The 57,470-nt window shown below is 66.7% G+C and carries 34 protein-coding genes; 21 read left to right on the forward strand and 13 right to left on the reverse strand.

What is annotated here, in order from left to right:
• The first annotated feature begins 550 nt into the window (after positions 1-550).
• From BLW40_RS15505 to BLW40_RS15515, 3 genes are all read left to right on the forward strand, one after another.
• Positions 551-913 carry a rhodanese-like domain-containing protein gene (locus BLW40_RS15505; protein ID WP_074770241.1) on the forward strand — a complete coding sequence of 121 codons (363 nt, stop codon included), beginning with the start codon at positions 551-553 and terminating at the stop codon, positions 911-913.
• An 80-nt stretch (positions 914-993) separates the two neighbouring features.
• Complete coding sequence (locus BLW40_RS15510; RefSeq protein WP_244511227.1) at positions 994-1,359, forward strand: rhodanese-like domain-containing protein; 366 nt, start codon at positions 994-996, stop codon at positions 1,357-1,359.
• A gap of 111 nt (positions 1,360-1,470) precedes the next feature.
• Positions 1,471-2,400, forward strand: a complete 930-nt coding sequence (locus BLW40_RS15515) for a metal ABC transporter substrate-binding protein (protein WP_074770191.1) — start codon at positions 1,471-1,473, stop codon at positions 2,398-2,400.
• 31 nt (positions 2,401-2,431) lie between these two features.
• Here BLW40_RS15515 and BLW40_RS15520 read toward each other — a convergent pair whose 3' ends face one another.
• Positions 2,432-2,644, reverse strand: a complete 213-nt coding sequence (locus BLW40_RS15520; protein ID WP_074770193.1) for a cold-shock protein — start codon at positions 2,642-2,644, stop codon at positions 2,432-2,434.
• Between the two features lie 382 nt (positions 2,645-3,026).
• Here BLW40_RS15520 and BLW40_RS15525 point away from each other — a divergent pair, with 382 nt between their 5' ends.
• The 4 genes from BLW40_RS15525 (at position 3,027) to BLW40_RS15540 (ending at position 7,409) form a co-directional block, all read left to right on the forward strand.
• Positions 3,027-3,869 carry a ChbG/HpnK family deacetylase gene (locus BLW40_RS15525; protein WP_074770195.1) on the forward strand — a complete coding sequence of 281 codons (843 nt, stop codon included), beginning with the start codon at positions 3,027-3,029 and terminating at the stop codon, positions 3,867-3,869.
• Positions 3,866-5,023: an MFS transporter gene (locus BLW40_RS15530; RefSeq protein ID WP_074770197.1), complete on the forward strand. Its 1,158-nt coding sequence runs from the start codon at positions 3,866-3,868 to the stop codon at positions 5,021-5,023. The genes BLW40_RS15525 and BLW40_RS15530 overlap by 4 nt, the downstream gene beginning before the upstream one ends.
• Positions 5,024-5,158: 135 nt before the next feature.
• Positions 5,159-5,653, forward strand: a complete 495-nt coding sequence (gene msrB, locus BLW40_RS15535) for a peptide-methionine (R)-S-oxide reductase MsrB (RefSeq protein WP_074770199.1) — start codon at positions 5,159-5,161, stop codon at positions 5,651-5,653.
• A gap of 19 nt (positions 5,654-5,672) precedes the next feature.
• Positions 5,673-7,409: a cytochrome c biogenesis protein DipZ gene (locus BLW40_RS15540; protein ID WP_074770201.1), complete on the forward strand. Its 1,737-nt coding sequence runs from the start codon at positions 5,673-5,675 to the stop codon at positions 7,407-7,409.
• A gap of 10 nt (positions 7,410-7,419) precedes the next feature.
• Here BLW40_RS15540 and BLW40_RS17225 read toward each other — a convergent pair whose 3' ends face one another.
• Positions 7,420-8,130: an EF-hand domain-containing protein gene (locus BLW40_RS17225; protein ID WP_211656787.1), complete on the reverse strand. Its 711-nt coding sequence runs from the start codon at positions 8,128-8,130 to the stop codon at positions 7,420-7,422.
• Between the two features lie 304 nt (positions 8,131-8,434).
• On the opposite strand from BLW40_RS17225, the gene BLW40_RS15555 reads away from it, so the two are divergent.
• Genes BLW40_RS15555 through BLW40_RS15565 form a run of 3 tightly spaced genes read left to right on the forward strand, consistent with a single transcriptional unit; the run spans position 8,435 to position 12,991 of the window.
• Positions 8,435-10,432, forward strand: coding sequence for a PAS domain S-box protein (locus BLW40_RS15555; RefSeq protein ID WP_074770203.1), 1,998 nt, complete (start codon positions 8,435-8,437; stop codon positions 10,430-10,432).
• Positions 10,433-10,478: 46 nt separating this feature from the next.
• Positions 10,479-11,654, forward strand: coding sequence for a BaiN/RdsA family NAD(P)/FAD-dependent oxidoreductase (locus BLW40_RS15560; protein WP_074770205.1), 1,176 nt, complete (start codon positions 10,479-10,481; stop codon positions 11,652-11,654).
• Between the two features lie 47 nt (positions 11,655-11,701).
• Positions 11,702-12,991 (forward strand): Hsp70 family protein, encoded by a 1,290-nt coding sequence (locus BLW40_RS15565; RefSeq protein ID WP_074770207.1) that lies wholly within the window; start codon positions 11,702-11,704, stop codon positions 12,989-12,991.
• 15 nt (positions 12,992-13,006) lie between these two features.
• On the opposite strand, the gene BLW40_RS15570 is transcribed toward BLW40_RS15565, so the two are convergent.
• The 4 genes from BLW40_RS15570 to BLW40_RS15585 form a co-directional block, all read right to left on the reverse strand.
• Complete coding sequence (locus tag BLW40_RS15570) at positions 13,007-13,921, reverse strand: S1 family peptidase (protein ID WP_074770209.1); 915 nt, start codon at positions 13,919-13,921, stop codon at positions 13,007-13,009.
• Positions 13,922-13,934: 13 nt separating this feature from the next.
• Positions 13,935-14,540, reverse strand: a complete 606-nt coding sequence (gene gstA / locus BLW40_RS15575; RefSeq protein WP_074770211.1) for a glutathione transferase GstA — start codon at positions 14,538-14,540, stop codon at positions 13,935-13,937.
• Positions 14,537-14,878: a hypothetical protein gene (locus tag BLW40_RS15580; protein ID WP_139305628.1), complete on the reverse strand. Its 342-nt coding sequence runs from the start codon at positions 14,876-14,878 to the stop codon at positions 14,537-14,539. Before BLW40_RS15580 ends, gstA begins: the two co-directional genes overlap by 4 nt.
• Before the next feature lie 102 nt (positions 14,879-14,980).
• Entirely contained in the window at positions 14,981-15,631 is a 651-nt protein-coding gene (locus BLW40_RS15585) for an SOUL family heme-binding protein (protein WP_083386821.1), read from the reverse strand.
• Positions 15,632-15,913: 282 nt separating this feature from the next.
• Between BLW40_RS15585 and BLW40_RS15590 the strand changes: the two genes are divergently transcribed.
• From BLW40_RS15590 to BLW40_RS15600, 3 genes are all read left to right on the forward strand, one after another.
• Positions 15,914-16,123 (forward strand): cold-shock protein, encoded by a 210-nt coding sequence (locus tag BLW40_RS15590; protein ID WP_002726631.1) that lies wholly within the window; start codon positions 15,914-15,916, stop codon positions 16,121-16,123.
• A 93-nt stretch (positions 16,124-16,216) separates the two neighbouring features.
• The gene (locus BLW40_RS15595) at positions 16,217-16,441 is read left to right on the forward strand and encodes a DUF3126 family protein (RefSeq protein ID WP_074770215.1); all 225 of its coding nucleotides are present in this window, start codon (positions 16,217-16,219) and stop codon (positions 16,439-16,441) included.
• Positions 16,442-16,467: 26 nt separating this feature from the next.
• Positions 16,468-17,805: a glycosyltransferase gene (locus BLW40_RS15600; protein WP_083386822.1), complete on the forward strand. Its 1,338-nt coding sequence runs from the start codon at positions 16,468-16,470 to the stop codon at positions 17,803-17,805.
• A 27-nt stretch (positions 17,806-17,832) separates the two neighbouring features.
• Here the strand turns inward: BLW40_RS15600 and BLW40_RS15605 are convergent, their stop codons facing one another.
• A complete protein-coding gene (locus BLW40_RS15605; protein WP_074770217.1) occupies positions 17,833-18,624 on the reverse strand; it encodes a type I restriction enzyme HsdR N-terminal domain-containing protein in 792 nt (263 codons plus the stop codon).
• 147 nt (positions 18,625-18,771) lie between these two features.
• On the opposite strand from BLW40_RS15605, the gene BLW40_RS18095 reads away from it, so the two are divergent.
• Positions 18,772-18,897 carry a hypothetical protein gene (locus BLW40_RS18095; RefSeq protein ID WP_280139928.1) on the forward strand — a complete coding sequence of 42 codons (126 nt, stop codon included), beginning with the start codon at positions 18,772-18,774 and terminating at the stop codon, positions 18,895-18,897.
• Here the strand turns inward: BLW40_RS18095 and BLW40_RS15610 are convergent.
• The gene (locus BLW40_RS15610; protein WP_074770219.1) at positions 18,894-19,775 is read right to left on the reverse strand and encodes an alpha/beta hydrolase; all 882 of its coding nucleotides are present in this window, start codon (positions 19,773-19,775) and stop codon (positions 18,894-18,896) included. The two genes, BLW40_RS18095 and BLW40_RS15610, sit on opposite strands and share 4 nt — an antisense overlap.
• Positions 19,776-19,926: 151 nt before the next feature.
• Between BLW40_RS15610 and purT the strand changes: the two genes are divergently transcribed.
• Positions 19,927-21,126, forward strand: a complete 1,200-nt coding sequence (gene purT, locus BLW40_RS15615; RefSeq protein ID WP_074770221.1) for a formate-dependent phosphoribosylglycinamide formyltransferase — start codon at positions 19,927-19,929, stop codon at positions 21,124-21,126.
• Between the two features lie 48 nt (positions 21,127-21,174).
• Here purT and BLW40_RS15620 read toward each other — a convergent pair whose 3' ends face one another.
• The 5 genes from BLW40_RS15620 to BLW40_RS15640 form a co-directional block, all read right to left on the reverse strand.
• Complete coding sequence (locus BLW40_RS15620; RefSeq protein ID WP_074770223.1) at positions 21,175-27,783, reverse strand: type I polyketide synthase; 6,609 nt, start codon at positions 27,781-27,783, stop codon at positions 21,175-21,177.
• A complete protein-coding gene (locus BLW40_RS15625) occupies positions 27,780-30,929 on the reverse strand; it encodes a type I polyketide synthase (protein ID WP_170834597.1) in 3,150 nt (1,049 codons plus the stop codon). Before BLW40_RS15625 ends, BLW40_RS15620 begins: the two co-directional genes overlap by 4 nt.
• Positions 30,930-31,155: 226 nt before the next feature.
• Positions 31,156-32,850, reverse strand: a complete 1,695-nt coding sequence (locus BLW40_RS15630; RefSeq protein ID WP_083386824.1) for a serine hydrolase domain-containing protein — start codon at positions 32,848-32,850, stop codon at positions 31,156-31,158.
• Positions 32,851-32,921: 71 nt separating this feature from the next.
• Positions 32,922-37,304 carry a non-ribosomal peptide synthetase gene (locus tag BLW40_RS15635; protein WP_074770229.1) on the reverse strand — a complete coding sequence of 1,461 codons (4,383 nt, stop codon included), beginning with the start codon at positions 37,302-37,304 and terminating at the stop codon, positions 32,922-32,924.
• Positions 37,297-53,124, reverse strand: coding sequence for a type I polyketide synthase (locus BLW40_RS15640; RefSeq protein ID WP_074770231.1), 15,828 nt, complete (start codon positions 53,122-53,124; stop codon positions 37,297-37,299). The genes BLW40_RS15635 and BLW40_RS15640 overlap by 8 nt, the downstream gene beginning before the upstream one ends.
• Before the next feature lie 399 nt (positions 53,125-53,523).
• On the opposite strand from BLW40_RS15640, the gene BLW40_RS15645 reads away from it, so the two are divergent.
• From BLW40_RS15645 to BLW40_RS15670, 6 genes are all read left to right on the forward strand, one after another.
• Positions 53,524-53,769: a hypothetical protein gene (locus BLW40_RS15645; RefSeq protein WP_074770233.1), complete on the forward strand. Its 246-nt coding sequence runs from the start codon at positions 53,524-53,526 to the stop codon at positions 53,767-53,769.
• A 95-nt stretch (positions 53,770-53,864) separates the two neighbouring features.
• A complete protein-coding gene (locus BLW40_RS17825; RefSeq protein WP_211656788.1) occupies positions 53,865-54,218 on the forward strand; it encodes a hypothetical protein in 354 nt (117 codons plus the stop codon).
• Between the two features lie 3 nt (positions 54,219-54,221).
• Positions 54,222-54,911, forward strand: coding sequence for a TonB family protein (locus BLW40_RS15655; RefSeq protein ID WP_074770235.1), 690 nt, complete (start codon positions 54,222-54,224; stop codon positions 54,909-54,911).
• A 152-nt stretch (positions 54,912-55,063) separates the two neighbouring features.
• Positions 55,064-55,570 carry an RNA polymerase sigma factor gene (locus BLW40_RS15660; RefSeq protein ID WP_074770237.1) on the forward strand — a complete coding sequence of 169 codons (507 nt, stop codon included), beginning with the start codon at positions 55,064-55,066 and terminating at the stop codon, positions 55,568-55,570.
• Positions 55,571-55,677: 107 nt separating this feature from the next.
• Entirely contained in the window at positions 55,678-56,646 is a 969-nt protein-coding gene (locus BLW40_RS15665; protein ID WP_170834598.1) for a FecR family protein, read from the forward strand.
• A gap of 367 nt (positions 56,647-57,013) precedes the next feature.
• On the forward strand, positions 57,014-57,470 hold a 457-nt coding region (locus BLW40_RS15670; protein ID WP_139305629.1), incomplete at its 3' end, for a POTRA domain-containing protein.

Genomic DNA, 57,470 nt, shown 5'->3' on the forward strand with positions numbered 1-57,470 from the left:
AATCGTTGCCAATTTCCGTCCCGCTTCAGTGCGGGCCCCGCCGCAGCGGGGAGGCCGGTTTATAATCGGCCCGGCCGGCCGTGTCAATCTCTTTTTTCGCTCCGCGGCGATTTCCGTTTCCGGTCTTCGCCGCCGCCTCAGAACCACCGGCTCCGAAACAGCGAGGCGCGGTTTCTATCCCGCCCCGGTCTCCGTGTCAACTGCTTTTTTCTGCAATCCGCAGAAGCCGTTAACCCTTCAACCCCCGCCGTTTCAAACCCGAAGGTTCGTCCCGGCGAGGCGCGGTTTATAGGCCCCACACCCAACCCCGTCAACAGCCTTCTCAACAAATTCGTAACTTTTCTCGATCTCGGCCGGATCATAGGCCCAGGCCACGCTCATTCGTTACAGAATAGAGGATAGCATGCAGCGTTCGCCTTCATCCCTGCCAATTCTTCATCGTTCGTTTGCGCCAGGAGCAGATGTTACCCCCCTCTCGAGCCGCTTTCCGTCTGGCGTCAAACATTAGATCAGCATAATATTTCGTCTCCTTAATATGGAGAACGCCGCCATGAGCGAAACCGGATTGGTCGATCTGTCCCCCATCGACGCCAAAAGCTGGCTGGACCAGGGGATTGCGATTCTGATCGATGTGCGCGAGCCCTATGAATATGGATTCGAGCGGATTCCCGGAGCGCTGCTCTCCCCGCTCGCCACCTTCGATCCGGCCGCGCTGCCGTGCGGTGGCCCCCAGAAGATCGTGCTGCAATGTGGGACATCAAAGCGGTCGGGCATCGCGGGCCAGCGGATGATCGATGCTGGCTGCGCCGTCGTCTACCACATCAAAGGTGGGCTGGCGGCCTGGAAGGAAGCCGGTCTCCCCCTGCTCGGGATCAATCCGACCACCGGTGCCATTGAGGCGAAGACACCGTGATGATCTCGTCCTGGTTCCGCCTCCCTCTCTTGGCCGTTCTCATTGTCTTATTGTGTGGAAGTGCGGCGGGAGCGGCGGACATGACGCTGTCTCCGACCGAGGCCAGCGCCCAAGTCGCGGCGGGAACGATGGCTTTGATTGATGTCCGCACCCCGGAGGAATGGCGTCAGACCGGGGTACCGGTGGGGGCCAAGCGGCTCGATTACCGCAATCGGACCGGAGAGAGGCAATTCGTCGAGCGGATCGTCGCGATGGTCGGGGGAGACCGCAACGCCCCGCTGGCGATCATCTGCCGCAGCGGCAACCGCTCGGCCCAAGTGCAGACCCTGCTGATCGAAAACGGCTTCACCCGGGTTGTCAATGTCCAGGAAGGAATGCTGGGCAGCGCGGCCGGACCCGGCTGGCTGCGACGTGGCTTGCCGGTCGAACCCTGCCCGACCTGTTAAGGACGGTCACGACCCTCGCATCGCCTGCGCAGAACGTGGCAATGAGGCTTGCCGTCGCGAGTGATGTGTTATGTTATAACGTATCACTCGCGTCCCGGAGGCCATCTTACCATGCTTTCCCGTCTTGCCCTTTTGTCCGCGCTGCTGATCGCGGTCTGCGGTCCCGCCTTGGCCGAACCGTTGAAGGTTGTCGCCAGCTTCTCGATCCTGGGCGACATGGTGCGCCAGATCGGCGGCGATCAGGTCGAGGTCACCACACTGGTCGGCCCCAGCGGTGACGCCCACGTCTATCAACCGACGCCGAGCGACGCCAAAGCGGTGGCCGAGGCCGATCTGATCGTCGTCAACGGATTGGGGTTCGAAGGCTGGTTCGACCGCTTGTTCAAGACGGCGGGCGGCAAGGCGCGGGTGGTGGTGGCCTCGACCGGGGTCAAGCCGCTGACGATGGAGGATGAGGATCATCCGAAATCTCTCCACAGCCACGGCCACGATCATGACCACGAAGGCGCAGCCGATCCTCATGCCTGGCAATCGCTGGCCAATGGACGGATGTATGCGACCACGATCGGCGCGGCGCTGGCCCAGGTCGCCCCCGATCGGGCCGAACAGTTCCAGACGGCGGCAGCAGCCTACGCGCAGCGTTTGGGCGTGCTGGAATCCTGGGTGCAGCGGGAATTGTCCGAGATTCCGAAATCCGAGCGCAAGGTCATCACCAGCCACGACGCTTTTGGCTATTTCGGGAAAACCTACGGAATCGAATTCGTGGCTCCGGTCGGGATCAGCACCGAGGCCGAGCCGACGGCGAAGGACGTCGCCGCCCTGATCCGCCAAATGAAAGCGAACAAGATCCGCGCCGTCTTCATTGAAGCAATGACCGATCCCCGTTTGATCCAGCAGATCGCCAAGGATGGCCGCGGCACGGTCGGTGGCAGCCTTTATTCGGATTCGCTGTCGGCGGCGGACGGCCCCGCCGCGACCTATGAGGCGATGTTCCGCCACAATGTCGGTGCGTTGAAGGCCGCCCTGACACCTCGGGGCTGACAACCGAAGGGGGGGAGGACTCCCCCCCCGATCAGTCGATCGACTTCAGATTTTCAGCCGCCATCTTGCCGCTTTTGGTGTCGGAGACCAGATCGAACCCGATCTTCTGGCCTTCGCGCAAATCGCCCAAGCCCGACCGCTCGACCGCGCTGATATGGACGAAGGCGTCCTTGCCGCCCTCATCGGGGGCGATGAAGCCGAAGCCCTTTTGGGCGTTGAACCATTTCACGGTTCCCGTAGTCATCAGGAAACCCTTTCAAGAACGGAGGAATCCTTTTCCCGCGCGTGCGGGAAAGGGCTGGCGCACGGTCAGGCGGGAAGATCATGCGCGTGGCTCCGACATTATCGGCGCTCTACAGATCCATCACTCCGTGTCGGAGACATGGTTGCTCTGAAAAGAACGACATATCAACCTTAATAAAATTCAACCGCTATTATCCAGCCAATTTGGCGAAGATTTCATCACCGACAGCCTCCGCGTCGATCGCGCCCCTCTCATAACCGGGGATGACAGCAGGTTTGCACGATATCCACCACCCCCTCGGCAAAGGGACGCGGTGAGACGGAGGGGCTGACGGCGTCTTTAACGCTGGCGTCGGCACCGGACGCGCCTTTATCCTGAGGCGATGACCAGTCCCTCCCTGACCCTGTGCGCCGACGATTACGGCCTTGCCCCCGGCGTCGGCCGCGCCATCCGCGCCCTGATCGAGGCCGGACGCCTTCAGGCGACCGGTTGCATGACCGCCGGGCCGTTCTGGCCGGACGAAGCCGCTCTGCTGCGCCCGCTGACTGGGCGGGCCGAGTTCGGCGTTCACCTGACCCTGACCGACCACGCCCCGCTCGCCCCCCTGCCCGCTTTGGCCCCGGACGGTCGTTTTCCCCCGCTGGGACGGCTGTTGAAGCTGTCGCTGCTGCGCCGCCTCGACCGCGCCGAGATCGCCGCCGAACTGGAACGCCAGATCGATTCGTTCGAAGCGGCGATGGGACGCGCTCCCGACTTTCTCGATGGCCATCACCACGTCCACCAATTGCCGGTGGTGCGGGACGTCGTGCTCGATCTGGCAGCGCGGCGGCTGGCCCCCGGCGGTTGGGTGCGGTCGTGCTGGGACAATCCGCTATCGATCCTGGGGCGCGGCATCGACCCGTTCCGCGCCGGACTGATCGCGGTGCTGGGCATCGGGCTGCGGCTGGGGCTGCGCCGGGCCGGAATCCCCCATAATCGTCGCTTTCGCGGCGTCTATGATTTTTCCGGCCGGGTTCCCTATCCGGCGCTGTTCGAACGCTTCACCGACCGCCCCGGTCCGGGCACCCTGGTGATGTGTCATCCCGGCGAGATCGACGACGCCTTGCGCGCCTGCGAGCGGCTGACCGACCAGCGCGCGGTCGAGTACGCCTACCTTGCCTCGGACGCGATGGAAGCCGCACTGACGGATCGGGGCCTCAGTCTGGCACCGCTGCCCCGGGCATGAACGGCGCGGGGCAGGCGACGCGGCTGGCAACCTATTATGCCGCCCTGTTCGCGATCATCGGCATCCTGGCCCCGTTCTGGCCGCTGTGGCTGTCGTCCCGGGGGTTAAGCCCGTCCGAGATCGGGATTCTGATCGCCTTTACCTACCTCACCCGGCTGGTCGCCAATCCGCTGGTCGGCCATTGGGTCGATCATCGCGGCGACCGCAAACGGCCGATGCTGATCCTGGCGGCGGCGGCGGCGGCGCTGTGCCTGCTGTTCCCGCTGGCCTGGGGCTTCTGGCCGATCCTGATCGTGACCCTGCTGGTGTTCCTGCCGTTCAACGGATTGATGCCGGTGGGCGACAGTCTGGTGCTGATGGTCGCCGCCCGCGAGAAGCTCGATTACGGCCGGGTGCGGCTGTGGGGCTCGCTCGCCTTTATCGCCACCGCCTCGACGGTCGGACATGTGCTGGAGGTGTGGCCCGCCGACACCCTTGCCTGGATGTTTTTCGCGCTTCTGCTCGGCCTGACCCTGACCTGCACGGCGTTGCCCGATGCCCGCGTCCCGCTGCGCGAGCGGCCGCCGCCGCTGCGGCCGCTGCTGGGGTCGGGGTTGTTCCTGCTGTTTCTCGCCGCGACCGCGCTGAACCAGACCGCCCACACCGTCTATTACGGCTTTGCCACCCTGCATTGGAAGGCGGCGGGCCTGTCGGACGCGACGATCGGATTGCTGTGGTCGGAAGGAGTCGTCGCCGAGATCGTCTTGTTCTCGCTCAGCGGCCGGGCGGTGGCGCTGGTGGGACCGGCGGGGCTGATCCTGACGGCAGGGCTGTGCGGAATCGTCCGCTGGACTGTGCTGGGAGCGACCACCGAACCAGCGCTGCTCGCTCTGGCCCAGCTTCTCCACGCCGCCACCTTCGGCTGCGCTCATCTGGGGGCGATGCATTTTATCCAGAGAGCGGTGCCGCCGTCTTTGTCGGTCCGCGCCCAGGGCCTGTTCGCAGCGATATCGGTCGGGCTGGCCCCCGGTCTGGTGATTGCGGCGACCGGGCCTTTGTACGAATGGCTGGGCGGCGAGGCGTTCTGGGTGATGGCAGCTCTGTCCGCCGCCTCGGCGTTAACGGCGTGGCCGCTGCTGCGGCGCTGGCGTGGCGGCCGCCTGATCGCGGCCTAATCCCTGCCCGAGCCGGGATCGGGCCTTGGCCCGTCTTGTCATCGCCCGCCCCTCCCCCAATCTAACATTGGGTGAAGACACCCGGATCGGCACACATGGGATGCCGTCCGGACGGTCTTTCGAGGGAGCACGGGCATGCTGACCAGACGACATCTCCTTTGGGCCGGATCGAGCGGCCTTGCCCTGCTGGCGTTGGCCGAAGGAATGTTCAGTTCGCGCGCCCGCGCTGGCGACGATTTCCCCATCCACCACACTGCCAAGGAGTGGCGCAGCATGCTGACACCGGAGCAATACGCCGTTCTGCGCGAAGAAGCGACCGAGCGTCCGTTTTCCAGCCCCCTCAACAGCGAACACCGCGCCGGAGAGTTTTCCTGTGCCGGATGCGACCAGCCCCTGTTCGATTCGGGCACGAAGTTCGACAGCGGCACCGGCTGGCCCAGCTTTTGGGCACCGAAGGACAATGCGGTCGCCACTACCACCGATTACAAGATCGGGCTTGCCCGCACCGAGGTTCATTGCAGCAAGTGCGGCGGCCATCTCGGCCACGTTTTCAACGATGGCCCGGCCCCGACCGGCCTGCGCTATTGCATGAACGGAACGGCGCTGACCTTCACACCCAAAACCACCTGAATCGTCGCGGGGTCGCCCGATGCTGTTGTTCGCCATCGCTTATCTCGCCGGAGGGCTGACGATCCTCAGCCCCTGCATCTTGCCGGTGCTGCCGTTCGTGTTTGCGGGCGCGGACCGGCCGTTCCGGCGGAGCGGACTGCCGATGCTGGCGGGGATGGCGCTGACCTTCGCTTTGATCGCGACGCTGGCGGCGGTCGGCGGACATTGGGCGATCGAGGCGAACCAGGCCGGGCGATGGGCCGCGCTGGCCCTCTTGGCGTTGTTCGGACTGGCGTTGGTGTGGCCCGGTCTGGCCGAGCGGATCTCTCGTCCGCTGGTCGCGCTGGGCGGGCGCCTGTCCCAGGCGGCGGAGCGCGACGACGGCACGCAGCGCGGAGAAATCCTGCGCCCGGTGCTGCTCGGAATCGCGACCGGTCTGGTGTGGGCTCCCTGCGCCGGGCCGGTTCTGGGTGTGATTCTCACCGCCGCCGCGTTGGACGGAGCCAGCGTCCACACCACCCTGCTGCTCGCCGCCTATGCCGCCGGAGCGGCGACCTCGCTGGCGGCGGCGCTGCTGCTGGGCCGCCGGGTCTTTGAGACAATGAAGCGCTTCCTGGGACTCGGCACATGGCTACGGCGCGGCCTCGGCGGCGCGGTGCTGGCCGGGGTTGTCGTCATCGGGCTGGGACTGGATACCGGATTGCTCGGCCGCCTGTCGCTGCCGGGAACCGTTGCAATCGAGCAGACCCTGCTCGACCGGCTTGGCCCCGCTCCGGGGATGCTGGCGGCAATGGCGGCGTCGGACAACGCTTTGCCGGTCGAGGGCACCCTGCCGTCGCTGGCCGGGGCGACGGCGTGGCTCAACTCCCCGCCGCTCAGTTCGGACAGCCTGCGCGGCAAGGTCGTTCTGGTCGATTTCTGGACTTATTCCTGCATCAATTGCCTGCGCGCCCTGCCCCACGTCCGAGCCTGGGCCGAAAAATACCGCGAGGCCGGTCTGGTGGTGCTGGGCATCCACGCCCCGGAATTCGCCTTCGAGAAATCGCTGTCGAACGTCCGTGAGGCCGTGCGCGATCTGAACGTCACCTATCCGGTCGCGATCGACAACGACTACGCCCTGTGGCGGGGCTTCAACAATCATTACTGGCCAGCTCATTACCTGATCGACCGCGAGGGCCGCATCCGCTACCACCATTTCGGCGAGGGGAATTACGACCGTACCGAAGAGGTGGTCCGCCAATTGCTGGCCGAGACCGGGCATTCCCTTCCCCCCGCCACCGATGCGGTCGATAGCCGGGGCATCCACGCTCCCGCCGACTTTGCCACGCTGGCCTCGCCCGAGACCTATCTCGGCCATGACCGCGCCGAGAATTTCCGCTCGCCCGGCGGCATCGTCCCCGACCGGACCCAGGCCTATGCCCTTCCGGCCAAGCTGCGGCGCAACGAATGGGCCTTGGCGGGGGAGTGGCAGATCGAATCCGAACGGGCGGTCGCGGCGACAGCAGGCGGGCGGATCGTGTTTCGCTTCCACGCCCGCGACCTGCATCTGGTGCTGGGGCCGGACGAGAGCGGCACCCCGATCCGCTTCCGCGTCCGCCTCGACGGAGCCGTCCCCGGTGCCGATCACGGGATCGACACCAATGCCGAGGGAGAGGGGACGGTCAGCGGACGGCGGCTGTATCAGTTGATTCGCCAGACCGAATCCAGCCGCGACCGCACCTTCGAAATCGAGTTCCTGTCCCCCGGACTTCAGGCTTTTGCCTTCACCTTCGGCTGATCCGCCGGGATCACTTGGCCGGAGCCGGGCAGAACTTGCGCACTTCCGCCGGATCGAGCGTCCCGTTCCGGTCGAGATCGAGCGAGTCGAAGGTCAGGTTGGCCTGACGCAGGAACTCGTCGAGGCTGACCTTGAAATCGAGATTGGTGTCGGCCGACATCACCGGATCGGCTCCGGTCGGGGGCGAACTGCCCCGGTCGCCGCCGTCGCGCGGACCGCCACCGCCACCAGATGGACCGCCGCCGCCGCCGGGAGGGCCACCGCCGCCCCCTCCGCCGCCGCCGCCGCGTCCGCCCCAGCTCCCGCCGGGAAAGCCGATCCGACCGCTAAGCGCCCCGTCATCCTCGCCTTGGTCGCCGCGCGGAAAACGGGGCGGAGCCGACGGCTCGACCACCCGGAACGGGGCGCGATAGGCCGACAATTCGTCGGCGGTGACAAACCCGTCGCCATCGCCATCCATCCGGGCGAATTGAGCCCGGGCATCGGCGAGGAAATCCTGGCGCGAGACGATGCCGCGATGGGCCGGATCGACCCGGACCGCCCATTCGTCCAGCGCCTCCTCGCAACGCTTCCACCCCAGCGCCCCCCCGGTCAATGGCTCGGCGTTGGGGCTGACGCTGGCGGCCTGCTGCGGGCGCGGGCCTCCTGGACCGCCCGGTCCTCCGGGGCCACCCGGGCCGGAACAGGCCGCAAGTCCGACGGCCACAACGACGACGCTCAACGCTTTTCCGGTCATGCCTCACCTTGGTTTGTGCCCTGGGGGCCGGACCGCCGCTTGGGGGGCGGCGCTCGCGCGCACTCAGACTAATCATACTCCAAAGGCCACACGCCAAACAGAAGCGGATTCCTGCGTTTTCGGAATAGAGCGTCCTGTCGGGCCGCGGGATTCCCCCCGTCACCCTTCCACACCGAAACGTGGTATTGCTAAGGGGTGGGATCGTGAGAGCAACGTCACTGTGATGGGCGACAAGCGAACCAGAGCCTCGGCCGCTTTGCCCCCTCCGCCGTCCGGTGGAACGGGGGCTTTGATTCGTCCCCAACATCGGCCACAAGGCCTGCTGTCGCGTTGGGGCCTCCCCACCGGAATCGGCCGGGCGGCGGGGGTCATTCTGCTCCTATCCCTTCTGGTCGGGCTCGCGGTCGGAGAATCGTTCCGACTGGCGATGGAAGCCGACCACCGCACCTCCTTTGAAGACAAGGCCGGACGCAAGGCCACCGCCCTGCTGGAGCAAACCGCGCGGGGCTGGGCGATGGGGGCGGTGATCATTTCGGGCGAGACCAATCCGTCGCTTCTTGTCGCCGCGACCCGGCCCGATCCGCCCCGGCAAGAGGGCGACGACAACAGCGAGGCGGCGCGCCATCTGGAACGCCTCGCCCACCGGATCGGCGGCGATGGAGCTTTCGTCGTCAACCGGGCCGGACTGATCGTCGCCTCGTGGGATGCCCAGGGACGGACGCGGCTGGGCCACGATCTCGGCTTCCGCCCCTATGTCCAGAACGGTCTGCGCGGCAGCGACAGCGTCTATGCCGCCGTGGGAAGCTCGACCGGCGACCGCTCCCTCTATATCGCCGCACCGATCCGGACGACGCAGGACGAGCCGATCGCGGCGGGCGTGGTGGTGGGACGGATCGCGATGAGCCTGATCGACCAATCCTTGCGCGACTGGCCTGGAATTGCTCTGCTGCTGTCGCCCCAGGGAGTGGTGTTCGCCAGCACGCGGCGGGAATGGCTGTTGTCGGTCAGCGGGGAGGTGACACCCGACCGTATCCGCGCCATCGCCGCGTCACGGCAGTTTGGCGGGGCCTTCGACGGCCCGCATCGGGTCAGATCCCTGCCGTTTGACCCCGATGCCGATACCGTCGAGATCAATGGAACCCGCTTCATGTCGGCCCGGCTGCCGCTACAATGGAACGATCCCGGCGGCGACTGGTCGCTGGTGCTGCTGGCCGATCCGGCGGCGGCGACACCGCTGGCCGCCCGTCTGGGGATTGCGGCCGCGGCTGGAGTGGGAACCTGTGCCCTCGGCCTGCTGGTGCTGGCGGCACGGGGGGCGGCAACGGTACGGCACCAGGCGGCGCTCGACGGCGAGAGTGCGGCGCGACAGCAGGCCGAGCGCAGCGACCGGCAGGCGCGCCAAGCCGACCTGATCGCCCACCTGCTTCACGTCAAAACCGCCGCCGCGTTGGCCCAGACCCTGTTCGCCGGTCTGGCCCGCGATCTGCCATTACATCAGGGTCGCCTCTATGTGACCGAGGATGACGGACAGCATCTAACTCTGGCCGGATCTCTGGGCGACAGCACCGTGCCGGAACGGATCGGGGCGGATGACGGCTTGATCTGGGACTGCGCGAATACCGGACAAGCACTGTGTATCGAGGATTTTCCAGCGGGCGCCGGACAGGTGCCCTCCGATCCGGGCGAGGTGTCGCTTCGCGTTCTGCGGCCGCTGATCCGCGACGATCGCGTGCTGGGGGTACTCGATGTGACCTCGCCCTCTCCCACCGCCCATCTCGACCACCGCGCCGATCTCGACGCGCTGCTGCCGGTGCTGGCCCTCCAGATCGAGTTGATCCGGACACGCACCCTGGCCAGCGATTCCCTCGCCGAGGTGCGGCGGCAGACCGAATCGGTGCGGCGGCAACAAGATATCAGCCAGCAGACCGAAGATTGGTTCCGCACCATTCTCGACGGGATGCCGGTCGGGCTGCTGGTGGTCGATCGTAGCGGCCGCATCATTCTGTCCAATCGCGAGATCGAGCGGTTGAGCGGCTATTCGCTCGACGAATTGCTGGGAGCGGAGATCGAACGGCTGCTCCCTCCTGCGATTCGCGACAGCCATGTCGGATGGCGCAACGCCCTGACGATGGGCGAGGATCAGGTGGTGCGGATGGGCAGCGAACGCCCCGCTTTGCCGCTCTTGACGCGGGACGGAACCGAGCGGCGGGTCGAAATCACCCTGACCCAGACGCCCGCGCTGGGCTCGCAACCACCCTGTGTCTGCGCCATGATCCGCCCGGTTTAGCCGCCCGACCGTGACAGATCGCGAAATCCGGGCTAGAACCCGAAGAATGGATTTCGACGTGATCGTGATCGGCGCGGGTGCCGCCGGGTTGATGTGCGCCGCCGCCGCCGGTTGGCGCGGGCGGCGGGTGCTGGTGCTCGACCATAACGACCAGCCGGGCCGCAAGATTCTGATCTCGGGCGGCGGGCGCTGCAACTTCACCAATCTGGGCGTTGCTCCCGACCGTTATCTGTCGGGCAACCCGCATTTCGTCACCTCGGCGCTGAAGCGCTATCGCCCCGCCGATTTCCTCGATTTGCTGCGCCATCACCGCATCCCCTGGCACGAGCGCAATCATGGCGAATTGTTCTGCGACCGCTCGGCCGAGGACATCGTGACGATGCTTCTCGCCGAATGCACCACCGCCGGGGTGGAACTCCGCTGCGGGGTGAAAGCGGGCGCGGTCAGCGGCGATGGCCCCTTCACGGTATCGACCGGCGCGGGCGCGCTGTCGGCCGCCTCGGTCGTACTGGCGACCGGCGGCCTGTCGATCCCCAAGATCGGGGCGAGCGGCTTTGCCCATGCCGTCGCCCGCCGCTATGACATTCCGGTGGTGACCCCGCGTCCCGGACTGGTGCCGCTGACCTTCGCCGAGGCCGATCTGGCGCTGATCCGTCCGCTGTCCGGCATTGCGGTCGATGCCGTCGTCGCGGTCGGCCGCGCCCGCTTCCGCGAAGCGGTGCTGCTGACCCATCGCGGCCTGTCGGGACCGGCGGTGCTGCAAGCCTCGTCCTATTGGCGGGAGGGGGACTCGATCGCGATCGACTGGCTGCCCGACCTCGACGCCGCCGCCTATCTGCTCGGGCGCAAGGCCGAGCGGCCCAACGCCGAGGTGCGGACAATGCTGGCCGAGCATCTGCCTGCCCGCCTGGCCGAGATGCTGACGGCGCGGGCCGGGGCCGATGCCCGCCCGATCGGCCAGACCCCCCATGCCGCGCTGACCGCGCTGGGGACCGAGTTGAAAACCTGGAAGCTCACTCCGACCGGCACCGAGGGCTGGCGCACCGCCGAAATCACCGTGGGCGGGATCGACACCGCCGCGCTATCGTCGAAGACGATGGAGATCAAGACCCGCCCCGGCCTGTTCGCGGTGGGCGAAGCCGCCGACGTCGCCGGATGGCTGGGCGGCTATAATTTCCATTGGGCTTGGGCCAGCGGCTGGGTCGCCGGTCAGTTCGCCTGACGTTTCGTCTCTCCACCCTTCATTTCGCCCCGCATCAAGGACATCTCATGTTCGTCGGAATGGACTTTGGCACCACCAACAGCGCCGTGGCGATTGCCGGGCAAGACCGGGCGGCGGCGGATGTCGTCTCCTTCGCCACCCAGGCGGGACCGGCGCAGACCCTGCGCTCGGTGCTGGCCTTCGAGGCCAAAAACCGCGACGCCCACCGCAATATCGTGCCGCTGGTCGGCCACGAAGCGATCGACGCCTATCTGCACAGCGACGGCGAGTGCCGCTTCCTGCAATCGTTCAAATCCTACCTGACCAGCCGATTGTTCACCGGCACCTCGATCCTGGGCCGGACCTACAGCCTGGAGGATCTGGTGGCGCTGATCGTCGCCCACCTCCGCCGCGCCGCCGAGGCCGAGGGCGTTCCGGTGGCGCGGGTGGTGGCGGGGCGTCCGGTCCGCTTCGTCGCCGAGGGCGGCGAGACCGAGGACGATTACGCCACCGGGCGGCTGGTCGAAGCCTTCGCCAAGGCCGGTATCGACGAGGTGGTGTTCGAGTACGAGCCGATTGCCGCCGCTTATTATTACGAAAGCACCCTGACCGAGGACCAGACCGTTCTGGTCGCCGATTTCGGCGGCGGCACCAGCGATTTCTGCCTGATCCGGCTGGGTCCGGGACGGACAAAGCTGGCCCGGCCCGAAGACGCGATCATCGGCACGGCAGGTGTCGGCATCGCGGGCGACGCGTTTGACCGCCGCATCGTCGAACACGGCCTGTCGGCCCATTTCGGCAAGAACGACACCTATCTGAGCGGCGGCAAGTCGCTGCCGATGCCCGCCTGGGTCTATGCCAAGCTGGAACGCTGGCACCATGTCGCCTTCCTCAACACGCCCAAGACGCTGCGGCTGTTGCAGGATCTCCAGCGCCATGTCGATGACCCCGAACCGATCGAGCAATTGCTGGCGCTGATCGAGCACAATCTCGGCTATCACCTTTATCGCGCCGTCGAGCGGGCCAAGCTCGACCTGTCGCGGGGAGAAGAGACCCTGTTCCGCTTCGACCATGCCCCGGTTCTGGTCGAACGGCGCATCCTCCGCAGCGAGTTCGAGAGCTGGATCGGCAAGGAACTCGCCGCGATCGAGGGCTGCGTCGAGGGTCTGCTCGACAGCACCGGGATCGCGGCGGATCGGATCGACCGCGTCTTCCTCACCGGCGGTTCGTCGCTGGTCCCCTCGGTGCGGGCGATCTTCGCCCGCCGCTTCGGCGAGGACAAGATCAGCGCCGGCGGCGAGTTCATCTCGGTGGCGAGCGGTCTGGCCCAGCGCGCCCGTGAGGTGTTCTCCGCCTGATCGACCCGGGCGTTCCTATCGCGAAAAGGCTCGGGGATCGGCCCGGCAGGAGAGCGGAAAGGGCTGGAAATCGAGCCTGGGACCGGGGGCGAAATCGGCCTCGGCGGCGCGCTCGGGATAGAGCCTGCGATAGCCGTCCCACACCGCCCAGGAGGGGGTAAAGCGCAGATTGGGGATATCGTCGGCGGGACCGTTGGCGTTATCGAGGCCGACCAGCGCGCCGTTCGAAAACACCGCGCCGCCCGACATGCCGGGATGAGCATCGAGCCGGGCTTCGACCTTGCAGAAGAACCGGCCCGACGAACCGGACTTGGCGAGCGAGGTGTATTCTTCCTGGTCGATATCGTGGAAGCGGTGGCACACCCCGGCCGCCGCGTGTAGCTGGTCGTGACCATGCGCCCAGCCGACCGCGACGATCCGGGTTCCGGCGACGGAATTCGGCACGGTCCCCCACACCGCCGGGGCCAGGGCCGCCCCCGCGACAAAAGCAGGATCGATCGTGGCGAAGGCAAGGTCGAGACCGGGGTGGAAGCGGACGTTGGCCAGCCCGGCGGTTTCGGCGACCTCGCCCGGACGGGGGGAAAAGCGCACCACCGCCTCGATCGCTCCTGTCCCGGAATCGGTCAGCCAATCCTCGACCTGATGCGTCGTCAGCGCGACGGTACCAAAGCGGTCCAGCAAGATGCAGGAGCCCCGCCCCTCGACCTCGCCGCGATAGGTGATAACCCGTCCGCAGGTGCGGCCCGCCGCCGCCACCCAGGGATCGCTGTCGCACAATTGGGCGAAGCCCCAGGTGCGCCCGTCCATGCCGGGCTCGGCGGCCAGCAAATCCCCCTCTTCCGCCTCTTCCGGAACAGACCGGCGGGAGGCATTGAGAACGGCGAAGGCCGATACCCCGAGACCCAGCACCATCAGACGACGCGACACCATCCAGACGTCAACCCTACAGCAGTTTCTCGGCCTTCAGCGCCTCTTGCACCGAGTCCAGCGCGCCGACCCGGGTGTAATAGGCGGTCAAGGCGGGCCACTCCGATAGAGCGAGGCCGACCCGGGGCAGCCACGACAGGACGGTGAACAGATAGAAATCGGCGACGCTGGGGCTGTCGCCAACCAGATAGCCGCCCGGCGCCACCGCTTTCTCGGCGAATTCGAACCGACGGCGCAGGGTGACCTTGGACAGGTCCTTGACCTCTTCGGGAATCGCCGGATTGAACAGCCCGGCCACCGGCTTGTGCAATTCGGTGGCGGTAAACACCAGCCACTCGACCAGCCGCAGATAATCGGGGGTGCCCTCGGCTGGCGCCAGCGACAGATCGGGCGCCTGCGAGGCGAGATACAGCAGGATCGCGACCCCCTCGGTCAGCACCTGCCCGTCATCGAGCACCAGCGCCGGAATATAGCCCTTGGGGTTGATCGTCAGGAAATCGGTCCCGCCCTCGGTTTTCTTGGTGGCGAGATCGACCGCCTCGACGGTGAAATCGAAACCGGCCTCGATCAGGGCGATATGGGAGGCCAGCGAGCAGGCTCCGGACTTGTAATACAGCTTCATGGCACCATCCCCTTGTCTGATGCGGGACGCGGACGAGCGGACAGCGTCCCGCCGTCGGGCACGATGCGCAGATAGCGGTCGTGCACCCGGAACACGATGACGAGTTCAACCACCAGCGTCAGGCTGGAATACACCAGATTGGTCAGAGCGAAATGCTCGATCAGAAGGCCGGACTCCGGCAAAGCGGGCAGGATCAGCAGCTTCCATCCCATCCCCAGCAGCAGGCCGGGACACAGCACGCAGGCCATGCCGATCAGCGCCCACACCAAGGCCCGGCGACGTCTGGCGGCGCGGGCCGAGCGGAAAAAGACGATTGCCGCCAGAAGAGAGATCACCACGCTAATCATTCGGTCAGACCATCCGGACACAGCCACGTTGGTTCCGGCGTCGCCGCCGACCGAGACAGAGTAAGCCATCTCCCCGAGGGCGACAACCGGGGCCTACCCGTCCCCGCGGACGACCGCGACGACCACCTCGTTGCGGCGCAGGAACGGCAGCGTCCAGGGCGGGTCGTAGAGGAAGGACGAGGGTGCACCGTGCGGCTGCCATGCCGTCCCGCCCAACCGGGCCAGCAATTCGGCCTGACGCAGGGCGATCGCCTCGGCATCGCGGGTGCCGGTGAAACGCAGCACGGCCAGGGTCTGGCCGGGGATTTCGACCAGCCGGACCCGCTCGTCGTCGGGAACCGGCAAGGTCTCCATCGTATAGGTTGCGGGCATGAAGAAGCGCATCGTCCGCCGCCCGTTGGTCTCGCCCCCTTCGACCGGGGCGGTCATCGCGATCGATTGGGACCGCTCGGTTTCGACCGGGGCGGTCATCGCCACCTTGCTGTGGGCGCGGTTGCTGCCGAAAATATATCCGGCCAAGGTGCGGAACGCCTGATTGCGTGCCTCGGACCCGTCGCCGACAAGATCGGTCTCGGCGGCGATGCGCGCGCCGTAGCGGCGGATTTCGAGATCGTCGGCCAGCGTCGCCACCACCTCATAGGTGGGCTCTTCGGTGCCGGACCGTATTCCGACCACCGAGCAAGCCGACAAAAATGCGACGGAACCGACCATGGCCAGCCCGTTTCCCACATCCGACAGCTTCATCGTCCCGATCCTTCCGATCCAGGGTTCAAGCTGTTGATAGATGGGAAGAATATGGTAACAAACAAGGAGTTTTCCGCCATTTTCCGGGGGGGTCGGAAACTACCCTCCCTGCGGAAATAAAGTGGCCAATCGGTCAATCGGGCCAGTTGGACCTTGCTATTGGCCGCCGAACGATCAACACTGCGCTTATCAATTCTGCCCTGAGAAACGACCAGAGTCGCTCGGCACTTGATCCGCTTCGCGAAGTCGCGTCGCGTGAATCTCATTCTTGGAGACCTCAATATGCCGAACGGCACCGTCAAGTGGTTCAACAGCACCAAGGGTTTTGGCTTTATCGCTCCGGACAACGGCGGCCCGGATGTGTTCGTGCACATCTCCGCGGTCGAGCGCGCTGGCCTCAACGGCCTCAATGATGGCCAGAAGGTTTCCTTCGAGGAAGAGCGCGATCCGCGTAAGGGCAAGACCTCTGCGGTCAATCTGAAGGCCCTCTAAAGCCTGAGATGTGGCTGGCCGTCCCTGCGGCGGCCAGCCGCTGCTCCGCTTGATAGAACGATCCAAACATCCACTTTTCATGAGCTTGCAACCATGAAACCGAGCGAAATCGCCCGCGTTGAGGCATATCTGCGTGCGACCTTCGGCAACGACCGCATTCGGATCGACCCGCCCAAGAAGACCAATGCGCCTATCGAGGTCAGCATCGGCGACGAATTCATCGGTGTCTTGCACCGTGACGAAGATGAAGGCGAAGTCTCTTATTCGCTGAACATCTCCATCCTTGAAGAGGATTTGCCGACTCTCGCCAAGAACTGAGAGCGGCACGAAGGGACTTCGATTCCATGGCGGGAGCGGGAAGCGGGAAAAGTCTGCGGATCGTTTTCGCCACGATCGGATCGTTTGGCGACCTTCACCCCTACATCGCCCTCGCCCTTGAACTGAATCGACGCGGCCATCGAGCCATGATCGCGGGCAGCGACGTCTATCGCGACAAGATTCAGGCGCTCGGCATCGATTTCCATCCGCTCGGCCCCGATTTCAATCGCGTCCAGTCCGTCCCCGGTCTGGTCGATCAGGTGCTGCACCCCCGCACCGGCGCGGAAACGCTGATCCGCGACGTGATGATGCCCAATCTGCGGGAATCCTACGCCGATCTGTCCGCCGCCGCCGAAGGGTCCGACCTGCTGGTCTCCCACCCGCTGGCCTTTGCCGCCCGATTGGTGGCGGAAACCCAGGGGCGGCGCTGGGCCTCGACCTTCCTCGCCCCCTTCACCGCCTTGTCGGTTCACGACCCGTCGGTGATGGCCGAGATTCCGTTTCTCAACCTGCTGCGCCCGCTGGGGCCGCCGCTGTTTCGCCAGATTTACCACCATGTGATGCTGCGCGCCCACGATTGGAGCGCGCCGTGGCACGCCTTCCGCGCCGAACTGGGTCTGCCCCCCGCCGCCGACGATCCGCTGTTCGCCGGGCAGCACGCTCCCGATCTGGCGCTTGGCCTGTTCTCGCCGCTGTTGGGCGCGCCCCAGCCCGACTGGCCGCGCAACAGCATGGCGACCGGGTTCGCCTTTCACGACGACGACGATCAGGCGGGGTTGCCGCCCGATCTCGCCGCGTTCCTCGCGGACGGCCCGCCGCCGCTGGTCTTCACCCTGGGAACGACGATGGTGCGTCGCCCCGGCAGTTTTTTCGAAGACAGCCTGAAAGCGGCACAACGGCTACGCCGCCGGGCGGTGCTGCTGGTCGGGTCGAAATCGTCGCTGCCGCTCGGCCCGCTGTCGGAGTCCGCGATCTCCGTCGCCTATGCCCCCTTCTCGGCCCTGTTCCCCCGCGCCGCCGCCATCGTCCATCAGGGCGGAGTCGGCACCACCGGACAGGCGATGCGAGCGGGCCGACCGATGCTGGTGGTCCCGTTCGGCTATGACCAGCCCGACAATGCCGCCCGGGTCACCCGGCTCGGAATCGCCCGGTCGCTGCCGATCGGACGCTATACCGCCAGCCGTGCCGCCGACCAACTGGGCAGGCTGCTCGACCAGCCCTCGTACCAGCGCCGCGCCAGCGAGATCGGCCGCAAGATCGCCGCCGAAACCGGCACCCAAACCGCCTGCGACGCCTTGGTCGCGCTGGCCGAGGCGGGGCAGAATCCCGACCGCCAATCCCCCCGATTGCGGGCCGCCGGTTAGGCTTCGCCTTCGCCGCCCCGACTGTGGCTACGCTCTAGTTGTTCTGCGCCGCCTGTATTCAACAACAGCCGGCTTGCTGATCAGGTTGAACAGGGCAGAAAAGGTTTCAGGCAAGTCACGCCGGGACGCCCTGAACACCTCAACATCAGATTCAATTGGGCTTCGATAGAGGAAAACTCGAATTTCATCTCCGTTCGTCACGAGATAATAAGGAGTTCCAATAAATATCGCATAACTTCTGGCCTGCTGGATATGGGTTGATAGATTTTCTCCAAAGTTCTTGGCCTCAACAACCAGAAGAGAACTATCTTTGCTTCGGTTACGACCATCGAACAAAACAAAATCGGCCTCTGTTTTGGTCTTCCTCCCCCCGACCACCTGTTCAACCCGATAACCGTCTGCCCGGTCGTCCTCTGTGTAGCCGAGGCGGTCCAAGAGCGGGATCACAAACCGAATCTCGACTTCCTTCTCGCTACTAAAATGCTTGCCTGCGATTCCAGCCAGCCACGGGTCACCCCCCTGAGAATGATCACCTTCGAGAGATGAGTTGGCCGAGAAATCCCCAAGAGGAAGATTCGGATCGGTAACGGAAAGCGTGACCCAATCATCTCGCCCAATGGTTCTTATGTCTGGACTCAAAATGACACCTAAAGATACCAAGCCGTCATGAATGACATCAATAAAATGTTTTTGCCTAGTCTTGAAACCATAGTGCCCCAACAAAGTCTTAAGTAATATTCGCTTAGATTTTTTCGGAGCTTCGAATACAGCTGACCGAATGGCCTCCGAGACGGCCCCATGGTTCCGCTCAGTCATCATCCCCCCCTTCCCTCGCCGCCAATTATAATCGGTTAGGGCGTATGTTCTCAGAGAGAGACACGTATGGGAAGTGGATTTGTGACATTTCCCGCAATGCTTGGTCGCGAGAAACTACCGCAGGCGCGGAGTCTGGAGCCAATTCAGGGCATGCCGGTAGAGGACATTTATCCCGCCGAAACCGGCACCCAAACCGCCTGCGACGCCCTGGTCGCGCTGGCCGAGGCGGGGCAGCATCCCGACCGCCAATCCCCCCGATTGCGGGCCGCCGGTTAGGCTCCGCCTTCGCTGCCCCCGGGTTTGATCCCGGCCAATGCGCCGAAGAACGTGCTGGTCTCTCCGGCAACGCGGGCGCGCTGACGATCGACCGTAATCAGGTGATAGCAATCGTCCAGCAGCACGGTGCGAACCGGGCCGCCGAGGCGACGGGCGACATAGCGGGGATTCTTCAGGCCGCACAGATCGTCTTGAACAGCATGGACGATCAGGGTCGGAGCCGTGATCAAAGGCAGTTCCGGTTTTAGCATCGCGGCGAATTCGCCCATCTCGCGCAACGACCGCCCGGTGATGCCGATCGCCCCGGCGGTCGCGGTATCGCCCTTTTGCTTCGCGGCGGCGACGGGGCGGCGCAGGCGCTCGTCCTTGATGCTGTAGGGATCGCTGCCGACAAAGCGATAGGACAGCCCCCGCTCGGTCTTGAGGAACCACGGCAGCAGAAACGCGAAGCGGGGCATCGACCAGCCGTCATACCACAGCGGCAGGGAATAGAGGGCAAGCCCGGCCACCGTTTCCTTGTGCTTCGCGGCCAGATGCAGCGCCAACAGCGCGCCCAGGCACAGCCCGGCGACGAAGACGGAACGGTGCCGACAGACCGCTTCGGCGTGGACCGTCTCGACGCTGTCGTACCAATCGCGCCAGCCGGTCTTGACCAGATCGGCTTCGCTGCCGCAATGCCCGGCCAGCCGCACCGCATAGACGGTAAAGCCCGACGCGGACAGGCAGCGGGCGACCGAGCGCATTTCGTTGGGGGTTCCGGCCAATCCATGGATCAGCAGCACTGCCGGGCCGGACGGCTCGGAAGCGCCGCGATGATAGCGATAGCCAAGCGACGGTTGGGCCAGAGCGGCGGCGGGGAGATACGTCTCGATCGTCATTGCATTCCTGTCGAATCCTCGGTTGCCCAATATAGTTTGGGCTTGGTAGAGTTCGAAACACCCTATCATACCGAAGTCCTGTCCCGACCGGCCATGATCCGGCCGGACGGCCTTATTCCAGGGACCGGCCCCTTTTCTGGAGATCGACGACATGAGCATCGGAACGCCGTTAAGCATGTCCGCCACGCGGGTGATGCTGCTGGGGGCCGGAGAATTGGGCAAGGAACTGGTGATCGCCCTCCAGCGTCTGGGCGTCGAGGTGATCGCGGTCGACCGCTATGACAACGCGCCGGGGATGCAGGTGGCGCACCGCTCCCACGTCGTCACCATGACCGACGCCGCCGCGCTGCGCCGGGTGATCGAAGCGGAAAAGCCGCATCTGGTGGTGCCCGAGATCGAGGCGATCGCCACCGACCTGCTGCTGGAGATCGAGCGGGAAAAATTGGCGGAAGTGATCCCGACCGCGCGCGCCACCCGGTTGACGATGGATCGCGAGGGGATTCGCCGCCTCGCCGCCGAGACGCTGGGCCTGCCCACCTCGCCCTACGCCTTCGCCGAATCGCTCGACGAATTGCGCGCCGCGATCGAGGGCGGCATCGGCTTTCCTTGCGTGGTCAAGCCGGTGATGTCGTCGTCGGGCAAGGGCCAGTCCGTGCTGAAATCGGCCTCGGATATCGAGGTCGCGTGGATTCATGCCCTTCAGGCCGGGCGGGTGGCGCGCACCCGCGTCATCGTCGAGGGCTTCATTGATTTCGATTACGAAATCACCCAGCTCACCGTCCGGGCGGTCGGGGCCTCGGGTCAGGTCGAGACCTATTTCTGCGACCCGATCGGCCATCATCAGGTCGATGGCGATTACGTGCTGTCGTGGCAGCCCCAGGCGATGAGCCCGGCGGCGCTGGCTGCCGCCCGCGACATCGCCGGGCGGATCACCGGCGATCTGGGCGGACGGGGCATCTTTGGCGTCGAACTGTTCGTCAAGGGCGATCAGGTGTGGTTCTCCGAGGTCAGCCCCCGCCCCCACGATACCGGGCTGGTGACGCTGTGTACCCAGCGCCTGTCCGAGTTCGACCTCCACGCCCGCGCCATCCTCGGCCTGCCGGTCGATGTCGCCCTGCGCTCGCCCGGCGCGTCGGCGGTGATCTATGGCGGGATGAACGCGACCGGCATCGCCTTTGAAGGGGTGGCCGAGGCGTTGCAGGTGCCGGGCAGCGATTTGCGTCTGTTCGGCAAGCCGGAAAGCTATCAAAAGCGGCGGATGGGCGTTGCCGTCGCCTCGGCCGACAGCGTCGAAGAGGCGATCGAACGGGCCAAGCTGGCCGCCAGCCGCGTCCAGCCGGTCCGAGGCTAGACGTCGAAGGGGGCCGCCTGGAAAACCGGGCCGCCCCCTCCCCTTTTCCTACCGGGCGATCAGATCCTCCAATTCGCGCAGCAACGCCTCGGCCGATTGGGCCGGAGCGGGCGCCGCCGCCGTGTTCGTCTCGTCCTCCAGCACGATGATGTCGGAGAGCAGGAACGTCGCGATCTTGTCCAGGGTGGGATAGTCGAATAGCAGCGAGGCGGGCAGCGTCTTGCCCAGGCTGCGGTTCAGCCGGTTGCGCATATCGACCGACATCAGCGAATCGAAGCCCTGGGCCACCAGCGGCTGATCGAGCGCGATTGCCTCGCCCTCGCCATAGCCCAGGGTGTGACGGGCCAGCTCCTGGAGATACGACCGCAGCAAACCGGGCCGTTCGACCGCGAGGACGGCACGCAATTCCTCGACGATCGCGCGCCCGACCGCAGCGGCGGTTTCGACCTGCTCCCCCGCTCCCGTCGCCGACACCAACGCCGCATACAGGCCGCGTTGGGTGTCGATCCCCTGACTGGCGGCAAAGGCCCGCCAATCGGCATCGACAATCGCGGGCTGGGTCAAATCCTCCTTCAGGACATGTTTCAGCACCCGGAGCGCCTGATCGGGATTGAGCCCGCGTATCCCCATCGCCCCGAAGCGGTCGCCCGACAGAGCGGCGGCCATCCCGGCTTCGGCCCACGGCCCCCAATTGACGCTGGTCGCGGGCAGCGACAGCAGGCGGCGATAGGCGGCCAGCCCATCCATGAAGCCGTTGGCGGCCGCGTAATTGCCCTGCCCCAGATTGCCGATCACGGCCGCGACCGAGGAGAACAGGACAAAGAAATCGAGCGTCCGGTCGCGGGTGGCGACATGAAGGTTCCAGGCGCCGCGCAGCTTGGGTGCCATCACCGTGGCAAAGCGCGGCCAGGTCAGATCGGGTATCATCCCGTCGGCGAGCAGACCGGCGGCATGGACGATGCCTTTCAGCGGCGGCATTGATGCGTCGATTTGGGCCATCACCCGACCGACATCCTCGGCCAGGGCGACGTCGGCGGCAACGATCTCGACCGCGACACCGGCTTCGCGCAATTGAGCGATCGCCGCCTCGGCCGTCGGATTGGGAGCGTTGCGCCCGGTCAGAACCAGATGACGCGCTCCCTCGTCGGCCAGCCAGCGCGCCACCTTCAGCCCCAGCGCCCCCAGCCCGCCGGTGACGCAATAGGTCGCCTCGGGCGACACCGGGCCGCGCTCGCGGATCAGGCTCTGGCGGTCCTCGCTATCGCGCGACAGTACAATCTTGCCGATATGGCGGGCCTGGGCCATGTAGCGGAACCCGTCCTCGGCTTGATGCAGCGGGAACATTGTCACCGGCAACGGGCGCAACGCGCCGCTGTCGAACAGCGGGAACAGGTCCGCGACCATCGCCGCGATCGTCGCCGGATCGTCGCGCGAAACGGCGGCCAGATCGAACGGACGGTAAAAGATCGTGGGATCCAGCGCGGTGACGCGGGCGTCGTCCCAAATCCCGATCTTGCCCATTTCGAGGAAGCGACCGCCCTTCGCCAGCACCGAGAAGCTGGCGGGGATGAAATCGCCGTTCAGCGAGTTGAGGATGATATCGACCCCCGCCCCGCCGGTCACCGCCTTGATCTCGGCGGCAAAGTCGGTGTTGCGGGAATTGAACAGATGGGTGACGCCCAGCGCGGAGAGCGCGTCGCGCTTGTCTTGCGAGCCGACGGTGGCAAACACCTCGGCCCCGGCCCGCAACGCCAGTTGCACCGCCGCCATGCCGACGCCGCCCGCCGCGGCATGGATCAGGATGCGGTCGCCCGGCTTGATCTTCGCCAGCACCGACAAAGCGTAATGCGCGGTCAGGAAGGTTGCGGGCAGCGTCGTCGCCTCGGCGAAACTGAGCCGCTTCGGCTTGGCCACCACCTGGGCGCGGCTGACCGTAACGTGGCTGCCGATGCACCCAGGCGAGGCGAGCACGACCACCGAATCACCCTCCTCCAGGTCGGTGATTCCAGCGCCCCGCCGCACCACCCGACCCGTCGCCTCGAAGCCCAGCAGACCGGCCTCGCCGGGATATTGCCCGAGCGCGTTCAGCACATCGCGGAAGTTCAGCCCGGCGGCGACAATCGCCACCTCGACCTCGCCCGCACCGGGGGCGCGGCGCGGCCTCGTCTTGAAGGTGAGATCGTCCAGGGTGTGACGCGGCCCGACATCGAGGTAATAGGCTTCGGTCGCGCTGGCCACCGGACCGCTGCCCTGCCCCGGCTTGGCTCCCGGCTGGGCGACGAGACGGGCGGCAAAGACGCGGCCCCCCCGGCGCAGCGCCAGATGATCCTCGCCCGCCACCGCCTCGGGGCCGCTACCGTCGAAGATCGCGGTCAGAGCGGCCAGCCCCTCGTCGCTCTGCTTGGCCTCGACATCGACCAGACCGCCCCACAATTCGGGGAATTCGTGCGACAGAGTGCGGCCGAACGCCCACAACGCACCACCGACCAGACTTCCAGGCCGGATCGAGCGGTCCTCGCGCACCACTGTCTGGGCCTGATTGGTGACGATCCACAGCCGGATCGTTTGGGGCAGCGCGGCACGGCCCAGCCCATGAACAAGCTCAAGCAGACCTCCCACCCAGGTGCGATGATCGGATTCAAGAGTATCGGCGGTCGAGTCGTCGCCCGCGCTTTCGGCTCCGCTGGCGTCAAATACGATCTGGAGCGCGGTAAAGCCACCCCGTTCGGCCCACGCCGAGAGCCGCGCCGCGACATCGGTCAAACCATCGGGGCGCAGTTCAAGCGGGACGATGCCCTGCCCCTGCAAGCGGGCAATCAAACCGTCGCCCCAGTCACCACCCGCCGCCCGCACCGCGACCCAGCCCGTCGTCGGCGCGAGAGCCGAAGCGGGGACGCCCGCCGCGATCTCGTTCCAGGACAGGGCATGGACCAGCCCGCAATCGTCGCGGCGCATCTGCTGATAGAGCGTGTCGCGGTCGGTCTGCTTCAGCAGGAAATCGTCGATTTCCAGCACCACCGACCCATCGGCGGCATAGGTGGTCACCGTCGCCTTGACCAGTCCGGGCGACACCGCGATCCGTGTATGGCAATAAAGCGGCCCGGCCAGCGATCCCAGCAAACGGACGCTGCCCATATGCAGCGGGATCAGCACATTGTTTCCGCTCAACATTTCGGCGGCAGAGGTGTCGCAGGCGGGCAGCACGGTCTGGAGGATCGAATCGATCAGACCGGGATGGATCGCGCCATCGTCGATCCGGCCGGTTGCCTCAAGACGGCACCAGGATTCGTCAGGACCCTGGCCGATCTCGCGCAGGCAACGGAAGTTCGGCCCGGTGCTGTAGCCGACGCTTTCGATCAGGGCATAGAACGCATCATGCTCCATCCGTCCGGGGCTGCGCGCCGCCAGGGCCGCGAAATCGGGCCGCGCCGCCGCCCGCGCCTCAGGCAGTTCGGCCACGATAGTTCCGGCCGAATGGGTCTGCCACGCCGCCTCGTCATCGCTGGCGGGACGGCTGACCAGCCGGAAGCCGCGACCCGCCCCCGGCTCACCTTCGACAATCACCTGGACGGTGCGGGGCTCGTCGTCATCGACGACCAGCGGCGCGGTAAAGGAGACGTCGTCCAATTGCCGCGCCCCGGCTCCGGTCAGATCGCGCACCGCCCCGAACGCCATCGACAGATGGGCGGCGGCGGGCGAGATGATCCGGCCAAAAATCTTGTGCTCGCGCAGGAACGAGGGCTGCTCGGCGGTGAAATGAGCCTGGAACAGCACGGTGCCCCGCGCAAACAGCGGTGACACGATCTTCTGCCCCAGCCAACCATGGTTGCGCCCGACCGTGGCCGTTCCGCCGGAGTCCGGCAGCGGGGCCAGGTAATAGCTTTTGCGCTGGAACGGATAGCCGGGGAAGGCGACCCGGCGCGGATCGAAGGGGGCATCGCGCCCGGCCCAGTCAATCTCGGCGCCTTGGGCGAAGAGTGCGGCCACAGCCAGCGCCAGGGTGCGGTGATCGGCCTCGGCATCGGGAACCGCCCCGGCGGCGGGACGGGTCAGCGAGGGGAGAAATACCCGCCCCTCGGCCTCGACGCTGGTCCGCGCCAGCGCGGTCAGGATCGGGGCCGCACCGATTTCGAGGAACACACTGACCCCATCCTCGGCGAGCGTGCGGGCGGCGGCGGCAAAGCGCACCGGCGCTTCGACCTGCCCCGACCAATAGGCTGCGCTGGACAGATCGCCCGGCCCCGCCTTGGCCCCACTGACGGTCGAAACCATCGGCAGCAGCGCCGGGCGATAGGCGACCTGCCCCGCGACCCCGGCAAACGTCTCGACCATCGGCCGCATCAGCGGCGAGTGGAAGGCATGCGATACCCGCAATTCCTGGGTGCGGCGGCCCTGGGCCTCGAACCCCCGGCGTACCTCCGCCACCGAATCGGCCGGTCCGGCGATCACGATGTCTTCGGGGGTGTTGATCGCCGCGACCGAGAGCGGCACCCCGCGACCTGCCACCCGCGCCACCGCCGCCGCGACCTCGGCTTCGGGCGCGGCAATCGAGGCCATCGCGCCGCCACTCGGCAACGCCTGCATCAGCCGTCCCCGCTCCGCCACCAGGGTCAAAGCGTCTTCCAGCCCGATCACGCCTGCGACATGGGCGGCGACGAACTCGCCGATGCTGTGCCCGGCGACGATGTCGGGGGTAACCCCCCAACTGCGCCACAGCTCGGACAGGGCATATTCGATCGCGAAGATCGCGGGCTGGGCGAACCCGGTCTGTTGCAGCCGCTCGTTATCGGCCTGTGGCCCATAGATCAGGTCGAGGAGGGATTCGCCCAGACGCGGCCGCAAAATTTGGTCGCAGGCATCGAGCGCAGCGCGGAACACCGGCTGATCGCGATAAAGCGCGCGGCCCATCCCGACATATTGCGAGCCCTGGCCGGTGAACAGGAAGGCGATCTTGGGCCGCTCCGCTTTCGATCCGGTCACTACCGTGCGCGGCGCACTTCCGGCCAGCGACTGGCGCAAGCTCTGCGCGATCTCCGGCCCGCTTGATCCCACCGCCGCCAGCCGAAAACCGAAATGGCTGCGCCCGGCTCCGGCGGTGTGGGCGATGTCGGCGAGCGGAGCGGTACTGCTGTCCAGATAATCGGCAACCCGCTCGGTCAGTGCCCGCAACGCCTCGGCCGACCGGGCCGACAGCGGCAGCACCTGCGGTCCCGGCGCTGGAACCCCGACGCGGGGAACCTCCCTCGGCGCTTCCTCGACGATCACATGGGCGTTGGTGCCGGAAAAGCCGAACGAACTGACCCCGGCCCGGCGCGGCTTGTCGCCTTGAGGCCAGGGCGTCAGCTCGGTCGGCACCCGGAACGGATACTGCCCCCACGGAATATGCGGACTGGGCGAGGACAAATGGAGATGGGGCGGAATCTCGCCATGACGCAGGCACAGCAGCGCCTTGATCAGCCCGGCGATCCCGGCACCGGCCTCGAGATGGCCGATATTGGTCTTGATCGTGCTGATCAGAACCGGATCGTCGGCTCCGCGCACCGTCTGCATAATCCGGCCAATCGCCTCGACCTCGATTGGATCGCCGAGCGGGGTTCCAGTACCGTGCGCCTCGATATAGCCGATATCGGCAGGCGACAGACCGGCGCTGGCCAGGGCGCGCTGGATCACCTTTTCCTGGGCCAGACCGTTGGGGGCGGTCAGGCCGTTGCTCTTGCCGTCCTGATTGACCGCCGAACCCCGGATCAGACCGAGAATGCGGTCCTTGGCGGCGATGGCGTCGGACAGCCGCTTCAGCACGATCACCCCGCAGCCTTCGCCGCGCCCATAGCCGTCAGCCGAGGAATCGAAGGTCTTGCACAGACCGTCGGGCGAGATCGTCCCCAGCTTCGATGAGGCGATATGGAAAATCGGCGACAGGATCAGATTGATCCCGGCGGCCAGCGCCATATCGCTTTCGCCGTTGCGCAACCCCTGGGCCGCCAGATGCACCGCCACCAGCGAGGACGAGCAAGCGGTATCGACCGCCATGCTGGGGCCTTCGAACCCCAGCGTGTAGGAAATCCGCCCCGAGGCGGGGGCAAAGCAGGTGCCGGTCAGGGCATAGCCGTCGATCAGATCCAGCCGCCCGGAATGGCGGTGGGCCTGGGTGTAATCGTCGCTGGAAATCCCGACATAGACGCCGGTGCGGCTGCCCCGGAGCGCAATCGGGTTCAGCCCGGCATCCTCGATCGCCTCCCAGGCGACCTCAAGCAACAGACGTTGCTGCGGATCGAGGCTGATCGCCTCCTTCGACGAAATGCCGAAGAACGGCGCGTCGAACTGGTCGATCGGCCGGTCGATGAAATTGGCCCGCACCGCATGGGTGGTGCCGGGCGCGTCGGGCGAGGGATGGTAGAAATGCTCGGACTCCCACCGCTCGGGCGGGATCGGCACGCTGGTATTGTCACCCCGGCGCAGCATCTGCCACAGCGCCTCGGGATCGTTGGCTCCGCCGGGCAGACGGCAGGCGATACCGACCACCGCGATCGGCTCGCTGCGGGCGGCCTCGATCTCGTGCAGCCGGTTTTGGGTCTTTTTCAGCGCGATGAACGTCTTTTTCAGGACGTCGGCCGAACCGTCGGGGGTGATGGACTCGGGGCTCGTCACGTCGTTCATAGCAAGTTCACCTCGCGTTCGATGAGCTGTTCCAATTCGTCGGGGGTCAGATCGTCCAGGAAATCGAACCCTGCGGACTCGGAAGCAGCGTCGGGGGGAGCGGCAGGCGGCGTGGAGCCGACGGGGGGAGGCGCGGTCGGACTTGGGTCCGCCAGGAAATAATCCGCCATCCGGCAGATCGAGGGGTAATTGAAGAAGAAGGTCGCGGGCAACCGCGCCTCGAACGCCAGATCAAGCTGGCGGCGCAGTTCCAGCGCCAGCAACGAGGTAAAGCCCTGCTCACCCAGGGCGCGGTCGGGATCGAGCGGCGCCAGCGGCCGGTCGCTCAACACCTTGCGGGCGATCTCGTCGATGGTGCGGATCAGCCCGTCGCGGCTGCGTCCCACCGCGACCGGAGCGGGCGGAACCGAGGAAAGTGACACCGCCGCGACCGGGGCAGAAGATGGGGCCGGATGGTTCGCCGCCCCTCCTCGCACCGGAGAGACGTAATAGCTTTTGCGCTGGAACGGATAGCCGGGGAAGGCGACCCGGCGCGGATCGAAGGGGGCATCGCGCCCCGACCAGTCAATCTCGGCCCCCTGGGCATAGAGTGCGGCCAAGGCCAGCGCCAGGGCACGGTGATCGGCCTCGGGGTCAGGAACCACCCCGGCGGCGGGACGGGTCAGCGAGGGCAGGAACACCCGCCCCTCGGCCTCGACGCTGGTCCGCGCCAGCGCGGTCAGGATCGGGGCCGCACCGATTTCAAGGAAGACGCTGACCCCATCCTCGGCCAAGGTCCGGGCGGCGGCGGCAAAGCGCACCGGCGCTTCGACCTGCCCCGACCAATAGGCAGCACTGGCCATATCGCCCGGCCCCGCCTTGGCTCCACTGACGGTCGAGACCATCGGCAGCAGTGCCGGGCGATAGGCGACCTTGCCCGCGATTTCGGCAAACGTCTCGACCATCGGCCGCATCAGCGGCGAATGGAAAGCATGCGATACCCGCAATTCCTGGGTCCGCCGCCCCTGCGCCTCAAAGCTGCGCCGCACCTCCGCCACCGAATCGGCGGGTCCGGCGATCACGATGTCTTCGGGGGTGTTGATCGCCGCCACCGAAAGCGGCACCCCGCTTGCGGCGACCCGCGCCACCGCCGCCGCGACCTCGGCTTCGGGCGCGGCAATCGAGGCCATCGCGCCGCCACTCGGCAACGCCTGCATCAGCCGTCCCCGCTCCGCCACCAGGGTCAGGGCGTCGTCCAGCCCGATCACGCCAGCGACATGGGCGGCGACGAACTCGCCGATGCTGTGCCCGGCGACGATGTCGGGGGTAACCCCCCAACTGCGCCACAATTCGGACAGGGCATATTCGATCGCAAAGATCGCGGGCTGGGCGAACCCGGTCTGTTGCAGACGCTCGTTATCGGCCTCCGGCCCATAGAGAAGCTCGAGCAGAGACTCGCCCAGACGCGGACGCAGGATTTCGTCGCTCCGGTCCAGCGCGGCGCGGAACACAGGCTGGTCCCGATAAAGGGCACGGCCCATCCCGACATATTGCGAACCCTGGCCGGTGAACAGGAAAGCGATCTTGGGCCGCTCCGCCTTCGATCCGCTCACCACCGAGCGCGGCGCGCTCCCGGCCAGCGACTGGCGCAGGCTTTGCGCGATCTCGGACCCGCTCGATCCCACCGCGGCCAGCCGAAAACCGAAATGGCTGCGTCCCGCTCCGGCGGTGTGGGCGATGTCGGCGAGCGGATCGGTACTCGTTTCCAGATAATCGGCGACCCGCTCGGAGAGCGCCCGCAACGCCTCGGCCGACCGGGCCGACAGCGGCAGCACCTGCGGCCCCGGCGCTGGAACCCCGACGCGGGGAACCTCCCTCGGCGCTTCCTCGACGATCACATGGGCGTTGGTGCCGGAAAAACCGAACGAACTGACCCCGGCCCGGCGCGGCTTGTCCCCTTGAGGCCAGGGCGTCAGCTCGGTCGGCACCCGGAACGGATACTGGCCCCAGGGAATGTGCGGGCTGGGCGAGGACAGATGGAGATGAGGCGGAATCTCACCATGGCGCAGGCACAGCAGCGCCTTGATCAGCCCGGCGATCCCGGCCCCGGCTTCAAGATGGCCGATATTGGTTTTGACCGAGCCGATCCGCAACGGGTCGGCGGGATCGCGCCCCGTCCCATAGGTCGCCGCCAGCGCCGCCATTTCGACAACGTCGCCGAGGGGGGTGCCGGTGCCGTGCGCCTCGATATAGCCGATATCGGCGGGCGACAGACCGGCACTCTTCAAGGCGCGGCGGATCACTTTTTCCTGGGCGGTGCGACGCGGCGCGGTCAGCCCGTTGCTCTTGCCGTCCTGATTGACCGCCGAGCCCCGGATCAGCCCCAGCACCCGGCAGCCCAACGCCCTGGCCCGCGACAGCGGCATCAGCAGCACCGCGCCCGCCCCTTCGGCCCGGACATAGCCGTCGCCGCTGGCATCGAACGCCTTGCACCGCCCATCGGCCGACAGCACGCCCAATTGTGACAGCCCGACATAGAGATTGGGGGCCAGCAACGCATTGACCCCGGCGACCAGGGCGGCGTCGCATTCCCCGGCGCGGATCGCCTGGGTCGCCTGATGCAGCGCCACCAGCGAGGACGAGCAGGCGCTGTCGATCGCCATGCACGGGCCTTCGAAGCCAAACGTATAAGACAGCCGCCCGGCAGCGGCGGCAAAGGCGGCTCCGGTCGCGGCAAAGGCATCGATTCCGCCCGGGTCGGGATGCCAGATCCGCGCCCCCTGATAATCCGAGGTGCTGATCGCGACATAAATTCCGACATTGCCGTCCTCGGCGACCCGGTCGGGGGTCAGCCCGGCATCTTCCAGCGCACCCCAGGCAACTTCGAGCAGCAGGCGTTGCTGCGGATCAAGCCCCTGCGCCTCGGCCGGGGAGATATCAAAGAAGGCGGCGTCGAACCCGGCGGGAAACGAGTCGTCCAGAAAGCCGCCCCAGCCCGACACGCTGGTTCCCGGCCGCGCCGCTCCATGGACGGCATGAGCGGCCGCGTTCCACCGTTCGGGCGGAATCGGACGAATGGCCGAACCGCCCTGGCGGAGAAAGCGCCAGAACGCCTCGGCGGACTCGGCATCCGGCGGCAAACGGCAGCCCAGGCCCACGATGCACACCGGATCATCGGCAGACGGCAGAGCAGTCTCGGAAATGGGAGCCCCCTTCGGACGGAACACACCCTGGACAGATCAAATCGATACATCCAAAGCGCGCTTGTTGAAACAAGTTATAGGAATGGACGACACAAAGTCAGAGGAGACAATCATCTAAGATTGCAAAACCCCTCACCGCCCGACAGACCAAAGGGAGCGGAGCGGCACCGGGGCCGCTCCGCCGTACCCTTTACTGAACCAAGGCCGGGCTCGCCTTCTTGGCGGGCTGGGTGGCGCGGACGGTCTGGAACGACCACAGAGCACCGGGGACGATACCGTCGGCGCCCTCGATATCGACCCGCCAGTAATAGCGGCCCGACGGCTTCAGCCCGGTCAGATCGGCCCTGGGCTGGCTCACCGTCTGGACCTGGACGCCGTCATGGCGGTCCGCCGTGGCGGCATCGACCTGATCGGCGTTGCTGCCCCAATAGACAGTGTAGCGAAGGGCGTCGGCCCGCCCGGCCTGCCACGACACCGGAAGCACCGTTCCCTGGGCCAACGAAACGAACCCGGCGTTGGCCGGTTTGGGCGTTGTCACTTCCGAGATCACCAGCGGCATCAATTGATCGAGCATCGTCACCTCGGCCGAGCCGTCCCAGGTATTGCTGGCCAGCACGAACGAGGTTTCGGAATCGAAGAAGTAATAGGCCAAGGTCTTGTAGCCGGGGATCGCCCCGCCATGCCCCCGGGCGTCGCCGTAGGAGCGATGCGGCTGCATCAATCCGCCAACGGCGTACTCCATCGGCTCCCAGCCGTAATGGATGTCGGACGAAGCGAACGACAGCCATTTCAGCTTGGTTCCGGCATTGAGAAAGCGGTCGGTCTTCATTGCCGTTTCAAGGAAATGGAGCAAGTCCCACGGCGTCGAGATCACCGCTCCCGCCGTCCCGGCATAGGACGGATTGATCGCGGTTACGTCGCACCACGTCGCATAGACCTTCTGCGACTGACTGGGATTGTATTGGGTATAGCCGTGAATAAAGGGCAGGTTCCGCTCAGACTCGGCGAAGTAGGTGTCCCGCAAACCGGCCTTGTCGGTGATGTAGCGACGGATGAACTCGGCCGAACTGATCTTGGTGATCTTCTCGGCGATCATCCCGAGCAGGATGTAGTTCGAGTTGCTGTAATACCAGAACGGATAGGGCGCGGGCGCGGGCGGGGCCGACTGGCCGACCGTGGCCCAATAGGGATTGGGATAGGTGGCACCCGGCGCGAAATCGGGCGGCAACTGCGGAACCGCTTTGGGATCAAGCACCGCCATCAAATCTTGCGGCGAGAAATGGCGATCCGGATACGTGTAAACCTCGTTCGAGATCGTCGGATTGCTAAGATAATTGGTAATGCCCGATTTCATCTGCAACAGGTCGGCGATCGTGATCTTGGCGATGTTGGGAATCGCGACCACGGTCGGCTCGTCGGCCAAGTATTTGAGCACCGGATCGGACAGTTTAAGCTTTCCCTCCTGCTCCAATTGCAGGAAAGCCTGGGCCAGGAACATCTTGCTGACGCTGCCGACGCGGAATTGCTGCCCCGGACTGGGTTTGATCTTCTGGGGAATGTTGGCATAGCCAGCGGTGCCGACGCGAACGCCCCAGATTGGCGATTTGACGATCACCACCGCGCCCGGAATCACGTTGCTGGCGACCAGTTGGTCGAGCTTGGCCTGCCAGGCGGGCGGAAACGGCCGATAGGGCAAGGCGTTCGACGGAACCGAATTGGGCGGGGGGGTGTCGGGCGCCACCATCGGGCAGGCCTGCATCGGCGCGGACGCGGGCGGAGTCTGCGGGGCAGAGGCCGTCTGCGCCCCGGCGGCAGCGGCGAACACCATCGCCACAGCCCCCGAGGCGAGAAACAGACCGCTTGAACGATATGACGATCCTGGCATGGCACACCTCCCTGATTCGGAAATAACACATCACACGCTTTATAATTTTATGTAATCACCGATTTGTTAACTTAAGGTTGACTGTCCCAGGCGACCTCCATTGCCGCCACCAGACGGCGGATTGTCTCGGCCCGGTGAATCCGGCCGCAATAGCGCACCTTGACCGTGATCCGGTCGGCCTCCCGCGACGCCCCGACCTCAAGGACACAGGTCCGCTCCAGCCGCCCCACCGAGGCGGGGTCCAGCCCCGGAACCCAGGCGAACGGCGCGCCGGCTTCGGGGGGCAGATCGACCCGGCCCATATAGTTGAAGGTGATCTCCTCGACCGGCGCTTTGGCCTCCCCCCCGGCGGCGGCAAGGCGCAACAGACCGTACTCCAGCGCCGCCGCGCCCAGCGTCGCGGGATCGGGATCGGCCCCCGCCTCGGTCAGCAACACGGGATAATTGGCGGTGAACCAGCCGGTGGTGCGGCCGACATCAAGCGGCGCGCCGGGGATCGGCAGGCGTCCATGGCCAGACAGCAAAATCCGGGTCTGACCCAAACGCCCGCACGCCGCCAGGGCGCGGCCCAGCGCGACCAGCAGCCGGGTCTGCACCACGCTGTCGGACCGATCGGAGGCGACGGCGAGATCGACCGAGTCCGTCTCGGTTTCGTCGTAGCGATGCGCCACCATTGGAGCATCGGTCGCCAGCGGGCGAACCGGCGCGGCGTCGATCTTGTCCCAATCGGGCTTGCGGGCGGCGAGATGTTCGCTGCGGCGATAGGTCTCGAGCGCCCGCGCCCAGTCGAGATAGGAGGCGCCGACCGGCGGCAGCACGACCGCCGCTCCCGCGCGGGCCTGACGGTAGCCGATGGCGAGATCGTCGAGCAGAAAGCGCCAGGACAGCGCATCGGTAACCAGATGATGGGCCAGCAGCACCAGGAAATCGCCCTCGTCCAGGCGATAGATGATCGCGGCCAGCAGCGGGCCGGTGGCCAGGTCGAACCCCTCGTGCCGGGTGGCGACATCGGCCAGCAGCGCCCCCCACGGATCGGGATGGCCGCGCAGATCGACCGAGTCGGGACCGGGCGGAACCAGCGGATCGGCGGCGGATTGGGTCACCCGGTCCGGACCGATCCGGAAGCGGAGCCGGAGCGAATCGTGATGACGCCACAGCGCGGCCAGGGTCGGGCGTAGCGCCTCGTCGTCGATCGGCTCGGCCGCTTTCAGCAAGATTGCATGGTTGCAGTGGGCCCGACCCTCGCGGTGATCGGCGAAGAACGTCGCCTGGACCGGCGTCAGCGGCGCCTCGGCCGACGCAGGCGGAACAGCCGCCGCCTCGGGCTGGCGCGGGGTCAGACGGACGGCAATCGCGGCAACACTTTGGCCCCCCAGCAGATCGGCCAGATCGAGCGCATAGCCCTGCTTGGCCAGACGCCCGACCACCCGGATCGCCGTCAGGGAATCGCCGCCCAGCGCCTGGAAGGTGGCATGGCGCCCGATTGTCGCGCCGCCCAGCACCGCGGCGAAGGCCGCCGCTACCGCCTGCTCGGCCGGGGTTACGGGGGGATCGTCGTCGGCGGCGGCGGCGGGGGGCGGGGGCGACGGCAAGGCGGCGCGGTCGAGCTTGCCCGCCAGGGTCAAGGGCAGATCGGGCAGCGTCACCAGCGCCGACGGGATCATATAAGGCGGCAGCGTCGCGGCAAGCTGGCGGCGCACCGCGTCGGGATCGGGCGGCGGGGCGGCGACGACATAGGCGACCAACCGCCCGCCACGCCCCGCGCCCGCATCGGCGACGATCACGGCGGCCTGGACGATCCCCGGCAGTCGGCGCAGCGCCGCCTCGATCTCGCCCAGTTCGACCCGGCGCCCGTTCAGCTTGACCTGACCGTCGCGCCGCCCGCGATAGACGATCTCGCCATCTTCGAGCCACAGGCCGAGATCGCCGGTACGATAGAGCCGCTCCGCCCCGTCGCCGACGAACGCGCTTTGGCTCGGTTCGGCCCCGTTGCGATAGCCCCGCGCCAGCCCCGGACCAGACAGGCAGATCTCGCCCACCGCGCCGATCGGCACCGGACGGGAAAAGCGGTCAAGGATGCGGATCGCGGTATTGGGAATCGGCCGCCCGATCGGGATTCCGGTCGGATAGTCCCGGTCGGCCCGCACCTCGTGAAAGCTGGCGCAGACCGACGCCTCGGTCGGGCCATAGGCGTTGATGAAGCGCAACCGGGCGGCGTAATGGCGGGCCGAAGCGGGATCGACCGCCTCGCCCGCCGAGATCAACAGCCGAAGGCCGGGAAAATCGGCGAAGTCGAGCGCCGACAGCAGCGAGGGCGACAGACCGGCGACGGTGACGCGATGGTCGGCAATCGCGGCCAGCAGCCGGTCGCGGTCGCGCCCCGCCTCGGCCGAGGCCAGCACCAGCGCGGCCCCCGACAGCAGCGCCATGAAGATTTCCGACAGCGAGGCATCGAACGAGCAGGACGAGACCTGCAACACCCGGTCGTCGGGACCGAGACCGAATCCCTCGATCTGGCCCAGGATCATATTGACGAAGCCGCGATGCTCGACCATCACCCCCTTCGGCCGACCGGTCGAGCCCGAGGTGTAGAGGATATAGGCGAGATCGCCCGGGGCCACGGTCGCGGCGGCACCATCGGGCGTGGCGTCCAGTTGGTCGATGACCCGCCCGATCCCCGGTCGCATCGCCTCCAGCCGGGCCTGCCCGGCGGTGTCGGTCAACACGATCCGGCAGTCGGTGTCGCCCAGGATGAAGCCCAACCTCTCGTCGGGCAAAGCGGGGGTCAGCGGAAGATAGGCCCCTCCCGCCTTCAGAATCCCGAGCAGGGCGACGATCCGCCGCCAGCCCCGCCCGGCTAGCACGCCGATGGCCTGCTCCGCCGCGAAACCGGGCAGGCGGCCCAGCGCGGCGGCAAGCCGGTCGCTCTGCGCGTCCAACTCGCGATAGGACATCTCCCCCTGGTCCCAGCGCAAGGCGGGCCGGTCGGGCGTTCGCGCCACCTGCGCTCGCCACAGCGCGACGATCGTCTCGTCGGGCAAAGGCGCGCGCCGGGCTCCGCGCGAAAAGACGGCAAGGTCGGCCAAATCCGCCGCGCCCAACACCTCGATCCGCTCGACCGGCTGCTCGGGATCGGCGGCAAGCGCGTCGATCAGGGTCGCGATCTGCTCGCCCAACCGGCGCATCTGCGCCTCGGAATGGGCCTCTTCATTATAGGCGAAGGCGATCCTGAGCGGCGGGCCGGGCTGGACGATCAGACCGAAATCGTAATTGGCCCGCTCGTCGGCCTCGGCGGACACGACACGAAAGCCCAGCCCGGACTCCGCCTCGGTCGCCACCTGGGGGTAATTCTCGAACACCAGCAGATGGTCGAGCAGAGCATCGGGCAGGCCCGACTGCGCATGAATTTCGGCCAACGGCAGATGGTCGTGAGTCAGACTGTCGAACGCCTGGGCCTGGAGACGGCGCAACAGCGACACGATCCCCTCGCCCGCGCCAAGCGTGACCCGGACCGGGATCGTGTTGATGACGGCCCCGACCATCCGCTCGATCCCATCGACATCGAGCGTCCGCCCCGACACGACGCTGCCGAACACGACGTCGGCGCTGTCGGCGTAGCGACCGAGCAGAATGCCCCACAGCGCCACCAGAACGCTATTCAGCGTCACCCCGGCGCGGGCGGCGAGCCCCTCCAGCACCGCATGCCGCTCGGGCGTCAGGGTGACGAGATACTGGCTCGGCCGATAGGGCGCGCCGGGGCGGCCCGGCCCCAGCCGGGGCAAACCGACCGGGCGGTCGTAGCCCGCCAGCAGTTCGGCCCAGAACCGGCGCGACTCCGCCTCGTCCCGCGCCGCGATCCGGTCGAAATAGGCGCGGGTCGAAGGCGGCGGGGCCAGAACGGGCACCCGCCCCGCGCGACCGGCCGCATAGAGGTCGGCGAACTCGGCCAACAACAGGCTACCCGACCAGCCGTCGAGGATCAGATGGGCGTGGCTCCACACCATCTCGAACCGGCCGCCGCCCAGACGGAACAGCCGGACCCGGGTCAGCGGGCCGAGGCGCGGATCGAACCCGCGCCTGCGGTCCTCGGCGCGGAACGCCTCGATCCGGGCGGCCTGGGTGGCCTCGTCCAGCCCGGACACATCCTCCTCGTCGCAGACGGTCTCGCCCTGCTTCAGCACTAGCCGCAACAGCCGATTGGTGTTCTCGAAATCGAACACCGAGCGCAACGCCTCGTGGCGGGCGATCAGCGCGCTCCACACCTGTCGGCACAAAGCGGGATCGAACGCCGCAATCTCGGACGAGATCCGAAACGAGACCTGACGGAAATAGGGCTGGTCGCCGGGCGACAACAGATCGTGGAACAGCATCCCCTGTTGCAGCGGCAACAGGGGATAGATCGCCTCGACCTCGTCGCGGCTGGGACGGCGGACTGGGGCGGTCCGGTTACTCATCGCCGAACAAATCTTCGAGTTCGCGGTTCGACAGACCGGCCTGATTGATCCCGGCGGCAGCGGCAGGCGCGGCGGGGGAAGCGTCCGGCTCGCCCTCGCCCTCCTCCTCCAGCCGCCGGGCCAGACCGGCAATCGTCGGATCGGTCAGGAAGTCCCGCATCGACAAGGTAAGCCCCTGACGGCGTAACGTCCCGACCACCTGGATCGCCTTGATCGAATCGCCGCCGACCTCGAAAAAGCGGTCAGTCGGAGACAGACCGTCATGGCCGAGAATGTCGCGCCAGACCTGGGCGACCCGGCTTTGCAGGTCGGCCCCTTCGACCAGGATCGCCGCCACCGCCTGGGCCGGGTCGGGCAGCGCCGCCGCATCGACCTTGCCGTTAGGCAGCAGCGGCAGCGAGTCGAGCACGACCCAACTGGCCGGATGGAGGAAGGACGGCAGCTCGGCCTCGACCGCGTGGCGGACCGGATCGACCTCCCCCGCTCCCGCCGCCAGCACGACATAGGCGACCAGATCGGACCCACCCGCCACGCCCGGGCGGACGGCAATGACGGCCTCGCGGACCGCCGGGTGACGGCGGAGGCAGGTTTCGATCTCGCCCGGCTCGACCCGGTGGCCGCGAATCTTGGCCTGGGAATCGATCCGGCCGCGATAGACGATGTTGCCGTCGGGCTGGACCATGCCAAGGTCGCCGGTGCGGTACAAACGCTCGCCCGGACGGAACGGATGGTCGATGAAGGCGCGCGCGGTCAGCTCGGGCTGGCCCAGATAGCCAAGAGCCAGACCGGGACCGCCGATATGGATTTCGCCGCACACCCCGACCGGAGCCAATGCGCCAAAGCGGTCGAGCACGATCACTTCGGTATTGGGCAGCGCGCGGCCGATCGGGATCGACGCGCCGCGGTCGCGCTCGGGATCGACCTGATACCACGTCGCGCACACTGTCGCCTCGGTCGGGCCATAGGCGTTGACGACGCACAGGCGCGACGCCAGTTGCCGGACCTGATCGGGATCGGGCTTCTCTCCCGCCGTGATCAGTACTTGCAGCGAGGCGAGGTCGTCCGGTTCTAGCTGGGCCAGATAGGTCGGCGGCAAGGTCGCCACAGTGACCTGCTGTTGGCGCAGATAGGCGGCGAAGTCGCGGGGATCGCGAATCCGCTCCGGCCCGGCGATCACCAGGCAGGCGCCTTGCATCAGCGCCATCAGCATTTCCCACACCGAGGCGTCGAACGAGGTGGGGGCGAATTGCAGCACGCGGTGGCTGGGCAGGATTCCTAAGCTGTCGCGATGGGCGAGTGCCAGATTGACCGCGCCGCGATGGGTCAGCAGAACGCCTTTGGGTCGCCCGGTCGAGCCCGAGGTATAGATCACATAGGCGACATCGTCGGCCTTGGCCGTCGCCGCCAGCGGCGTGGTCGGGTCGGGCTCGGTCGCCGCCAGCATCCGCAGATCGAATATCGGACCATCGTCGCCGCGATCGACCCCGTCGAGATGCGGAGACTCGCTCAAGATCGCGGCGCAGGCGGCGTCGCGCCGCATGAAATCCAGCCGTGCCCGAGGATAAGAGGGATCGAGCGGAACGGCGGCGGCCCCCAGTTTCAGCGTGGCGAGGAAGCCCACCACCCACGCTTCGGTGCGGTCCAGCAGCAGCCCGACGCGGTCGCCCGGGCCAACCGTCCCGGTCGCGGCCAGGGCGCGGGCCACCGCCTCGACCATCCGGCCCAGGGTCGCGTAATCATAGACGCGATCCTCGATTGCCAGCGCCGGCCGGTCAGGACCGGCTGCGATGGCGGCCTCGAACAAGGTGACCAACGTCGTTTCGGGCGGAATTTCGGGACCGGGAGTCCGCCCGGACAGCATCTGGCGCTCGGCTTCGGGCACCAGCGGCAGCGCGGTCAGATGCCGTGTCGGCTCGGCCAGCGCCTGCGCGCTCAATTCGGCGAACTGGCCGACCAGCCGCTCGATATGGCTGCGGTCGAACAGATCGCTGTCATATTCCAATCCCAGCGTCAGCCCGCCGCCCTCGGTTTCGACGAATTCGAAGGCCAGACTGAATTTGCTGATGCTGCGCTGTTCGTGGAACGCCTCGATGGCCAGACCGCCCAGGGTCAGACTTGGCTGGAGTCCGTCTTGCAACACTACGGCGACATCGAACACCGGGGTCCGGCTGAGATCGCGGGGCAGCCCCAATTCCTCGACCAGCCGGTCGAACGGATAGGCCCGGTGCTCCAGCGCGGCGGCAATCGTCGCCTTGACCCGATCGAACAGGGACTCGAACCCCTCCTCGGCCTCGATCCGGTCGCGCAGCGCCAGGGTGTTGACGTAGAACCCGATCTGGTTGCGCAAATCGTCATGGTCACGGCTGGCGATCGGACTGCCGACGATAATGTCGGTCTGGCCGGTGACGCGGAACAACAGCGCCTTGACCAGGGCCACCACCACCATGAACAGCGTGCCGTGGCGGGCACGGACGAACCCGCGCACCGCCTCGGCCAGCCGGGGATCGAGCGAACGGGTGACCCGACCGCCGACGAAGCGCGGCAGGGCCGGACGGGGCCGGTCGAGCGGCAGGTCGAGCGGGACCAGCGGCCCCGCCAATTGGGTCCGCCAATAATCGAGATCGCGCCGGGCCGCGTCGGTTTCGATCCGGGCATTGTCCCAGGCGGCATAATCCTTGTAATGGATTCTAAGCGGCGACAACGGATCGAGGCCGCCGCCTTCGGTCTCGGCCCGGTACAGCACCAGCAATTCGTCGACCATGATCGCGACCGAAGCCGCGTCGGACACGATATGGTGAATCGCGACGAGCAGGACGTGACGGTCGGCCCCCACCACCAGCACCTGGGCGCGCAGCAACGGCCCGGTCGCCAGATCGAACGGCGTCTCGGCATCCTGCTCGGCCAGCGCCCGCGCCGCCGCCTCGGGATCGGGCTCGCCCCGCAGATCAATCAGGCCAAGTCCGGTATTCGGATCGGCCAGCACCCGCTGGCGCACCGTCTCGGCCTCGTCACCCTCGGCGGCGACGAACACCGTCCGCAGCGCTTCGTGGCGTCGGATCAGCGCGGCGAAGGCCCGCCCGAATGCGGCAACGTCGAACGGACCGTTCAGCAGATAGGCCGCCGATAGGGTATAGGCCGCGCCGCTGGTCCAAAGCTGGTCGAGAATCCACAGCCGCCGCTGGGCGTGCGACACCGGATAATCGGCAGCCTCGGCCACGACGGGAATCGCATCCGGCCCGGCCCCGTCTTTCACCGCCCCCAGCATTTCCGCCAATTGACGGATCGTCGGACGCTGGAAGAACTGGCCGATCGTCAAGGCGCTGGCGAAATCGTGATTGATCCGCGAAATCGCCCGGATCGCCCGCAGCGAATCGCCGCCGATCTCGAAAAAGGGCGAGACGGCACCGACTCGCTTCAACCCCAGGATTTCGGCCCAGATCGCCGCCAGCCGCACCTCGGTCGGGGTGGCGGGCGGCTCGAAACGGATCCGGCCTTCGATCAGATCCTCGGGCTTGGGCAAAGCGCGACGATCGACCTTGCCGTTCAAATTCATCACGAAACTGTCGAGCCGGATCAGATAGCCGGGAATGATCGGCTTGGGCAAAATCTCGCCCAGGCGGCGGCGCAAATCCGAGGCGTCGAGCGGTTTTTTCTCTGTATAATAGCAGGTCAGCGCATTGTCGCCGTCGTCGCGGCGGTGGATCGCGGCGACGGCCTGATCGATCTCGGGCGCCGCCGACAGAACCGCCTGTTCGATCTCGGCCAGTTCGATCCGGATACCGCTGACCTTGACCTGACCGTCGGTGCGGCCGCAGAACTCGATCCCGCCGTCGGGCATCTGCCGCCCCAGATCGCCGGTGCGGTAATAGGCCAGACCGCTGGTATCCTCGCCGGTCGGATCGGAGACGAACCGCTCCGCCGTCAGGGCCGGATCGCCGAAATAGCCCAGGCAGGCGAACGGCGGCCGGATCAGGATTTCCCCGATCGCGCCGACCGGCAGCGGCCGGTTCCCCTTTAGCACCAGAACCCGCGTCCCGGCGATCGGATGGCCGACCGGGATCGCCCGCCCGCCTTCGGCGACCGGGCCGTCGATCCGGTGAAAGAACTTCGCCAGCGTCGTTTCGGTCGGACCATAAAGGTTGAAAAGGGCGACCGCCGGGCCAAGCACGCGCCGCGCCCGCTCGACATCGCCGCCATACAGGCTTTCCCCCGCGAACAGAACCGTCCGCAATGCGGGCAGCGCCGCCACCCCGGTGCCGAGCGGCGCGCGTTCGATCTCCTTGGCCAGCAGGCGGAACAGGGTCGGCACGATGTGGATCAGGCTGACCCGGGAGTCCGCCAGCCACCGCACCAGCCGGGTCGCATCCATCCGGGTATCGGCATCGGGGATGCAGAGTGTGCCGCCGACGCTGAGCGGCAGGAAGATATCGCGCAGGCTGACGTCGAAGGTGGTGCGGGCCAGATTGCTGGTCCGCAGCGAGACATCGGCTCCCACTTCGCGCCGTTCCCAGGCGATGAAATGGTGCAGCCCCTCGTGGCTGGACAGGATCGCCTTGGGCTCGCCGGTCGAACCCGAGGTGAACATCACATAGGCGGCGTCACCCGGAACCGGGCGGCCCGAGCGGTCGGGCACTGGACCGGCGGCCAGCGGAGCCACCGTCTCCAGCGTGCCCTTGACCGGCTTGCCGTGGCGCAGCCCGCCCTCCTTGGTCCAGGCGATCAGGCGGCGCACCCCGCCCGCCGCCTCCAGCCCGGCCAGGACCGCCCGTACCGCCGGGATTTCGGCGTCGGAGGTCACGACCAGACGGGGCGACAGCCGTGACAGCAACTGACGCAGTCTGAGCGGCGGCAGGTCGAGATCGAACGGAACCACGACACCGCCCGCTTTGTGGGTGCCGAGCAGGCTGGCGACGTAATCAATGCCGTTGGCCAGGAACAGCCCGACGGTCTGGCCGGGCTGAAGCCCCTGACGGCGCAGCAGCGCGGCCAGCGCCTCGGCCCGCGCGTCGAGAGCGCGATAGGTGATGGATTGCCCCCCCGCCTCGATCGCGACGGACTCAGGCCCCCGCTCCGCCTGGGCCTCGAACAGATCGAGCACCAGACCGGGCACAGGGCAATCGGCGGCGAGGCTCTGCCGGGCACCCTCGTCACGCTCGTCGGTGCCGCGCAGGTCGAAGGCCGACAGCGGACGCTCGGGCTCGGCCAGCACCGCCGCGACCAGCGCCCGGACATGACCGGCGATCCGCTCGATCTGAACCGGATCGACGACATGGCGGTTGAAGGTGAACATGATCTCGGTCGTGTCGTCCGGCGTCGGCGCGGGATGGACGACGATGCTGAAATCGTAATGCATCTGCTCGAAGGCGCGGACGGTGTCGATCCGCAAATCCCCCGTGGCCGTCCGGGCGGACAGCGGATAATTCTCGAACACCAGGACATGGTCGAACAAGGTCCGGCGCAGTCCGGTCAGACGCTGCATCTCGGCCAGGGGCAGGAAATGATGCGGTTCGCTGGCGACGGCCTGATCCGCAATCGCCCGCGCCAGATCGGCGAAGCCCTGGTCGGAATCGACCGTGACCCGGACGGGAACGGTGCGCAGGAACAGGCCGACGATCCGCTCGATTTCGGGCAGTTCGGGCGGTCGGCCCGATACCACCGTGCCGAAAATCACCTCGGCCCGGTCGTTGTAGGTGGCAAGCAGCGCCGCCCAGATCGCCTGGACCACGCTGTTCAAGGTCACATCAAGACGGGCGGCCAGCGCCACCAGCCCCCGGCTGGTGGCCGGGTCGAGCGTCAGCGGGTGCTCGCCCAGGGCGCGGCCCCGGCTCCGTCCCGCCGGATCGAGGCCGGGAATGGTCGAGGGCGGCGGCGCGTCGGCGAGAACCCGGCTCCAATAGGCCCGCGAGTCGTCCTCGTCGCGACCGGCCAGCCAGTCGATATAGGAGCGGTAGGACGGCACCGGCGGCAAGGACGGCGCGCCGCCATTTCGCAGCGCCCCATAGATTTCCATCAATTCGGGCTGGAGAATCCCCATCGACCAGCCGTCGAGAATGATGTGGTGGTGGCTCCACACCACGTCGAACTCGCCCTCGCCCCGTTGCAGCACGGTGACCCGCATCAGCGGATCGTGGCCCAGGTCGAAGCCTCGGCTGCGGTCGGCCCGCAGGAAGGCGGCGACGGCGGTCTCGAACGCGTCGGCGGTCTGGCCGCGCAGGTCGATATGGTGAAATTCGACGGTGCGGGTCTTCAAGATCGCCTGAAGCGGCCGCCGCCCCGGCAGCGAGACGATCGCGGCGCGCAAGATGTCGTGACGGCGGGCCAGTTCGTCCCAAGCCGCCTGGAAGCAGGTCAGGTCGAGCGGGCCGTGCAGGCGATAGGTGAATTGTTCGAAATAGACCTGCCGGTCGCCCGACATAGCGTGGAACAGCAAGCCTTCCTGCAACGGCGACAGCGCCATCAGCGATTCGATCGGCGAAGCCTCGAGTCCCAGCAGCTCGAACACCGAATCGGCCTCGTCCGCCCCGCCGCCCGGCCCAGCCCCGCCGTCGCTGCCGCCACCGCCCAGCGCGATCAGCGCCCGCAACCGGTCGCGGAAATGCCCGGCCAGCGCGGCGGCGGTCTCGCGCCGATAAAGGCGGTGATTATAGGCTACGGTGACGGTCAGCCTGCCCCCGATCACCATCGCCTCGACGTCGATCGCCTGGGGCCGCTCCAGCCGCTCGCCCAGGGTCGGGCCGACCGGCTCGTCGGCCAAGGCGAACAGCGGATGCGGCTCGCTGTCAAACTGGCCCAGATAATTGAAATTGATCTCGGGCGGCGGTCCGAAGACAAGTCCCCCCCGCTGCGACGGCGGGGTCAGATATTTGAGAATCCCATAGCCGATTCCCTTGCGCGGAATCCGCCGCATCTGCCCGGCGATCCGTCCGACGGCGGCGGCGGGAGTTTCGTCCTCTCCCCCCAGATCGAGCACGACCGGATAGATCGAGGTGAACCAGCCGACGGTGCGGCTGATATCGAGGCCGGGGGCAATCTCCTCGCGGCCATGGCCTTCCATCTGGACCCGGACCCGCTCCAGCCCGAACCGGTCGCGCAACGCCTGGGCCAGCGCGGTCAGCAGCATATCGTTGATCTGGCAGCCCAGCACGCGGGGGAGACCGGTCAGCAGGGTCCGGGTTTCGTCTTGATCGAGCGGCAGGGCGATCTGGCGGAACTCGCCCGCGCCCCGGCGGGGATCGTCGAAATCAAGCGGCAGCGGCGCGACCGGATTCGCCTCGATGTCGGCCCAGACCGGGATCTCGCTCCGCAGGTCGGGACCGACCGCATAGGCGGCCTGGGTCTCGGTCCACTCCAGCACCGAGGCCCCCACCGGGGCCAGCCGGATCGGATCGGATGACAGGGAGTCCGCCTGATCGAAGGCTTCGGCGAAATCCTCCAGCAAAATCCGCCAGGAAAAGCCATCGACGACGAGATGATGGCACAGCAGCAGCACCCGGTCGGATTCGGGCAACTGGTATAGAACGACCCGCAGCAACGGTCCCGCCGACAGGTCGAACCCGCGCTGAAGCGTCTCGGCATGGCGGGCCAGCGCTGCCGCCGGGGCCGGATCGGCGCGCAGATCGACAATCGCGAACGACGGCGCCGAATCGGGCAAAATCGCCTGCTCCACCACCGCGCCCTGGGTCCGCAACACCAGCCGCAAGCCCTCGTGATGGCTCCACAGCGCGGCGACGGCGCGGCCCACCGCCTTGGGCTCCAGCCGCCGCGATGCCCGCAGCAGCACCGCATTGTTGAAATGGGCGCGGTCGTGGGGATGCTCGGCGACGAACCAGCGCTGGATCGCGCTGAGCGGCGCGCTGGCCCCGGGGGCGGATTCAGGGCTCGGCGACGACAAAGCGGCGGGCACGCCCGCCAGCGGGGCCAAAGCGGCCACCGTCTTGGCGGCAAAGATCGCGGCCAGCCCCAAGGTGATCCCGGCCCGATGCAGGCGGCTGACGATCTGCAACGCCTTGATCGAATCGCCCCCCAGCGCGAAGTAATTGTCGTCGATCCCGACCCGGGGCAGGCCCAGCACCTCGGCCCAGACCTGGGCGATCGCGGTTTCGACCGCGTTGCGGGGCGCGCGGTAATCGGACCCGGTCTCCAGCCGGGCCGTTTCCGGCGCGGGCAAGGCGGCGCGGTCGATCTTGCCATTGGCGGTGAGCGGAAAGGTGTCGAGCCGGACAAAGGCCGACGGGATCATGTAATCGGGCAGGCTGAGCGCGAGATGGGCGCGCAGCGCCGACGCGGTCAGATCCTCGGCCCCCAAAACATAGGCGATCAATTCGCGCAGGCCGGGGCGGTCGGCGGCAACGGCGCGGTCGATCACCAGCGCCTTGTCGATGCCGGGATGGGTCAGCAGGGCCTGGACCACTGCCCCGGTTTCGACCCGGTGGCCGCGCACCTGAACCTGGGCATCGTTGCGGCCGAGATAGATCAGCCGCCCGTCGGGGCGCAAGCGCCCCAGATCGCCGGTGCGATACAGGCGTCGGCCCGCCAGCTTCCCCTCGAGGGCGGTAACGAAGCGCTCCGCCGTCAGGTCCGGGCGGTTGAGGTAGCCCGCGCAGACGCCGCTGCCGCCGACATACAATTCGCCGGTCACTCCCAGCGGCTGGGGCGTGAGCGCGTCATCGCAAACATGAACGCTGGTTTCGGGCAACGGCCGCCCGATCGGGCTGATCCCCCCCGGCCCGGCGATATCGGCGGCGCTGAGGCGATCATAGGTGACGTGAACCGTCGTCTCGGTGATGCCATACATGTTGATCAGCGCAATCCGCTCGGGCGGATAAAGCGCGGCCCAGCGGCGCAAATCGGTGGGGTCGAGCCGGTCGCCGCCAAAGATCACCATCCGGAGATGGTCGGCCAAGGGATGGTCGGGCCGGTCCAGTTCGGCGGCAATCAGCCCCTGGAACGCCGCCGGGGTCTGGTTCAGCACGGTGACGCGGTGGCGGCGGATCAGATCGAGCAGGGCTGCGGGATCGCGCATCGTCGCGCGGTCGGCGATCACCACCGCGCCCCCGTTGACCAGCGCGCCATAGATCTCCCACACCGAGAAATCGAAGCTGAACGAATGGGCCGACACCCAGACATCGCTCGGGCCGAAATCGAAATCGTTGCGGTCGTTGCGCAACAGCCGGACGACATTGCGATGGGTGACAAGGCAGCCCTTCGGCCGCCCGGTCGAGCCCGACGTGTAGATCACATAGGCGACGCTGTCGGGCGACGGCCCCGGCCCACGCCCGGCCGCAGAGTCCCCGCCCTCCCCCGCTTCGAGTTGGTCAAGATCAAGCGCCAGCGCCCGGCCCGAGGGCGGCAGCCGCTCGGCCAGAGCCTCCTTGGTGATCACCGCCTTGCTGCCGCTATCGGTGATGATCGTTTCCAGCAGATCGGCGGGATAATCAATGTCGAGCGGGACATAGGCCGCGCCCGCACTCTGGATCGCCAGCAGGCTGACGACGAAATCGACCGAGCGGTCGAGATGTACCCCTACGAAATCGCCCGGCCCGATCCCGTGGCGCGTCCGCAGCCCAGCCGCCAGCCGCTCGACCCGCGCCGCCAGGGTGCGATAGCTGACCGTCTCGCCGCCCGCGATCACCGCCGCATGGTCGGGAGTGGCCGCAACCTGAGTCTGGACCAGATCGACCAGGGTCGCCTCGGCCGGATAGGCGGACTCTCTGTCGTTCCAGGCGGCGACAAAGGCGGTTTCGGTCTCGCCGACGATCTCGAACCGGCCGAGCGGGCGGTCGGGATCGCCCAGGATGCCCGCGATGATCCGCTCGAAATATCCGGCCCAGCGCCCCACCGTGTCGCGCCGGAACAACGCCGTCGCATAGCAGAAGCGCAGCGTCAGAACCTCGTTCTCCTCGATGATGTCGAGGTTGAAATCGAACATCGCGGCGGGCGGGTGAATGTCGCGGCGGGTAAAGGTCAGATCGGTGATCTTAAACGCCCGCTCGCCCGCATTCTCGTAGGACAGCATCGTGTCGAACAAAGCGTTGCGGCCGGGCGGCCGGGTCGTGTTCAACCCCGTCATCCGTTCGAACGGATAATCCTGGTGGTCGTAGACGGAGAGACTGGTCTGGCGCACCGCGTCGAGGAAGCGGGCAAACGGCTGCTCCGCCGTGGGATGGAGGCGGAAGATCACCGTGTTGACGAACATCCCGACCGCAGCGGCGAGATCGGCCTTGCCCCGCCCCGACACCGCGCCCGCGACCAGGATATCCTCTTGCCCGCTGAGGCGATGCAGCAGGGTCTGATAGGCGGCCAGCAGCACGATATAGAGCGAGGTTCCGGTCGCCCGCGAGAGGTCCTTCAGCCGCCGCGTCACCGCCGCATCAAGCGTCAGCACGACATTATCGCCGGCGAAATCGGGCTCGGCCGGACGGGGGAAATCGAGCGGCAGGTCGAGCAGGGGCAGATCGCCCGCCAAGGTCTCGCGCCAGAAGGCTTCGTCGCGCCCCCCCGCTGCTGCCGCCTCGGCCTCGGCCTGAAGCCGCAGGCAATGGCCGAGATCATAGCCGACCGGGGCCAAGGCGGTCCCCTGATAGAGTGCCATCAATTCGGCGGCGATGACGTTGAACGACAGACCATCGACCGCGATGTGATGGGCATCGGCCAGCAGCAGGTGGCGGTGCTGACTGATCGAAACCACCGCGACCCGCAACAGCGGCGCGACGGCCAGATCGAACGGGCGCAGGAAGTCGCGCGCAATCGCTTCGGCCCCCTCGGCATCGGCCTGATACCGCTCGACCGAGAAGCGCGGCTCGGCAATCCGGCTGGTGACCAATTCGCCGTCGATGATCTTGAAGCCGGTGCGCAGGCTTTCGTGACGGGCGATGATGGTTCGGAAACTGTCTTCCAGCCGGTCGATATCGAGCGGCCCGTCGATCCAGAACGATTGCGGCAGATGATAGGGCACTTGCCCGCCCGGACGCTGACTGAGCGCGTACAGGCGGCGCTGGGGCGAAGACGGCAGCCCGAATTGCGGGTTGGGATAGACCTCGAGCGAGAAGGCGAATCCGGCGGCGCGAATCTCGCCGATGCTGGTCTTGATGACGTCGAGCACGCGGGCGACGTCGGCATCGTCATGCGCGACCGAGAAGAAATTGATCCGCCGCTCCCAGGTATAGACCCCGTGCTCGATCATCAGCAGATAGAGCAACTCGATCTCCAGCGGCTGGAAATCGCCGTCGCCCAGCGGCACCAGCCGCCATTGCGATGAAAAATGCTTGGCCCGCAGCGGCACTTTTTCCCGTTCGAACCACAGGTTCAGCGCGTCGCAGAAATCGGTGGTCCGCGCCGTCACCCGCTGTTGCAGGGCCGGGCCTTCCTCCTTCATCACCGTCAGCGCGGCGTGGGTCGTCGCCATCGTTGCCGGGTTGCGGCAGAAGGTGCCGCCGAAATAGATCATCGCCGATTGCGGCCCGGAGCGGTCGCCGTACTGCCACGCGCCGCCGTCGATATAATCAATGAAGCGGGCCTTGCCCGCGATCACCCCGATCGGCATGCCGCCGCCGACGATCTTGCCATAGGCGACGATATCGGCCTCGATTCCGAACCAGGCCTGGGCTCCACCGGGATGAATGCGAAAACCGTTAATCATCTCGTCAAAGATCAGGGCTGTGCCGTGCCGTTCGGTCAGGCGGCGCAGGCGGCTCAGGAACGCCTGGGGTTGCAGGTCGGGATTGCGGCTCTGCACCGGCTCGACCAGCACGGCGGCCAAATTGTCGGCCTCGGCGGCGATGATCTCCAGCGCCTCGGGCGAGCCGTATTCCAGCACCATCACGTCGCGGATCATTCCGGCGGGCGTGCCCAATCCGACCGGGACGATCTCGCCATCCTGATCGAACGCCAGCACTCCGTCGAAGATGCCGTGATAGCCGTTCTTGAAGATCACGATCTTGTCGCGGCCGGTGACGGCGCGGGCCAGCCGGAGCGCGACCATCACCGCCTCGGACCCGGTATTGCCAAAGGCGACCCGCTCGACCCCGGTCAACTCGCGGATCAAGAGCGCCGCCGGACCGGTCAGGGCCGATTGGGTGCCCAGTTCCAGCCCGTGCTCGATCTCGCGGGTCAGGGCGGCATGGATCTGGGCGGGCTTGTGGCCAAAGAAATGGACGCCCATCCCCATCGCGATGTCGATATAGTCGTTGCCGTCGACGTCCCAGAAGCGCGACCCGGCAGACCGGGCCGAGACGATCGGGTATTTCGCCTCCTTCAACTGGCCCCAGAACGACAAGGTGTGCTTCCAGTCGGCCAGCACGGCGCGGGAGTCCTGGGTGATCTCCTTCGACGTCTGGGTCCGGGCGACATGGCGCGACACCAGCGCCGAGACGAACTCCTTCTGCGTCTCCGATAACGGACCGCTGCCCGCCAGATTGATATTGCGGATCTTGGCCACCGCGTTGGCCGAGGGCTTGGCCTTGGCGACCGGCGCAGGAACAGGCGCGGGCGCGGGCGCGGCGGCAACCGGAGCCGCGACCGCAGGAGCGGCGGCAACAGCGGCGGGAAGCCCACCCTGCCCCAGCCAGGCCATCTGCTGACGCGCCAGTTCGGCGACACTGTTCAGATTCTGGGCGGCGACCTGGGACAGAACCTGCATCTGGAACTGCAACATCGGCGCGACCCCGGCCCCATCGGGCGGAAGCGCGATCGCGGGCGCGGGCGGCACCGACGGCGGAACCGGCGCAACCGGGGCCGGAGCCGGGGCAGCCTGAACCAAAGCTGCCGGAGCCGGAGCGGCATGGCGCAGGACATAGGCGGCCAGGTCGTTGACGGTGCCGATGTCCTCGAACAACTGGCTCATCCGCAATTCCAGGCCATAGCGCTGTTCGACCGTCTGGCCCAGTTTCAGCAGCATCAGCGAATCCAGCCCCATATCGGTCAGATGCTGGGTGCGGTCGATCGTCGCGGCGTCGAATCCGCTGATCTCGGCCAGGATCGCGGCCAGTTCGTCGGCGCGTTCGGTCAGGCTCTGCATCGTTTCCGTCCTTGTCGGGGGAACATCGGGCAATTTTGTCTGCTCTGAAATCGGGGCGGCACCCGATCCCGGCCGCAGCGGGGCGACCTCCATCCAGAAGCGCTGGCGCTGGAACGGATAGGTCGGCAGGGCGACCTTGCGCCCGGCAAACGGCGCGTTGATTCCGGCCCAGACCAAGTCGATCCCGGCGCGGTACAGGCTGGCGGCGGCGGTGGCGATGCCGCTCCAGGCCGAACGCCCCTTGCGCAGCGAGGCGACCAGAGGCCCCACCGCCTCGGGATCGAGGCTGGCCCGGGCCAGCGCGGTCAGGATGTCGCCGGGTCCGATTTCCAGAAACGCGGTATAGCCATCGCGGGCGGCGGCACGCACCGCGCCCAGGAACTGGACCGGCTGGCGAATCTGGCGCGACCAGTAATCCGGGGGCATTTTCTGGCGCGGCGGCAAGGCCTCGCCGGTGACGGTCGAATAAAACGGCAGGCGGGCGGGGGCAAAGTCGAGTCCGGCCAACGCCGCCTCGAAGGCGCCGACCATCGGCTCCATCAGCGGCGAGTGGAACGCGTGCGACACCGCCAGCCGCCGCCCGTCGATCCGGTCGCGTGCCAGCCGCTCCAGCGCCTGGGTCACCGCCGCCTCGCTGCCCGAAATCGTCACCGCACCGGGTTGGTTGATCGCGGCCAGCGTCACCTCGCGGGTGTGGTCGATCACCGCCGGAACGACGATCTCGGCCGGGGCGAACACCGCCGCCATCGCGCCGCCCTGCGGCAGGGCCTGCATCAGGCGGCCGCGCTCCGCCACCAGCCGAATCCCGGTTTCCGGCGTCATGATCCCGGCGGCGCAGGCGGCGGCGAATTCGCCAACGCTGTGACCGATCACGGCCGCCGGGGTGATCCCCCACGCCGCCCACAGCGCAGTCAGCGCGTATTGGACCGCGAACAAAGCCGGTTGGGCCAGTTCGGTGCGGCGCAATTCCTCTGCGCTGGCCCCGTCGCCATACAGACGCTCGACCAGCGGCGGGCCGTAGTCCGGCCCCAGCGCGGCGGCGCAGCGGTCGAACGCCTCGCGGAACACCGGATAGCGGCGGTAGAGATCGCGCCCCATCGCCACATCGTGCGAACCCTGGCCGCTGAACAGAAAGACGATCCCCTTGCCCGCCCCCGGTCCGGTCGCCTCGGGGGTCGAGCGCTCCGCCAGCCCGGCCCGCAGCGCCGCAACGGTTCCCCCGACAATCGCGTCACGATAGCGCAGCGAGGGGCGGCAGGCGGCGGTGTGGCAGAGATCGGCCAGATCGGTATCGGCACGGCTCGCCAACAGCGCATCGAACCGGGCGCGCACCGCCTTCAATCCCTCGGGCGAGGCGGCCGACAGCGGCAGGATATGAACCGGATCGGCAACCGGCTCCGGCGCGGCTTCGGGGGCAAGCGGCGACGGCGGCGCGGTGACGATCAGATGAGCGTTGGTGCCGCTCAGTCCGAACGAACTGAGCCCGGCGACCCGCACCCGGCCTTGATCCGGCCATGGTGTCGGCGCGGCGACGACCTCAACATTGCCCGCCGCCCAATCAATATGCGGGCTGGGATCAGTGAAATGCAGGCTGGCGGGAATCGTCCGGTGGCCAAGCGACAGGATCAGCTTGATCAGTCCGGCGATCCCGGCGGCGGCCTCGGTATGGCCGATATTGGTCTTGACCGAACCCAGCAGCAGCGGACGGCCGGGCGGGCGCTGGCCAAACACCTGCTGAAGCGCGTTGACCTCGATCGGATCGCCGAGCGCGGTGCCGGTCCCGTGAGCCTCGATATAATCGACCGCATCGGGTGCCAGTCCGGCATCGGTCAGTGCGGCCCGGATCACCGCCTGCTGGGCCAGACCGTTCGGCGCGGTCAGGCCGTTGCTGCGGCCATCGTGATTGACGGCGGACCCGGCCAGCACGGCTAGGACGCGGTCGCCGTCGCGCTCGGCGTCGGCCAGCCGCTTCAACACCAGCAGCCCGCCGCCCTCGCCCCGGCCATAGCCGTTGGCGGCGGCGTCAAAGGCGCGGCTGCGTCCATCCGCCGCCAGTGCCTTGACCTTGCACAACGCGATCATGCTGTCGGGCGACAGCATCAGGCTGATCCCACCGGCCAGGGCCAGATCGACCTCGCCCCGGCGCAGGCTCTGGATCGCCAGATGCAGCGCGACCAGCGAGGACGAGCAGGCGGTGTCGATGGTCAGGCACGGGCCATGAAAATCGTGGAAATAAGACAACCGCCCCGCGGCGGTGCTGAACATCACTCCGCTGCCGGAATAAGCGGTGATCCGCTCCGGATCGCCGGAATGGACGTGGGCCTGGATGTAATCGTAATTCGACAGGCCGACAAACAGCCCGGCGCGCAAGGCGGCCAGACGGGTCCGCTCGATCGCGGCATCGTCCAGCGCCTCCCACCCCAGTTCGAGCAACAGCCGTTGCTGCGGGTCCATCGCCAGGGCCTCGCGCGGGGTGATGCCGAAAAAGGCGGGATCGAATCCGGCGACATCGCCGATAAAGCCACCGTTACGGGCATACATCTTGCCCGGCGCCTCGGGATCGGGATCGTAGAAGCGGGCGACATCCCAGCGGTCGGGGGGAATCTCGCCGACCGCGTCGCCGCCCTGGGCCAGCAACGACCAGAATTGCTCGGGATCGGCACCGCCGGGGAAACGGCACCCCATCCCGACCACCGCGATCGCCGCCGGATGTTTCAGCGACTGATTTTCCGCCAGCAATTCGGCGATCTTGGCCGAGGCTTTCTTCAACGCCTCGACATAAGGCTGACCGGCTGCGTCACTCATGATCCGACGCCCCCGTTTGGGACCGATGCGGTCGATTGAACGTCCCGAGCATAACTCCCCCACGCCATGAGGCGGCACCTTTTCATACAACTGGAGAAAGTCTTAAGATCGAGTTCTCCCGATGACCTCCGTCGTGGTGAAAACGGTCTCCGGCTCAAACGATCGGTCCGGACCGTGTTCATTCAGGATCATAACCTCCACCCAACTCCAAGTCATCAGTTGAAAACTATGACAAAACGGCAACCTAAGATTGCCAATTTGTCTAGGCTTTCCTCCCTGATACGAGAGATTGGCGGCACGCGGGGACGAGGCGTCCCGGCCGGGATACGTGACCCTTGTACCCAGAACAAAAAGAGATCACTCTTGATGCGCCCGTCATTTTCACAGGACCGTCCCCCCATGGCCCAGGAAACCCTGTTCATCTGCCAGCCCTACGTGTTCGGCAAGAAAGGGGCGCTGAAACCCCAACCTCCGATTGCTTTCACGAGCGAAGCGCAGGCGTCCTTGCGCGCCCACCGCATCATGAACGGCGGCAGCGTCGCCGGAATCGATGTCGTCCGCCAAACCGCCGATCCGGACATGGGCGATTACGACGAGCCGGTTTTCCTTGAACGATTGGGCACGGTGCCACAAAGCGAAACCTGAGGACGGACGACACCGAACCGTCACACCACATGGCGTGCCATCCGGACTAATTTCGAGTGGGGAAAATCCGCCATCATTCGACACCGGAGGGAGATATGGAGGCGAAGACCGTCCAAAGGATGCGCCTGCCGGTTCTGATCGGACTTTTCCTGGTGTCCGACGCGGTCCTGGCTCCCCCAGCGGCGCGAGCGGAAGACACCTGCGTCGAGGTCGAGATCGGGGGAGAGAAGACCCCGAATTTGAGCTGCCTTAACCAAAGCCTTCGCCGCAAGGCCGCCGAGGTCCGCCCCCTCGACACAGCCCCGCCGCTTGATGCCGCCTCGCCGTCGGTCAAGACCGGCGGGTTCAACCTGCCCGCGTTGAAGCAGCAATACGGCCCCAATTTCGGCAAATCGGCGCAACCGTACCGCCCCACCCAGACCTATCCGTCCCCGACCAGCGGAAAATAGCCTGTGGTCCGATCCCGGTTCTTCGCCATCGCGGCGGCGTGCCTCGTTTCCGCATCGGCGCTGGCCGAACCGCAGGTCGGGGAACGGTACGCCTTTGACCTGCCCGCCCAACCGTTGGATACCGCGCTGGCGGTCTTTTGCGAGGTGACCGGCAGTCAGGTTCTCTACGAGAGCGCACACACGGCGGGACGACGCACCGCACCGCTCCGGGGTTCCTTCACACGCGAGGAGGCGTTACGGCAATTGCTTGACGGGACCGGTCTGGCCGCCCGGGGAACGGTGTCCGAGGCGTTCACCCTGGTCCCGGGCGAGCCCCCCCCGTCCCAGCCCTCCGACCACCGCGCCCCCCCGGCCCTGCCGCTCGATCTGCCCCGGATGTGGCGACCCTTCGCCGCTTTTCTCGGTGCCGCCCAAGCCGACATCGTCGCCGCCCTGTGCGAGGCGGCCCTGTTGTCTCCCGGCATGGGCACCCTGTCGGTTCGCTTCAGAATCGCCCCCTCCGGAGACATCGCCCCGGTCCGTCTCCTCCATTCCTCGGGAAACCGCCTCTGGGATGACGCGGTCGTCGCTGCGCTGAACCGGGTGACCCTCGGCCCCCCGCCCCGGGATTTGCCCCAGCCGATCACGCTCAGCATTGGCGGCGGCAGTGACGGCGAGGCTGTCTGCCCGTCCGCCACGCTTCGCCGCGACTGATCCATCACCCTACGAGATGGGTGGATGACGTTTTTCTATCAATGGCAATGCGCCCTACCGATGCCTCGCTTTTTTCGCTAGGGTGCGGTGGTGCGGCGGACATCGGCATCCGCTGGCCCTGACCTTCCGCCACAGATGAATTGGCCCGCGTCATGACCGAAATCACTTGGGCAGGGTTGCGGCAACACCTCGTCGATCGCTACGACGAACTGCGGCACCACCTTACCCGCCGTCTGGGGTCGGACGATCTGGCGCGCGAGACGCTGCACGAAACCTATCTGAGGCTCAATCGCAGCGATACGCCCGGCACGGTCGAAAGTCCGGGGGCCTATCTGTTCCGGACCGCCCTCAACATCGCCATCGACACCCAGCGCAAGGAAAACCGGCGGATTCGCCGTTCCGAAGTCCGCACCATTCTGGAGGTGGCCGACGAATCCCCGCTTCAGGACCGACAGGTCGAAGCCAACTTGGACGTGGAACGATTGCAGAAAGTGATCAAGGAACTGCCCTGGCGTCGCCGGGCCATCCTGATCGCGGCGCGGATGAAGGAGACCCCCCACCAGGAAATCGCCGAGCGTTTTGGCATTTCGAAACGGATGGTGCAGTTCGAATTGAAAGCCGCGATGGAGTTCTGCCGCGAGCGGCTTGAAAATATTTGAAACAAGCGTTTCGCTTTGTCCCGGTTAAAAACGTCTTTAAGGTAGCCCCGATGGGTGAACAGTGTCCGGATGCGACTCTTTTGACCATGACCGATAGCGATGTGAACATGATGGGTTCAAATCAGCTTCAACGCGAAGCGACCGACTGGCTCATTTTGCTGACCTCTGGCGAGGCAACCCGGACCAACCTGCTCGCTCTGCAATCCTGGTGCCGACAAAGCCCCTCCCACGCCGAAGCCTTCGCCTCGGCCAGCCGGTTGTGGCGGGCGCTCGGCCCGGCCCTTGACGCCGCGTCCCGAAGCGAAGAGCGGATGGCGAGACACGCCTTGCCCCGGACCGAGTCCCGTCCGATCGGGCGCCGCGCCGCGCTGGGCGGATTGCTGGCCGCCGGTGGAGCCGGATTGTATGTGCTGGCGAACCCGCCGCTGGGCCTGTGGCCGTCCCTGTCCGATCTGGCGGCGGATTATCACACCGGAATCGGTGAGCAGCGGCAGATCTCCCTTCGCGACGGTGTATCGGTCGAGTTGAACACCGCAAGCAGCCTGAACCTCGCGGAATCGGGCGGGGTGGAGCGGATGGAACTGATCTCCGGCGAGGCGGCGGTGGCGGTCGGGGCCAACGCTCTCGGCCCGCTGGTGATCGCCGCCGCCGGAGGAGAAAGCTCGGCCCGGATGGCCAATTTCAACCTGCGCCATTACGGCTCCACCGTTTGCGTCTCCTGCCTGAGCGGACAGGTCGAGGTCGCCTATCGCGGCCGCACGCTAACCTTGGCCGAGCGCCAGCAGGCCACCTATGGCGAGGGGGAACTGACCCCGGCCCAGCCGGTCGATCCCGCCGCGGTAACGGCGTGGCGCGAGCGGGTGCTGATCTTCAGGAACGAGCGGCTTGACCGCGTCATCGCCGAGGTCAACCGCTATCGCCGGGGCCGGATCATCCTGGTTAATCCCGCTCTGGCCGAACGTCAGGTTACCGCCCGCTTCAAACTCGACCGCCTCGACGACGTCGTCACTCAGGTCCGCGACGTGTTCGGAGCCCAGGCTCGCCAGCTTCCCGGCAATACGATTGTGCTGAGCTGAGTACCGCCACCCGTTGGCGACATCTCTGCCTTTCCCGTTCCGTCCGCTAGATCGACGCGCCCTTTTGCGGGCGCGGCAATCTCTGCGTGCCCGGCGAAAGGAGATTCAATCTCTGCAAGTCAATACAAAGGTTATATGGGTCATACCATTTAAATAAATACAGACATACAGATTTACGCAATAGTCATAAGTATCTAATGCCAAGTATTAGAATCATTTTCTATTAAACAATTAAGACAGAGCTTCGCCTTCCCCTCCCCCCCATCGTCTTAACAATCGACACAGGCCCGCTCCAAGCAAAAGGGAGCGCGGCTCTTGTGTCTTTGTGTGCATCCGCTGGCTTTGGCTGGCTGGAGATGGGGGAGTCATGAAGGTGCGTGTGGTGAGCCGTCGCGGCGTCGGCCTCGTGCTGACGGTAACCTTGATCAATCTGCATTCCGCCGCCTTGGCCGCGCTCGATCCCACCGTCGCGCCCGAGAGCGAAGAACGGCGCGTCGAGATTCTGGAATACCGGATCGAGGGGGCGAATCTGCTCAGCCAGTCCGAGGTCGAGGCGGCGGTCTATCCGTTCCTTGGGCCGGACAAGAACCTGAAGGATGTCGAGGACGCCCGCGCGGCGCTGGAAAAGGCTTACACCGCCAAAGGCTTTCAGACCGTCGGGGTCGAGATTCCGCCGCAGCAGGTCAAGGGCGGAATCGTCACGCTGAAAGTGGTCGAGGGCAAGATCGGGCGATTGCGGGTCAAGGGCTCGCGCTATTTCGATTTGGACGAGATCAAGGACGCGGCCCCGTCGTTGAAGGAAGGAACGGTTCCGAATTTCGACG

The organism is Magnetospirillum fulvum (assembly GCF_900108475.1).
GTDB classification, from domain to species: domain Bacteria; phylum Pseudomonadota; class Alphaproteobacteria; order Rhodospirillales; family Magnetospirillaceae; genus Phaeospirillum; species Phaeospirillum fulvum_A.

What these genes read in the sequence shown, in the direction of transcription:
- BLW40_RS15505 (WP_074770241.1), top strand. Translation starts at nt 551, where the DNA reads ATGAGCGAAACCGGATTGGTCGATCTGTCCCCCATCGACGCCAAAAGC.
- BLW40_RS15510 (WP_244511227.1), top strand. Translation starts at nt 994, where the DNA reads ATGACGCTGTCTCCGACCGAGGCCAGCGCCCAAGTCGCGGCGGGAACG.
- BLW40_RS15515 (WP_074770191.1), top strand. Translation starts at nt 1,471, where the DNA reads ATGCTTTCCCGTCTTGCCCTTTTGTCCGCGCTGCTGATCGCGGTCTGC.
- BLW40_RS15520 (WP_074770193.1), bottom strand. Translation starts at nt 2,644, where the DNA reads ATGACTACGGGAACCGTGAAATGGTTCAACGCCCAAAAGGGCTTCGGC.
- BLW40_RS15525 (WP_074770195.1), top strand. Translation starts at nt 3,027, where the DNA reads ATGACCAGTCCCTCCCTGACCCTGTGCGCCGACGATTACGGCCTTGCC.
- BLW40_RS15530 (WP_074770197.1), top strand. Translation starts at nt 3,866, where the DNA reads ATGAACGGCGCGGGGCAGGCGACGCGGCTGGCAACCTATTATGCCGCC.
- msrB (WP_074770199.1), top strand. Translation starts at nt 5,159, where the DNA reads ATGCTGACCAGACGACATCTCCTTTGGGCCGGATCGAGCGGCCTTGCC.
- BLW40_RS15540 (WP_074770201.1), top strand. Translation starts at nt 5,673, where the DNA reads ATGCTGTTGTTCGCCATCGCTTATCTCGCCGGAGGGCTGACGATCCTC.
- BLW40_RS15560 (WP_074770205.1), top strand. Translation starts at nt 10,479, where the DNA reads ATGGATTTCGACGTGATCGTGATCGGCGCGGGTGCCGCCGGGTTGATG.
- BLW40_RS15565 (WP_074770207.1), top strand. Translation starts at nt 11,702, where the DNA reads ATGTTCGTCGGAATGGACTTTGGCACCACCAACAGCGCCGTGGCGATT.
- BLW40_RS15570 (WP_074770209.1), bottom strand. Translation starts at nt 13,921, where the DNA reads ATGGTGTCGCGTCGTCTGATGGTGCTGGGTCTCGGGGTATCGGCCTTC.
- gstA (WP_074770211.1), bottom strand. Translation starts at nt 14,540, where the DNA reads ATGAAGCTGTATTACAAGTCCGGAGCCTGCTCGCTGGCCTCCCATATC.
- BLW40_RS15585 (WP_083386821.1), bottom strand. Translation starts at nt 15,631, where the DNA reads ATGAAGCTGTCGGATGTGGGAAACGGGCTGGCCATGGTCGGTTCCGTC.
- BLW40_RS15590 (WP_002726631.1), top strand. Translation starts at nt 15,914, where the DNA reads ATGCCGAACGGCACCGTCAAGTGGTTCAACAGCACCAAGGGTTTTGGC.
- BLW40_RS15595 (WP_074770215.1), top strand. Translation starts at nt 16,217, where the DNA reads ATGAAACCGAGCGAAATCGCCCGCGTTGAGGCATATCTGCGTGCGACC.
- BLW40_RS15600 (WP_083386822.1), top strand. Translation starts at nt 16,468, where the DNA reads ATGGCGGGAGCGGGAAGCGGGAAAAGTCTGCGGATCGTTTTCGCCACG.
- BLW40_RS15605 (WP_074770217.1), bottom strand. Translation starts at nt 18,624, where the DNA reads ATGATGACTGAGCGGAACCATGGGGCCGTCTCGGAGGCCATTCGGTCA.
- BLW40_RS18095 (WP_280139928.1), top strand. Translation starts at nt 18,772, where the DNA reads ATGCCGGTAGAGGACATTTATCCCGCCGAAACCGGCACCCAAACCGCC.
- BLW40_RS15610 (WP_074770219.1), bottom strand. Translation starts at nt 19,775, where the DNA reads ATGACGATCGAGACGTATCTCCCCGCCGCCGCTCTGGCCCAACCGTCG.
- purT (WP_074770221.1), top strand. Translation starts at nt 19,927, where the DNA reads ATGAGCATCGGAACGCCGTTAAGCATGTCCGCCACGCGGGTGATGCTG.
- BLW40_RS15620 (WP_074770223.1), bottom strand. Translation starts at nt 27,783, where the DNA reads ATGAACGACGTGACGAGCCCCGAGTCCATCACCCCCGACGGTTCGGCC.
- BLW40_RS15630 (WP_083386824.1), bottom strand. Translation starts at nt 32,850, where the DNA reads ATGCCAGGATCGTCATATCGTTCAAGCGGTCTGTTTCTCGCCTCGGGG.
- BLW40_RS15635 (WP_074770229.1), bottom strand. Translation starts at nt 37,304, where the DNA reads ATGAGTAACCGGACCGCCCCAGTCCGCCGTCCCAGCCGCGACGAGGTC.
- BLW40_RS15640 (WP_074770231.1), bottom strand. Translation starts at nt 53,124, where the DNA reads ATGAGTGACGCAGCCGGTCAGCCTTATGTCGAGGCGTTGAAGAAAGCC.
- BLW40_RS15645 (WP_074770233.1), top strand. Translation starts at nt 53,524, where the DNA reads ATGGCCCAGGAAACCCTGTTCATCTGCCAGCCCTACGTGTTCGGCAAG.
- BLW40_RS17825 (WP_211656788.1), top strand. Translation starts at nt 53,865, where the DNA reads ATGGAGGCGAAGACCGTCCAAAGGATGCGCCTGCCGGTTCTGATCGGA.
- BLW40_RS15660 (WP_074770237.1), top strand. Translation starts at nt 55,064, where the DNA reads ATGACCGAAATCACTTGGGCAGGGTTGCGGCAACACCTCGTCGATCGC.
- BLW40_RS15665 (WP_170834598.1), top strand. Translation starts at nt 55,678, where the DNA reads ATGATGGGTTCAAATCAGCTTCAACGCGAAGCGACCGACTGGCTCATT.